32 protein-coding genes are annotated in these 42,190 nt (G+C 36.3%); 29 read left to right on the top strand and 3 right to left on the bottom strand.

What is annotated here, in order from left to right; translation table 11 throughout:
• Nucleotides 1-87 precede the first annotated feature (87 nt).
• The 28 genes from ACFWE9_RS11900 (at nt 88) to ACFWE9_RS11765 (ending at nt 37,251) form a co-directional block, all read left to right on the top strand.
• On the top strand, nt 88-807 hold the full coding sequence (locus ACFWE9_RS11900; protein ID WP_230162241.1) for a PH domain-containing protein: 720 nt from the start codon (nt 88-90) through the stop codon (nt 805-807).
• A 10-nt stretch (nt 808-817) separates the two neighbouring features.
• Entirely contained in the window at nt 818-1,540 is a 723-nt protein-coding gene (locus ACFWE9_RS11895; protein WP_377356894.1) for an excalibur calcium-binding domain-containing protein, read from the top strand.
• Between the two features lie 185 nt (nt 1,541-1,725).
• Nucleotides 1,726-2,475 carry a hypothetical protein gene (locus ACFWE9_RS11890; protein WP_230162237.1) on the top strand — a complete coding sequence of 250 codons (750 nt, stop codon included), beginning with the start codon at nt 1,726-1,728 and terminating at the stop codon, nt 2,473-2,475.
• Nucleotides 2,476-3,259: 784 nt separating this feature from the next.
• Complete coding sequence (locus ACFWE9_RS11885) at nt 3,260-3,547, top strand: hypothetical protein (protein WP_377356892.1); 288 nt, start codon at nt 3,260-3,262, stop codon at nt 3,545-3,547.
• Between the two features lie 234 nt (nt 3,548-3,781).
• Nucleotides 3,782-4,039 (top strand): hypothetical protein, encoded by a 258-nt coding sequence (locus ACFWE9_RS11880; protein ID WP_230162234.1) that lies wholly within the window; start codon nt 3,782-3,784, stop codon nt 4,037-4,039.
• Between the two features lie 146 nt (nt 4,040-4,185).
• Nucleotides 4,186-6,909: an alpha-mannosidase gene (locus ACFWE9_RS11875; protein WP_230162232.1), complete on the top strand. Its 2,724-nt coding sequence runs from the start codon at nt 4,186-4,188 to the stop codon at nt 6,907-6,909.
• 5 nt (nt 6,910-6,914) lie between these two features.
• On the top strand, nt 6,915-8,237 hold the full coding sequence (locus ACFWE9_RS11870; RefSeq protein WP_230162230.1) for a glycoside hydrolase family 125 protein: 1,323 nt from the start codon (nt 6,915-6,917) through the stop codon (nt 8,235-8,237).
• 82 nt (nt 8,238-8,319) lie between these two features.
• Nucleotides 8,320-10,977: an endo-beta-N-acetylglucosaminidase gene (locus ACFWE9_RS11865; RefSeq protein WP_230162228.1), complete on the top strand. Its 2,658-nt coding sequence runs from the start codon at nt 8,320-8,322 to the stop codon at nt 10,975-10,977.
• Between the two features lie 67 nt (nt 10,978-11,044).
• Nucleotides 11,045-11,689, top strand: a complete 645-nt coding sequence (locus ACFWE9_RS11860; protein WP_230162226.1) for a YesL family protein — start codon at nt 11,045-11,047, stop codon at nt 11,687-11,689.
• 20 nt (nt 11,690-11,709) lie between these two features.
• The gene (locus tag ACFWE9_RS11855; protein WP_230162224.1) at nt 11,710-14,844 is read left to right on the top strand and encodes an alpha-mannosidase; all 3,135 of its coding nucleotides are present in this window, start codon (nt 11,710-11,712) and stop codon (nt 14,842-14,844) included.
• A gap of 146 nt (nt 14,845-14,990) precedes the next feature.
• Nucleotides 14,991-16,808 (top strand): sensor histidine kinase, encoded by a 1,818-nt coding sequence (locus tag ACFWE9_RS11850; RefSeq protein WP_230162222.1) that lies wholly within the window; start codon nt 14,991-14,993, stop codon nt 16,806-16,808.
• A gap of 1 nt (nt 16,809) precedes the next feature.
• On the top strand, nt 16,810-18,315 hold the full coding sequence (locus ACFWE9_RS11845) for a response regulator transcription factor (RefSeq protein ID WP_230162220.1): 1,506 nt from the start codon (nt 16,810-16,812) through the stop codon (nt 18,313-18,315).
• Between the two features lie 255 nt (nt 18,316-18,570).
• Nucleotides 18,571-19,455 carry an ABC transporter permease gene (locus ACFWE9_RS11840; RefSeq protein ID WP_230162247.1) on the top strand — a complete coding sequence of 295 codons (885 nt, stop codon included), beginning with the start codon at nt 18,571-18,573 and terminating at the stop codon, nt 19,453-19,455.
• Nucleotides 19,456-19,650: 195 nt separating this feature from the next.
• Entirely contained in the window at nt 19,651-20,505 is an 855-nt protein-coding gene (locus ACFWE9_RS11835; protein WP_230162245.1) for a carbohydrate ABC transporter permease, read from the top strand.
• Nucleotides 20,506-20,544: 39 nt separating this feature from the next.
• Nucleotides 20,545-21,999, top strand: a complete 1,455-nt coding sequence (locus ACFWE9_RS11830; RefSeq protein WP_230162218.1) for an ABC transporter substrate-binding protein — start codon at nt 20,545-20,547, stop codon at nt 21,997-21,999.
• 75 nt (nt 22,000-22,074) lie between these two features.
• Nucleotides 22,075-23,481, top strand: a complete 1,407-nt coding sequence (locus ACFWE9_RS11825; RefSeq protein WP_230162216.1) for a glycoside hydrolase family 1 protein — start codon at nt 22,075-22,077, stop codon at nt 23,479-23,481.
• Between the two features lie 59 nt (nt 23,482-23,540).
• A complete protein-coding gene (locus ACFWE9_RS11820) occupies nt 23,541-24,440 on the top strand; it encodes an ROK family protein (protein ID WP_230162214.1) in 900 nt (299 codons plus the stop codon).
• Nucleotides 24,441-24,464: 24 nt separating this feature from the next.
• Nucleotides 24,465-25,358: an ROK family protein gene (locus ACFWE9_RS11815; protein ID WP_230162212.1), complete on the top strand. Its 894-nt coding sequence runs from the start codon at nt 24,465-24,467 to the stop codon at nt 25,356-25,358.
• Nucleotides 25,359-25,419: 61 nt separating this feature from the next.
• Complete coding sequence (manA, locus tag ACFWE9_RS11810) at nt 25,420-26,370, top strand: mannose-6-phosphate isomerase, class I (protein WP_230162210.1); 951 nt, start codon at nt 25,420-25,422, stop codon at nt 26,368-26,370.
• Nucleotides 26,371-27,066: 696 nt separating this feature from the next.
• Nucleotides 27,067-28,383 (top strand): PTS sugar transporter subunit IIC, encoded by a 1,317-nt coding sequence (locus ACFWE9_RS11805; protein ID WP_230162208.1) that lies wholly within the window; start codon nt 27,067-27,069, stop codon nt 28,381-28,383.
• 17 nt (nt 28,384-28,400) lie between these two features.
• Complete coding sequence (locus ACFWE9_RS11800) at nt 28,401-28,682, top strand: hypothetical protein (protein WP_230162206.1); 282 nt, start codon at nt 28,401-28,403, stop codon at nt 28,680-28,682.
• A gap of 330 nt (nt 28,683-29,012) precedes the next feature.
• Complete coding sequence (locus tag ACFWE9_RS11795) at nt 29,013-29,726, top strand: GntR family transcriptional regulator (protein ID WP_377356885.1); 714 nt, start codon at nt 29,013-29,015, stop codon at nt 29,724-29,726.
• A gap of 36 nt (nt 29,727-29,762) precedes the next feature.
• Nucleotides 29,763-30,071, top strand: coding sequence for a PTS sugar transporter subunit IIB (locus tag ACFWE9_RS11790; protein ID WP_230162202.1), 309 nt, complete (start codon nt 29,763-29,765; stop codon nt 30,069-30,071).
• Nucleotides 30,072-30,109: 38 nt separating this feature from the next.
• Entirely contained in the window at nt 30,110-30,433 is a 324-nt protein-coding gene (locus ACFWE9_RS11785; RefSeq protein ID WP_377356883.1) for a PTS lactose/cellobiose transporter subunit IIA, read from the top strand.
• 44 nt (nt 30,434-30,477) lie between these two features.
• Nucleotides 30,478-31,812, top strand: coding sequence for a 6-phospho-beta-glucosidase (locus ACFWE9_RS11780; protein WP_377356881.1), 1,335 nt, complete (start codon nt 30,478-30,480; stop codon nt 31,810-31,812).
• Nucleotides 31,813-32,801: 989 nt separating this feature from the next.
• Nucleotides 32,802-34,373 (top strand): APC family permease, encoded by a 1,572-nt coding sequence (locus ACFWE9_RS11775; protein WP_230162198.1) that lies wholly within the window; start codon nt 32,802-32,804, stop codon nt 34,371-34,373.
• A 33-nt stretch (nt 34,374-34,406) separates the two neighbouring features.
• A complete protein-coding gene (argH, locus tag ACFWE9_RS11770) occupies nt 34,407-35,726 on the top strand; it encodes an argininosuccinate lyase (protein ID WP_377356879.1) in 1,320 nt (439 codons plus the stop codon).
• A gap of 229 nt (nt 35,727-35,955) precedes the next feature.
• Nucleotides 35,956-37,251, top strand: coding sequence for a hypothetical protein (locus ACFWE9_RS11765; protein ID WP_377356877.1), 1,296 nt, complete (start codon nt 35,956-35,958; stop codon nt 37,249-37,251).
• Between the two features lie 428 nt (nt 37,252-37,679).
• On the opposite strand, the gene ACFWE9_RS11760 is transcribed toward ACFWE9_RS11765, so the two are convergent.
• The 3 genes from ACFWE9_RS11760 to ACFWE9_RS11750 form a co-directional block, all read right to left on the bottom strand.
• Complete coding sequence (locus ACFWE9_RS11760; RefSeq protein WP_377356875.1) at nt 37,680-38,057, bottom strand: hotdog domain-containing protein; 378 nt, start codon at nt 38,055-38,057, stop codon at nt 37,680-37,682.
• Nucleotides 38,058-38,451: 394 nt separating this feature from the next.
• Nucleotides 38,452-39,228 carry an AraC family transcriptional regulator gene (locus ACFWE9_RS11755; RefSeq protein ID WP_377356873.1) on the bottom strand — a complete coding sequence of 259 codons (777 nt, stop codon included), beginning with the start codon at nt 39,226-39,228 and terminating at the stop codon, nt 38,452-38,454.
• A 25-nt stretch (nt 39,229-39,253) separates the two neighbouring features.
• Nucleotides 39,254-39,829, bottom strand: coding sequence for a LysE family translocator (locus tag ACFWE9_RS11750; protein ID WP_230162188.1), 576 nt, complete (start codon nt 39,827-39,829; stop codon nt 39,254-39,256).
• A gap of 842 nt (nt 39,830-40,671) precedes the next feature.
• Between ACFWE9_RS11750 and ACFWE9_RS11745 the strand changes: the two genes are divergently transcribed.
• Nucleotides 40,672-42,168: a helix-turn-helix domain-containing protein gene (locus ACFWE9_RS11745; protein ID WP_230162186.1), complete on the top strand. Its 1,497-nt coding sequence runs from the start codon at nt 40,672-40,674 to the stop codon at nt 42,166-42,168.
• The last annotated feature ends 22 nt before the right edge of the window (nt 42,169-42,190 follow it).

Genomic DNA, 42,190 nt, shown 5'->3' with positions numbered 1-42,190 from the left:
TTGTATTATTATATATTTATTGCTATTAGATAGTAACGACTTCCGCTACATAAAAAATATCCTTTATTAAAAACGGAGGTGATTGTGTTGAGTTTTTTTAAAAAACTTTTAGGACAAGAGTATGTTTCACCAGAAGAAAAAGAAAAGGCACTTATAATCAAAGAGGAGAAACGTCAACAAAGAGAAGTGGAATATCAGATCGCCCAACAGCAAAAAAAGAAAAAGCAAGCTGCTGACATGCAATTAATTGAGAAATATTTCGGAAAGAGTGCTGTTTTTTTCAATAGGGTAGGTTTTTCTCTCTATAAAAGTACAATTATCCATTTTGAAAAATATATTAAATCCCCCGATGAGGAAGTTTTAATAGCTATACCTGCTGAGTATGATAAAACGAAAAAAAGAGAAATCAAGGGCATGCTTATTGCAACCAGCCACAGACTTATATTTGTTACTAATGGAATAGGTCACGGTGAGTTCACCGAAGCTTTCGATTATCGAAAAATGAATGGCATTTCATTAGCTCCGGATGGGTTTGCTCAAAAAGAGTTATTAATCGATTATGGACGAACCCGCAAAATCTTTGACGACATAGCAAACGACGATCAACTCAAACAGTTTCTCAAAGTTGTTAGAAGTAAAATGAACGAGTCAAAACGGGTTACTGGAATAAGCAAAGCTAAAAATAAAGCAGCCGCACATTCAGATGATAAGTATGAGAAGCTTGCTCAAATTGCTAAATTAAGTGATCAGGGCGTGCTAACTGAAGAAGAATTTGAAATAGAAAAACAAAAGATTTTAAACTCATGAGGTGAAAATTTTGAAGTTTATTAAATGGATTATGATTGTTATTGCTCTATTTATAATTTTATCTACTATTATCACTACCCCTTTTGCTTGGATAGGTCTAATAATTTTCTTGTTTGGTATTTACCAAATGATTCAACGTAGTAAAGGAAGAGTGACGTTTTCAAAACCTGGATGGATAGTTTTAGCAGGATTCTTACTTAGTTGCATACTATCTATGATTTTTGTAGAACCAGTAAAAGAAACCGTACCTAAAGAAAAGAAGGAAATTACTCTTAAACAAGAGCAAAAAGAAGCTGAACGTTTGGCGGAAGAACAAAAGAAGAAGGAAGAAGCTGCTCGATTAGCTGAGGAACAAAAGAAAAAGAAAGAAGCTGTTCGATTAGCTGAAGAACAAAAGGAAAAGGAGGAAGCTGCTCGATTAGCTGAGGAACAAAAGAAAAAGGAAGAAGCTGCTCGATTAGCTGAAGAGCAAAAGAAAAAGGAAGAAGCTGCTCGATTAGCTGAGGAACAAAAGAAAAAGGAAGAAGCTGCTCAATTAGCTGAGGAACAAAAGAAAAAGGAAGAAGCTGCTCGATTAGCTGAAGAAAAAAAGGAACAAGAGGCGGTCACCAGGGTTTATTATGAGAACTGTGATGCCGTACGATCCGCCGGTGCAGCGCCTGTATATGAAGGGAATCCTGGTTACGGCAAGCACCTAGACCGTGATGGTGATGGAATTGGTTGTGATAAGTAAAGTAAGCCTGAGAGGACTAGTAGATAGTCCTCTTTCTTTTATTAAAAGGCTCTGTTAAAGATTAGTGTTGATTTTCTTATTGGACCAAGTCGATTAAAATATTTGATAAACAATAAACATATTTTCGTCACATACTACAATACTGGACGATAACTTACTTTCGATTTTCACAAGGAGGAACAGAGATGGCAATGTATGTTTATAAGGATGACGGTCGAACAGAGAAATTATTAGCAAAAAACGCGCAGAGGCAGGACAAGGGAATTCGCTATTACTGTCCAAATCCCAAATGTAACGCCCATATGCATATATCGAATATTGATGGAGTATCCGCATCATATTTTCGTGCAAGTTCTTCTCATAGGCATATAGAAGGCTGTCCATATGGAACTTCAAATGGATTTAATCCAAATAATTATAATGAAGATAAATTCGAATTTGACAATGCATTACTAGCATTAATGATGCCAAGCAAGCCGCAGACTAAAAAAGAAACTCCTGGAGAACATGGAAATGGTACAACAACATCAAAGCCAATACGAACAATTCGTCAGATATATTCAATGTGTAAGAATTGTGACTATTCTGATACATATAACGGTTTATCAATTGGTAAAATGCTACTGGATAACAGAAGCATTCACATGTACCCTAAAGGTGTTTTCGGTTGGAGAATCATTGAAGCCAAATGTAAAAGGCCACATTTCTATAACTCTACTAAAATGGAAATTTCGCTGATTGCTTCTACTGATGGAGAGGAATACACTTTTATTTTAAATTTTGACGATGAAGTGTTGTTTAAGGAAATAAAGAACGATATTTTTCCAAACAAAGAGTACCTTATAGTTGTTGCAGGGCAATGGAGTTCTTCGGGAACTTTTAATGTATTTTATACTAAGTTTTCGAGTAAAAAACAGTTAGCGATTATAAAATAGATTAGTGAAATCCATATTTTTTATCATATATACATAAAAGTGTAGTATTTATTCCTTAGCAGAGAATGAGAAGTGGCAATATGGTTGAGCCAGTTAATCCACGGTTATGTAGGAAATCAAAAATCAACGGGACATCTACGAACAGAACGAAAAAAATTAAAGGATTTGTGCGCAAATAAATTGAATTTCACCCTGAATAGGATAGAGTCTTAGATTGCAGAAAAAGAAAGCATATTAGTAAAAGGTTTTAAAACAGATCGAAGCAGATACAATAATTTGTTTGAAAAGCAGATGAGCATTGCTATAGATAATTTCGAGTTTTTGTATTAAAAAGAAGTACTAAGAAAAAGGGGACAAAAGGAAGGTAATTTTGTCCTCCGTTTTGTCCTCTTCTTTTATTTGTCTCATGTAATATCATTTAGTCGAATCTTGGCAAAAGCCTCATATGAAGAACTTTTTTATAACCTATTTCTTTCTATTATATAAAAAAATGAATGGGTGGCATGATGTAATAGGGTTTTAAATCCCTTGATATAAAGGGGTTTAACGAGTTTTTAGAAATTAATGCTCACCTATTTGCTCACCTAACATGTGAATATTTTTAAAGATGAAGGTCTTTCATCAGTTTACTGAACTGATGGGAGGCCTTTTCTTCCATGCTGTCAGTCATATGAGCATAGATGTTCATAGTTGTGATGCTGCGAGAAGAATTTCTCTTCATTATTCTTTTATAGTGTTTACTGGAAAGGTGCTAAATGACCTTTTTAATCGTGAAGGATTAGATGTGGATCTAAACGCTCTGGAGGCACTTTTCTACAATATATCAAATGAGAACAAGGCAGTTGATAGACCTTTATTAGAGCTGGAACAGTTACTTGAAGTGAATGATTCAAATCGTAACAGATTATATGTAGAATATGAACCTACACAAACTATTAGTGCTCTATATCACAATGGGGAATTGTATTTAACCCCTGCTTACATTAACGAGAGTTTAGGGGTAAATGCAAAACAAATTCGATCTGCCTGGTTGAAAAGAAATGTCACAGTCACTTTCATAAAATATGGATAAATTTTAGATTATATGGAAAAAGCTTATCACTTTCTCTGTGTTGATTGACTATTGACTTGCTGAAACATATCGTTAATGTGAAGAAAAATAGAAGAAGGCGATTGTACATGAAAACTGCTATAGGCATGATATTAGAGGAACGAATATAGCGATTGAATTTGTACAAGAGGATGGTGACGTCCTAACAGCACATGAATTTCCGACCTAAGTAAAATACCAGGTTGTGCTAACAACTTGGGTGTATCGTGTGTAAAAGAAATCAATGCAACAGTTCCCAACCATTACAGGAATCGGCATAGGTACTCCGGCTCTGCCAGATTAGAAACAAGTGAAGGTACTAAATCCACACAATCTAAATCGTGGCGTGGTTATCCTATAGTACAAAATATTGATAGCGCTTTCCTAATGCCGATCCATGCAGTTCAAATATTAAATCCTAAGCTGTTCCTATTAGGCGGTGGTGCCATCATCGAACAGCCAGCATTTTATTAATGGCTAGTAGAAAATGACCAATTACCTTTTACACCAAGATGGCTAATTACTGAAGATAGAAAAAGCGTCATGGTACATTGACGGGAATAAAGAGTGCTGCGGCTACTATCCTGTCGAAGGATTGAGATATAGGAGGGAAAAACAAAATGGAATTTAAGACTACTGCGCATATTATTTCTCACTCCCACTGGGATCGGGAATGGTATATGCCTTTTGAAAAGCATCGTTACTACTTAGTGAAGTTGATGGATACACTTATCGATTTGTTTGAAAAGGGGGAAGATTTTCAGAGCTTTCACTTGGATGGACAAATGATTATTTTGGAAGATTATTTCCAAATTCGTCCAGATAAAAAAGAATTGATTAAGAAGCTAATACAAGAAAAAAAGCTTCATATTGGTCCGTGGTATGTGTTACAGGACGCATTTTTAACAAGCTCGGAAGCGAATGTCAGAAATATGTTGTATGGATTACAAGCTGCAAAGGAATACGGTGCTGTGTCAAAGGTAGGGTACTTCCCAGATACATTTGGCATTTACGGGCAAGCACCTCAATTGCTTCAGCAAGCTAATATTAAAACTGCTGCGTTTGGGAGAGGTGTAAAACCAACTGGATTTAATAATATGGTGAGCGATGCGAAAACATTTGAATCGCCATTTTCAGAACTTAAGTGGGAGTCGCCAGATGGCTCGGCAGTGCTTGGTGTGTTGTTTGCAAATTGGTATTCCAACGGCAATGAAGTACCAGTTGATAGAGAGAGTGCGAAAAAGTATTGGGAAACAAAACTAGCTGATGCTAAGAAATATTCTTCAACATCAAATCTTCTTTTCATGAATGGTTGTGATCATCAGCCAATTCAAGTGGATATAGGAGAAGCAATCAAGGTGGCTGAAGAACTTTTTCCGGATATCACGTTTGTACACTCTAATTTTGATGATTATATGGAAGTACTTCAGGAATCATTACCAGAACAACTTCAGACGATTACGGGTGAACTGCGGAATCAACGTACAGATGGGTGGTCAACTCTTGTAAATACAGCCTCTGCCCGTATCTATCTAAAGCAGATGAATCAAGAGTGTCAAACACTTTTAGAAAAGGTGGCTGAGCCACTTTCTGTGTTTTCATATTTTCTTGGTCATGAATATCCACGTGATTATTTACGATATGCTTGGAAAACTCTGATGGAAAACCATCCTCATGACAGTATTTGCGGTTGTAGTGTCGATGAAGTACATCGAGAAATGGTAACTCGTTTTGAGAAGGTTCAGCAGACGGCATCAACTATTATCGAGGAAAAGGCCAATGAAGTTGTATCTCATATTTCAACGAAACAAAGTGTTGTTGATGAGGATATGATTCCAGTTGTTGTTTTTAACACATCAGGAAATACGCGAGATGTGGTTATCGAAAAAGAAGTTGAACTAGAAAAAGTCTATTTTTCAGATATGCCTTTTTCAGAGATTCCAGATTTCCTTGGTTCGAAGGATTTACCTGATATTAATTTGGTTGATAAAAGTGGTACGGAACATGATTGTAAAACAAAGGACCTTGGTACCCGTTTTGGATATGAGTTACCAGGAGATGGTTTCCGACGTCCTTATTATGCAAGAATTATCAAATTAACATTCCTAGCTCAATCTCTTCCGGGCTATGGATATAAAACATTTTATATCAAACCGGCACCGGCCAAGGAAACGAAGTTGAATGAACAGCCATCGATTAATCAATGTGCTCGTGAATTGGAGAATGAATTTGTTCATTTGTTTGTTCATGAAAATGGTTCGTATACATTGACTGACAAACAGACTGGGAAAGTATTCGAAAATCTAGGAATCTATGAAAATAGCGGGGACATTGGTAACGAATATATGTTTAGGAAGCCAACTGGTGAAGTTCCACTTACTACGAAAGATTTGAAAGCGGAGATAAGAGTAGTTGAAGACCATTCATTACGTTCCGTTATGGAACTTGTTCATGAGTGGGAGATTCCAAAAGAGGCCGATGAAAAGTTTCAACGAGAAAAGGAACGATTAGTTTGGCATAAGGACCGGCTATCAGGTCGATCTTCTGAAAATGTAACAATTCGTTTAACTACACATATTCAGTTAGATCAAAAAGCGAAGGGGCCATCTGTTAAGGTTACAATTGAAAATCAAGCAAAGGATCATCGTCTACGCGTTCTTTTTCCAACTAATCTAAGTACGAATGAACACTATGCAGACAGTGTTTTTGAAGTGGCAAAACGTCCTAATATACCTGAAAGAGAGTGGGACAATCCTAGTTTCGATCATCACCAACAGGCTTTTGTAAGTGTAACAGATGGAAAGCATGGGATGACAATTGCGAATAAAGGATTACATGAGTATGAAATCCTTGAGGAACAACAAACAATAGCCGTTACGATTCTACGTTCAACTTCTGAGTTAGGGGATTGGGGTCTATTTCCGACACCAGACGCTCAATGTATTGGAACGTACCAAGCAGAATGGATGGTTATCCCTCACAAAGGTACAGTGGTTGAGTCAGAAGTATTCAAAGAGGCGTATGACTTCCAAGTGCCTGTGATTGCTGTACAAACAGATGTACATGAAGGGTTACTTCCAACCGAAAAGACATTTTTTACTTGGGAAGGTAAATCGTTAGCAATCTCTTCTATCAAGTTAGCGGAGGAAAGAGATGATGTAATTGCTCGATGGTTTAACACATCTGAAAAAGAAACAATGGTAATTGCTCAACCAATGCAAGGTACAAATAGCTATAAGAGTACTATCGTTGAGAATGTGAAAGAGCCGTTTGAAAATACGCAAATTCAAGAAAAAGTAAAACCGTTTGAAATTATTAGCCTTGGTTGGCAAGTGAAGGAGTGAAGGTAATGAACACTGAGAAAACAATCCCACAATCACTATCTTATTTAATCGAAAAGGTGAAGAAGAATTTTCCTGAAGATAAAAAGCTTCAGGAAATGTTTGAACAATGTTTTGTTAATACGTATGTAACAACACTAAAGCCACAAGAAGATGGATCAACATTTGTCATTACTGGTGATATTCCAGCTATGTGGTTAAGAGATTCAGCTGCCCAAGTACGTCCATATTTACTTGCTGCTGAAGAGGATGAAGAAATGGCGAAATTAATTGAAGGTGTTGTTCGTCGTCAAATGAACTATATCGTTCATGACCCATATGCAAATGCATTCAATGAAACCGCTAATGGAAAAGGCCATCAAGATGATAAAACTGATATGTCCCCAATGACATGGGAACGTAAATATGAAATTGACTCACTTTGCTATCCAATTCAGCTTTCTTATCTTTTGTGGAAATCAACTGGAAGAACGGCCTACTTTGATGACACATTTGTAAAAGCATTGAACAAGATTTTGCATGTCTGGAAAGTGGAACAAAATCATGAGGATGAATCATCATATAGCTTTGAAAGAATGGATGTAAGACAATCAGATACTCTGAACAGGGATGGGAAAGGATCTAAAACTGTGAGAACAGGAATGACTTGGAGTGGATTTAGACCAAGTGATGATGCTTGTTTATATGGTTATTTAGTACCTGCAAATATGTTTGCGGTAGTAGTACTAGGTTATGCATCAGAGATTTGTAGAGAAGTGTTAAAGGATGAAAGTCTTGCAAAGCAATGTGAGCAACTAGCTTCAGAGATAAAAGCAGGAATAGAAGAACATGCAGTGTTAGAACATCCGATTTATGGAGATTTATATGTCTATGAAACGGATGGAATGGGAAGATATCATCTTATGGATGATGCGAACATCCCTAGTTTACTAGCAGCTCCTTATCTGGGCTGGTGCCAATTTGATGATAAAACCTATCAGAATACTCGCCGCTTTTTATTAAGTAGAGATAATCCTTACTTTTATGAAGGAAAAGTGGCCAATGGAATTGGGAGTCCTCATACACCCGATCATTATATATGGCATATTGCATTAGCAATTGAGGGGATGACATCTACAGATGCTTCTGATAAAAAGAGAATTTTGGAAGAGATGAAGCAATCAGATGGAGGAACTGGATTTATGCATGAGGGCTTTAATGCAGACCAACCAGAAGAATTTACGAGAGAGTGGTTCTCTTGGGCGAATTCGATGTTTAGTGAATTTGTATTAAGTTTATGTGGTTTTGCAGTTAAAGGTAGTCCGCTTTATAAAAAGCTACAAGAAAAATAATATCTAAGTTAAGACACAGTACCGCATCTTGGTTGTTACAGAGGATAGATAAAATAACCTTACTAATAGGGGTGGGAATTTGTTGAAAATAAGATATGGTCTTGTCACTACGTTCTTAGGTTTGCTTTTAGTTTGTGTACTTCCGATTACGGGCTTTGCAAAACAGCCGGAATCATCTTATTGGTATCCTGATACATTATTAAAGTGGAGTCCAGAAAATGATTCTGATGCTGTATATAACAAAAGTACTGTTCCATTAGCTGATAGAGAAGTTGTTTTCAATGTGAATGAAACATCTCAGTCAGAAGCTAAATTGGTTGCCTTATCGGCATTAAATCCCAACACAAGCGGGGTTCCATCTCAAGGCGGAAATAAATTTTTTGCAAATACATTTAGCTACTGGCAGTATGTTGATTTAATGGTGTATTGGGCGGGTTCTGCTGGAGAAGGAATCATTACTCCTCCAAGTGCTGATGTGATTGATGCTTCTCATAAAAATGGCGTTCCAATCTTAGGTACTATTTTCTTTCCTCCAATAACGTACGGAGGACAAGAAAAATGGGTAGACCAAATGATTACACAGCGAGAGGATGGTTCATTTCCTGCTGCTGACAAACTTTTAGAGGTTGCTAAATATTACGGATTTGACGGCTGGTTTATCAACCAAGAAACAGCAGGTGGAAATAATGAAACTGCACAAAAAACGAAAAAGTTTTTAAAATATCTACAAGACAATAAGCAAGAAGACATGCACATTATGTGGTATGACTCAATGGTAGAAAACGGATCAATTAACTGGCAAAATCACTTAACAGATCGTAATAAAATGTTCTTACAAGATGATAATGACAGAATTTCCGACAGTATGTTTTTAAATTTCTGGTGGACGAATCAACAATCTTCTCATGATAAGGCATTGGAAATTGGTAGAAGTCCATATGACCTATATACGGGCATTGATGTAGAAGCAAATGGAACAAAGACAAACATTCCTTGGAATGGCATTTTCCCTGAAGGACAAAAACCTTTGACTTCCTTAGGGATTTACCGTCCAGACTGGGCTTTTAAAACAACTGAAACAATGGAAGCGTTCTATCAGAAAGAACAAGAATTCTGGACTGGAAAAGCTGGGGATCCCCGCAAGACTGGTGAAAATGGAAACTGGAAAGGGATGGCTCACTATTTTACTGCAAAAACGGTAATTCAAGAGCTTCCGTTTGTAACGCATTTTAATACAGGTAGTGGGAAATTCTTTGCAGTAGATGGTTCTACACAAAGTATAGAAGAATGGAATAACCGTAGTTTACAAGATATTTTACCAACATGGCGCTGGTTAAAGGATAGCAAAGGGGAGCCTCTAAATGTTGATTTCGATTGGGATACAGCATTTTACGGTGGTAGCTCTTTGAAGGTTTCTGGTAACCTAACGAAAAAAAATGCGACACATGTGAAGCTTTATAAAACGAATCTACCAGTTGAAAAGGATACTGAGATCTCTGTAACCTACAAAACAGATGTGAAAAAGCCTAACATGAAGCTTGGTGTAAGTTTTGTGGATCAACCTGATGATTTTGTGTTTTTTGATGTGAAGAAAAAGAGTCGAGATCAATGGATGGAAGAAACATTTAAATTAAACAAATATAAGGGAAAAGAAATTGCAACTATTTCTCTATTCTTCGAGAGTGATGAAGCAATAAAAGATTATCAAATCAACATCGGAGAAATTAAAGTTACAAATAAACATAACGATAAAGAGGTCCCAGCTATACCAACGAAAGCTAAGGTGAAAAATCCGACTTTCTCGAAGGGACTATATGCTGATTTAGATTTATCATGGGAGTCAGTGGAAGGTGATATTCAGCATTATGAAATTTATCGCGACCTTCCTAAAGGTAAAAAAGAATTTATCGGAGCAGTTCCAAACGCTGCATACTACATTTCGAATTTACGAAGAAGTGGTAAGGAAACAGCAACTACCCTAGAAATAGTAGCTGTAACTACTGATTTTGTTCGAGGTAAAGCTGCGAAGGTAACGTTTAAATGGCCTGCATACCCACAACCAAAGGCAGACTTTAGCGTAAGTCAAACAGTTGCAGCACCAGGTGAAGAAATCCAGTTTTTTAACAATTCATCTGAAGCGACAGAAGAAGTTGAATGGCAGATTGAAGGTGGTACACCTTTAGAAAGTAATGAGAATAATCCAGTTGTAAGGTATGAAGAAGAAGGAGTGTACTCAGTTACCCTAATCGCTAAAAATAGCGAAGGAGAGGATGTCCTTACAAAAGAAGGCTTTATTACAATTTCAAAGGATGCAAAAAACATTACTAACGTTGCACTGAACAAAACTGCAACTGCTAGTGGACAATGCGCCCCCTCTGAAGGACCAAAGTACGCGATTGATGGAATCGTGACGAATAATAGTAAATGGTGTGCAGTTGGTGCAAATCATTGGTTAGAAGTCGATTTCGGTGAGGCGTTTCATCTATCAAAGTTTGTTGTCAAACATGCTGAAGCGGGTGGAGAGCCAGCAGCCTTTAATACGAGGGCATTCACGATCGAGGTAAGTCTTGACGGTGAAAATTGGACGAACGCAGTAACTGTCACAAATAATACAGATGCTATCTCAGAACATGCCATTACAACGACAGAAGCTCGATATATTCGCTTTTCTGTCCAACAACCAACACAAGGTGGAGATCAAGCAATTAGAATATTTGAAGTCGAAGCATATGGATATTAAGTAATATGATAATCGGAAAGGGGGAAAAACCCCTTTCCGATTATCATATTGGTAGGGGATGAAAAACATGGGGAGAATGTTACAAGAAGTAAGTGAATGGATCGTTAGGTTAGTATGGACGAATATTCTTTGGTTTGTATTTATTGTGGCTGGATTAGGTGTTTTTGGGATTATGCCGGCGACTGTTGCTTTATTTGCTGTTACACGAAAGTGGAAGATGAAGGACCTAGATGTTTCCTTATTGAAAACATTTAAAGAAACCTTTAAAAAAGAGTTTGTCCGTTCAAATTGTATTGGGCTGATATATGCAGTAATTGGCTTTTTTTTATATGTCGATTTAAGAATTGCTGAAAGCATGGAAGGAACGTTTTCCGTTATTCTTTATGTCTTTATTAGCTTTATCATTCTTTTATATTTGAATGCTATTGTTCACTTTTTCCCTTTGTATGTACATTATCATTACTCACTAAAGGATTACATAAAACAATCATTTATTATTTCACTTATTAGTCCTTTTTCTACATCAATGATTTGTATTGGTTTGTTTTTTATTGGCTATTTAATCACGAATATGCCGGGACTTATACCATTTATTTCAGGTGTACTTCCTGCATATTGGATTATGAATGTCTGTATAAAAAGGTTTAAAACTCTAGAAGAACAGCAATCACAAGTAAATAAACATATGAAGATCGAGGAAAGTATAAATTAATATAAAAATGGGGGATTTATATGTTTTTAGTAGAAAGAAAGCTAGAAGCAAGAATACAAGAATTGGCGCAGTACCGCTATCGTGATGGAATTGAGATTGGTCAGTTTAGTACAATTGAGGATGAGGGTGTAGTAGGCACATATCCTCCTATAGAAAAGGGTGAATCGACTTTACAACTAAGAGACCAATGGAAGGGACGAGACCGGTATCTTTGGCTACATGCAGATGTTCAACTCCCGACGGAATGGGCTGATAGAAAAGTAGTTGGTTTATTTGATTTTGGACGTACAGGCGGAGGAAATAATTCTGGATTTGAATCATTATTATTCTTAAATGGAAATCCGTACCAAGGTGTTGATTCTAACCATCAGGAAGTATTTTTTCCACCAACCGAAATAGGAAACACTGTTCAATTAGATTTCAGACTTTGGTCTGGACTTGAAGGTGGTGGAGAGCCAAAGGAGCAAATTTATACACTTGAGATGGCCCAATTGGCTTGGTTAGACGAGGCTGTAGATGATTTATATTATACATCCCTAGCAGCGTGGCAAACAATTAAAGAACTTGGTGATGACCGACCAGAAAAACATGCAATTATAAAAGTGTTGAATCAAGCTTTTATGAAAATAAATTGGAGTAAACCAGGTAATGAAGCATTTTTTAGTAGTTGTGAAATTGCTAGTGTGGAATTAAATAAAAGTCTTAACGAAATCGAAAAACATCACCCTGTGACCATTCATTGTGTTGGTCATACACATATTGATGTTGCATGGCTATGGCGTTTAAAACATACACGTGAAAAGGCTGCTCGATCTTTTTCTACTGTTTTAAGATTAATGGAGCAATATCCGGAATATTATTTTCTCCAAACACAGCCACAGTTATATGAGTATATTAAAGAAGACTACCCAGAAATCTATGAAAATATTAAAAAGCGTGTAAAAGAAGGTCGTTGGGAAACTGAAGGTGCAATGTGGTTAGAAGCAGATTGTAATATTCCTAGCGGGGAATCACTAGTGAGACAAATTTTGTACGGGAAGGAATTCTTTAAAAGGGAATTTGAGGTAGATTGCAAGTATCTATGGCTGCCAGATGTATTTGGGTATTGCTGGGCACTTCCACAAATTTTGAAAAAGTCAGGAATCGATACATTTATGACCACTAAAATAAGTTGGAATCAGTATAATCGTATGCCAAATGATACTTTTAAATGGCGTGGAATTGATGGGACAGAAATCCTAACTCATTTTGTAACCACTCCTGAACCTTGGAATTCGGAAGATTCGTGGTTTTATACATATAATGGGCTGATTACCGCAAAGACTGTAAACGGTGCATGGAATTCATACCGGAATAAAGATGTTAACCAAGATTTACTTCTTTCCTATGGGTATGGTGATGGGGGTGGAGGAGTCAATCGAGAGATGATAGAGCTTCGTCGCAGATTTGAGAATATGCCAGGACTGCCAAAAGTAAAAACGGCAAAAGCTGGAGAGTACTTCCAAAAGTTACACGAAAATATTGAGAATTCAAATGAGTATGTCCACACTTGGGACGGTGAATTGTACCTTGAATACCACAGGGGGACCTATACAAGTCAAGCATATACAAAACGAATGAATCGTAAACTCGAGTTGAGTTATAGGGAGTCGGAATGGTTGTCTGTGTGGAACTCTCTAATGTCATCATGGGCGAAATATCCTAAGCAACAGCTTGATGAAGGTTGGAAGATTATTTTGCGAAATCAATTCCATGATATTATTCCTGGTTCATCCATTAAGGAAGTATATGAAGATGCAAAAGTGGAATATAAACAAGCAGAAGATATACAACTCGAAATTGATCAGAATAATTTCAATGAGTTTATTGAACCTAAACATGGAACGTATACAGTCTTCAATGCAACTAGTTGGCAAGATCAACAAAGTGCATTCATCCCATACGATCAAACGAATGATGTGGTTGGAGGATGGATATCAGGTTCAGGGGAAATTCTAAATAGCCAACGAACTGAAAATGGTTGGTTAGTTGAATTAGAGGAGACCAAACAATTTGGTGCAGTAGAAATTCAATTCAAACAAGATCCTATGGTAGAAAATAAAACACCATTTCTTATTAAGGGAATGTTGTTGGAAACACCTTTTTATCAAGTTGCATGGAATGACTCCCTTCAACTGACTCGAATATTTGATAAGGAAGCTAGGCGTGAAGTACTAGCACAACAGGAAAAAGGAAACATCATTCAAATTTTTGAAGATAAACCATTAGCACACGATGCGTGGGATATTGATTTGTATTACCAAGAAAAAATGGAGGAAATCCGTGAAGTAGTATCAAGTGAAGTTGTTGAAAATGGTCCGCTTCGTATTGTCATCCGGACGAAATGGAAGTATCAAAGTTCTTTGGTTGAACAAGATATGATTTTCTATGCTCAAAATAGACGTATTGATTTTAAAACAAAAGTGGATTGGCATGAGCAACGTAAGTTAATGAAGGTAGCATTCCCAGTTGATATTCGTTCTACCGAAGCAACTTATGATATTCAATTTGGTAATGTTAAGAGACCGACACATTGGAATACGAGCTGGGATATGGCACGATTTGAAACAGTTGGACATCAGTGGGCAGACCTTTCTGAAACAGGGTACGGAGTGAGTTTGTTAAATGATTGCAAATACGGGTATGACATTAAAGACCAAACGATTCGCTTATCCTTGCTAAAAGCAGCAATCCACCCTGATCCAACCGCAGATCAAGGAGAACACGAGTTTACGTATTCACTGCTACCTCATCAGGGAGATTGGAGAGTTGGGCAAACAGTAAAGCAAGCTTGGTTTATAAATAATCGATTGAAAGTAGTGAAAGGTGGATTTTCACCAGCGGAAAGCTCGTTTATGAATGTGAATAACGATCATGTTAAGATCGATGCGATAAAGAAAAAAGAGGGCGATGACGCAGTAATTATTCGCCTTCATGAGTATGAAGGGCGACGCGGAAATGTCTTGATTGAATTCCCAAGAAACGTTAAAAAATGGTATGAAACAAACTTGATGGAACAAGTTGATAGCAAGAAACAAACCGAACAAATCGACTTTGAAATAAAACCGTATGAAATTAAAACAATATTAGTCTATTTTCATGATGAAATAAGATAATACTATTCATCCCTCTGTCGGGCAGTGAATCAACTTCACTTTCCGACAGAAAATACAGTAAAATGGTAGTTGAGTACGTAAATCTGCATGGAAGGAGATAAGGGATGTTCTTTGAGTTAGTAAGTCATCATGGGAGGATATAAAGGATGTTCTTGAGTAATATAATAAGGCGGCTAACGAATAAGGTGTTTAGCAAAATTTTAATCACTTATTCCGTAACGATCCTTCTTACAATGTTTCTGTTACTGCTTGTATTATCACGCTATTATACAGAAGTTATTATCCAGAAAGAAATGGACGCAAGTACAGAAACACTAGAACGGGTTGAATCTTATCTCCAGCAAAAAGATGAGCATGTACAATATGTTATGCAAGAATTATATTTAAAAACAGATCTTATTTATAATGATATTGCATTTGCATTGCAGCATGATTATGATTCATATCTTGCGTATCGACTAGATAAGTACAGTGAAAGCTCTTCATTTATTCCGAACAACCTTAATACATTTTTCCAAGCGTATTTTAGTCAAGACCCTGATATCAATGCAGTGAGTTTAAAAAGTGTAAGCCCTGGTACAGAGTATGAATATATAAATAGCCACTATAGATGGAATAAATATATGGATAAGAGAGAGCAAAAGAAAGGGAATCAGGAAGGTATAACTGTTCATCCTCAAGACTTACAACTTCAGCAAGTTGAGTGGGAGCAAGAAAGGAGTATCTTCAACAATATTCAAATATCTCGTTCCATTAATGATCCTGCGACCCTTAAGAAATTAGGGGATCTGACGGTTTTTTATGATACAGCGGGAATACAAGATGTGATTCGTTTGAGGAAATCACAATTTAAAGGAACAGTCCATATTTTTCAACGTAATGGGGATTATCTTTACTCGTCAGACGATGGTACCATTCCAGTACCATTGAAAGATATACCATTTGAAACGAACTTCAAGAAAATAAAGTGGAAGGGAAAAAACTACTATATTAATACATTGGCTGATGACCACAGGGGCTACTTATATGTAGGTTTCATGCCTGAGGATGATATTAAGAAAATAACGATTGTTCATAGGTATATGTTATTATCTACAGTTTTACTTTCTTGTATAGCAATTGCTGTAACCTATTTTGCGATGAGATCTTATTCTAGAAGAATTAATAAAATAGAAACTGCCATTCACCAAGTTCGAGATGGAAACTTGCAAATTAGAATACCTGATAGTAGAGAAAAAGACGAGTTAACAGCCATATCAGAAAGTTTCAATGATATGTTAGATGATCTAAACATGTATATTAAAGATGTATATGTTTTAAATATCCGCCAAAGAGAGGCTGAAATGAAAGCGCTTCAGTCACAAATTCAGCCGCATTTTCTATATAATACATTGGAAGCTATTCGCATGAAAGCTATAGCTGACGGATCTAAGCCAACTAGTAATATGATTTATAGTTTAGGACAATTATTTCGTTATTCTTTAAGTAGTAAAGAAATCGTTCAAATTTCTGATGAAATCCAACATGTTAAGGAGTACATAGGTCTAAATCAGATTAGATATTCTAACCGCTTACACGTAACGTACGAGATTCCAGAAAATTGTTTAGACGAAAAAATTCTCAAATTTACCCTTCAACCCCTTATTGAAAATTATTTGATTCATGGCTTCCGAAAAGAAACAAATAATAATGAATTACTAATTAAAGTTCAAAGAATTCATCGGGAAATAGAAATAATAATAAAAGACAATGGGAGAGGTATTCCAATAGATAAACTATTGGCTATTCAAACTAAATTATTAGAAGGAACTACCACCTCTGAGGGCTCAATCGGGCTGAGTAATGTTCATCAAAGAATACAATTAAAATACGGACAAAATTATGGAATTCAGATTAGTAGTAATGAAGGAGAAGAAACTATTTTAGAAGTTAGAATTCCAGCAGCTAGGAGGGAACAGATATAACATGTATAACGTATTTTTAGTAGATGATGAACCATTTATTATTGAAGGCATGAGAGCGTTGGTACCTTGGGAAGATTATGGACTAAATGTTGTTGGTGAAGCTTCTAATGGTAGTGAGGCTATTAAAAAGTTAGAAACGTGTCATGTTGATATATTATTAACTGATATAATGATGCCCATAATGGATGGATTAGAGCTAATTAGTACGTTGAAAGAACGTCATCCTAATACAAAATATATCGTTTTATCTGGATACGAAGAATTTGAATATGTGAAAAAGGGTATGAAGCTAGGAATCGAAAATTATCTTTTAAAGCCTGTCAATGAGCAGGAACTCATTTCAACATTGGAAAATAGTATAGAGAAACTTGAGAAATCTACAAATAATGAGGAAGCCTATACTATTTTAAGAGATAATACGATTTGGCGATGTCTTAATCAAGACATCGATGCAAAAGAATGGCGTGAAAGAGTAGAGTTGTATAGTTTGGAGTTCGATGGTCAGAATCTAGCTGTTGTATTAATGCAAATATCAGATGGTGAACATGAAAACTCTTCCTTTTTCAGAAAAAGAGTAGAGGAGTTATTTCAGTCTGTCTGCATTATTAATCCAGATGGCGAACTTATCCTTTTAGTTTCATTTAATTGTGAAGATGGACTTAAGAAAAAACTAGATGAATTGAATATGCTATTTGCTGGATATGTTTCTGGAAAGTATCATATTAATGTTGGATCATTTGTTTGCTCCACAAGTGAATTGTATAAGAGCTATCAACGTGCAAAAGAGTTATCTGGCTATCGATTAGTACTCAAAGAAAGTGGACTCATAACAGATGAATTAACAAAGCAGTATACGCAAGCAAGCCTTTCTACTTCGAATGAATTGGGTGATCTAAAGAGATACATTGTTGGCTCAGAACAAGAAAAGGCTTTTTTGTGGATCAAAGATGCTTTCGATGAGATTAATAAATCTACTAAAAAGGTTGCTCCAACTATTATTAGAGGGTTCGCTATTGAAATAGTTACGTCTATCCAAAAAGATGTATCGTCACATGCAAATGATCAAACAGTAGGTATTGTAAAGCGAATTTTAGAGGCCTATTCAATTGGAATTTTAGTTGACATTCTTATTGATTTTATCGAAGGAATTTTTAGAACATTGGAACAAAAGTCGGAGCATCGAAGTCCTATTATTCAAAGCGTGGTGCAATATATTCAAGCACATTTTTATGAGGAACTTTCTTTGAAAACATTAAGCTATAAATTTCATATAAATTCGATTTACTTAGGACAACTTTTCCAGAAAGAAACTGGCTTAGTATTCTCTGAGTATATTAATCATTTAAGACTCGAAAAAGCAAAACAATTGTTGAGAGGGACACATTTAAAGGCTGGAATAATTGGAAAACAAGTTGGCTATTCGGATTCTGCTTATTTTTATAAACAGTTTAAGAAGGCGGTGGGGATTACACCATCAGCATGGAGAACAATGAATATCAAATCTTGATATCCCGTTATTCGGGATTTTTTTCGTTTTGAGGAGCGTCTCTGATCCTAAAAGAATCAAAAAATGATAAAAAATGCTGTATTAACTATCGAATGTTTAATAAGTACAGTAAATCTAAATATTGTTAACTTTATACATTTTTGACTTTTTCTTATTATATATATGTAAGGGTTTTCAATATAAGGGAGGAGGGGCTTTGTGAATCGTATCAAGAGTTTTTTCCAAGATGTTTATAAGAATCGAGTGTGGCTCCTCATGGTTTTACCAGGGACCATTTGGCTATTGTTATTTTCATATCTTCCGATGTTTGGAACTGTCATTGCCTTTAAAAATTTCCGATATGATCCGAATGGTTTTTTTGCAAGTATCCTAAATAGTGAGTGGGTTGGCTTTGAAAACTTCAAGTTTTTATTTAATACAAATGACGCCTGGATCATTACAAGAAATACGGTTCTATATAATTTAGTCTTTATCGTTGTAGGGCTTGTATTAGCAGTGTTTGTAGCGATTGTTCTAAATGAGCTCGCAAATAAGAGGTTATCTAAAATTTACCAAACAGGGATGCTGTTTCCACACTTCTTATCATGGGTTGTTGTTAGTTATTTCGTATTCACGTTTCTAAGCGTGGATAGAGGTCTACTTAATAATATACTTCTATGGTTTGGAGTAGAAGACCCTATATCGTGGTATAACGAAGCAAAATATTGGCCTTTTATTATCGTTCTAACAAGTATGTGGAAGGGCGTTGGTTATGGAAGTATTGTTTATTTAGCAGCTATAGTTGGGATTGATAAAAACTATTACGAAGCCGCTATGATAGATGGTGCGAATAAGTGGCAACAAATTCGTAATATTACGATTCCGATGATAACACCGCTCATTGTTATTTTAACCATTTTAAACGTTGGTAGAATTTTTAGTGCAGACTTTGGTCTGTTTTTTCAGGTTCCTCGTGATTCAGGTCCGTTATATTCAGTAACAAACGTTATAGATACTTATGTATACCGAGGGATAACGACAATGGGGGACATTAGTATGAGTACTGCCGCTGGTCTTTACCAATCAATTGTAGGCTTTGCATTAGTAATGCTGACAAATTATCTTGTTCAGAAAGTTGATAAAGAATATGCCCTATTTTAAAAAATCGAGAGAGAAAGGAGAGTGGCCGCAGTTTTGTGGCAAATTACAATGATAACAAATCAAAATAGCTCTCAACCTACTCCATTACCATTAAATAAAGGGAATGCTCAAAACCAAGTGAATCAACCAAACAAGAAAAGTAAGCGTAAGAAAAAGTACACACCACATGGTCTAAGTGGGTTTCCTAATCTTATAATGAATATTTTGTTTGGAACATTTTCTATAATGTGTATCTTTCCATTTCTATATGTAATCGTCATCTCTTTAACTGATGAGAAAACCTTAGCGCGAAATGGATATCAGCTGTTACCTGAAATATGGAGTTTTGAAGCATATCGATACTTGTGGCAAATGAAGGATCAATTACTACAATCTTATACTATAACGATAGTAGTAACGGTGCTTGGTACACTTGTCAGTGTAATAATGATTTCTTTATATGCCTATGCTATTTCTAGAAAGCAATTCAAATATCGCGGTTTCTTTACTTTTATTGCATTCTTCACAATGCTTTTTAGTGGAGGACTAGTTCCTTTCTATATAGTAGCAACACAGTTTTTACATCTACGTAACTCTATTTGGGCATTGATCTTACCACTTGCAATGAATGCATTCTACATTCTAATTATGAGAACCTTTTTCCAAAGGTCTGTACCAGAATCCATTTTGGAATCGGCTAGAATTGATGGAGCAAGTGAATTAAGAATATTCGTGAAAATTGTTGTTCCACTTTCATTACCAGGTCTTGCAACTATTGCCCTTTTTAGTACATTGGGTTACTGGAATGATTGGTTTAATGCACTGTTATTCATTGATGAATCGCACTTAGTGCCACTACAGTCAATGCTGATGAAGATTGAAAACAACATAGAATTTTTAAGGCAAAATTCGTTAGCTGGCGGTATACAAAATGATTTATTAAGTGCTGTACCTCAAGATGCTGCAAAAATGGCAATGGTTGTTATTTCAACCTTGCCGATAGCGATTGCCTATCCGTTTTTCCAAAAATACTTTGTTAATGGATTGACAATCGGTGGGGTTAAGGAATGATTGATTTTTGAGAAAAATAAGTATAAGGGGGGAGTTAAAATGAATAAGAAGTTAGCTATTATTCTAGTACTCTTATTAAGTTTATCTACGTTTTTAGCTGCATGTAGTGGAGGGAATTCAGATAAAACGAGCGGAAGTAAAGCTGGTGAAGAAAAACCTTATGAAATTATGTGGTACACGATTGGGACACCTCAAAAAGATGTCGATAAAGTTATGAAGGAAGTAAGTAAATACACGAAAAAGAAAATTAACGCCACCGTTAAAATGAGACAAATTGACTGGGGCGATTATGATCAAAAAATGCAAGTTATGATTGCTTCAGGTGAATCATTTGATATTGCCTATACTGCAAGTGGAAACTATGTATTAAATGCACAAAAAGGGGCATTTAAAGACCTAAATGAACTTCTTGACACACATGGAAAAGAATTAAAAGCAACAATTGATCCAGCGTACTTAGAAGGGGCTAAAATTGATGGAAAGCTTTACGGTATTCCTTCTAACAAAGAAGTAGGTCAGCAAAGTGTGTACGTATTTAATAAGAATCTAGTCGATAAATACAATATGGATATTTCAAGCATTCACTCTTTAAAAGACTTGGAACCTTTATTGAAAACAGTTAAAGAAAATGAGCCAGACTTTACACCAATTTCCACTTTCAAACCGTATTTACCATTTGATTATGTATTAGAAGATGAATTGCCGTTTGCGTTTCCTCTAGAAGGAGATAAAGGAAAGGTAGTTAATATCTTTGAATCAGATATTATGATGGAAACGTTAAAAACAATGCACGAATACTATAAAGCTGGTTATATAAAAGCGGATGCAGCAACAAGTACAGATCCATGGCCGCTAGAGGTACAAAACTGGTTCGTACGTAAAGAAATGTACCAGCCATATGCGGAATTAATATGGTCTCGTTCTGCAGGTTATAATGTAGCCGTACAACCAATGCATGATCCGATTACATTTAACAACTCTGTAACAGGGTCTATTCAAGCAATCTCTGCAACTTCCAAACATCCAGAGAAGGCTATGGATTTCTTAAATCTATTAAATACAGATCCATACCTTCGTAATTTAATTGATAGAGGTATTGAAGGTGTGCATTATGAAGAGGTCGATAACGGTAAAATTAAAGACCTTCCAGCTCGTGTAGAAAGCTACAACATGCCAAGTTACTCTTTAGGAAATCATTTCATTCTTAAGTTATATGAAAATGATCCCGAAGATAAATGGGATGCGTTCAAAGAATTCAATGATGCTTCTGTTCAAGCACCAACCCTAGGTTTCTATTTTGATACAAATCCTGTTCGTACAGAGATCGCAGCAATTGCAAACGTTGCGAATGAATATGCACCTCCGCTATTAACTGGCAGTGTTGACCCTGAGGAATATCTACCAAAGGCTAATAAGAAGTTTAAAGAAGCTGGATTAGATAAAGTGCTTGCAGAAATTCAAAAACAATATGATGAGTGGAAGAAAAATAACTAATAGATCTCATTCAGGAGGCAAAGTCGGAAACTTAATTTTCCGACTGCTTTCTTTTAAGGGAAGGCAGGATTGAAAATGAGTACAGAAGTAGAAAAGAATATTTACATGTTTCCGAAAGACTTTTGGTGGGGATCTGCATCATCCGCAACACAAATGGAAGGATTTTCAGGGGCAGATGGTAAAGGGAAGAATATTTGGGACTACTGGTATGAAACAGAACCGAATCGTTTTTACCAGGGTATTGGACCTGATAACACTTCACTGTTTTATACGAATTTTATTGACGATATTCAGCTCATGAAAGAAACGGGACATAACAGTTTTCGCTTTTCTATCTCGTGGTCCCGCATGTTTCCAAAGGGGCGTGGAGAAATAAATCCAAAGGCGATTGACTTTTATAATACCGTCATTAACACCTTACTAGAAAATGAGATTGAGCCTTTTGTGAATCTCTATCATTTTGACATGCCTATGGCTATGCAAGAAGAGGGTGGTTGGGAAAGCCGCTCTGTAGTTGATGCGTATGTGGAATATGCGTCTACTTGTTTTGAGAACTTTGGAGACCGTGTGATGAAATGGTTCACACATAATGAGCCAATCGTACCTGTTGAATGCGGTTATTTATATGGACATCATTATCCAGCATTTTGTGATTTTGGAAAGGCTGTTCAAGTTGGTTTCCATTCTGTATTAGCCTCCGCAAAAGCAATTAAGGCATACCATGATAAAGAGCTAGGAGGAAAAATTGGAATTATACTGAATGTTACTCCCTCGTATCCAAGGAGTAATCACCCTGCTGACTTAGATGCTGCTGAAAAAGCGGATTTACTATTTAACCGTTCCTTTCTAGATCCATCAGTGAAAGGCACTTTTCCTGAGGAGCTAATTGACATGTTGCGGGTAGAAAACTTTTTACCTAAGTATTTAACTGAAGATTTGGATATTATTCGTGAAAATACAGTTGACCTTTTAGGGATTAATTACTACCAACCACGAAGAGTTAAGGCGAAGGAAAACATCCCAAATCCAAAAGCTCCATTCATGCCAGAACGGTACTTTGATAATTATGACATGCCAGGGAAAAAGGTGAACCCATATAGAGGCTGGGAGATTTATGAAAAGGGTGTCTACGATATTTTAAAAAGCATCCAAGAAAACTATGGGAATATTGAATGTTTCATATCGGAAAGCGGCATGGGAGTTGAAGCAGAAGAACGCTTTAAGGATGAGAGTGGAATGATTCAGGATGATTATCGAATTACCTTTTACGAAGATCATTTAAAGTGGATACATAAAGCACTAAACGAAGGTGCCAATGTAAAAGGGTATCATGTATGGACATTTATGGATAACTGGTCATGGTTAAATTCATATAAGAACCGATACGGACTAGTAGAAGTAGATTTAAATAGAAACTTCAAGCGTACAATCAAGAAATCAGGTAAATGGTACAAAGAATTATCTGAAAACAACGGTTTTTGATTATTAGAAGAGTGCTACTAAGCATTTGTTCTATGAATATCACGAAGGAAGTGAAAGGAATGGACAAGTATCTTCTTGGCATTGATTTGGGTGGAACAAACTTGAGAATTGCCGTTGTAACATTGGAAGGCAAACTTTTAGAAGAGGTCAATGTAAAAACGGAAAGTGACAAAGGACCACATCATGTCATCGATAACATGATTAAAATATGCGAGGAGCTGTTACTGAAAAGAACTATTGAAGCAATAGGAATCGGAGTTCCGGGTCCTTTAGATTCAAAGCAAGGTATTATTTTAGGCCCTCCCAATTTACCTGGGTGGGATGAGGTTCCTTTAGCTCTAATGTTAGAAAAAGCTTTAGAGAAAAAAGTAGTGCTCGATAATGATGCCAACGCAGCTGCTTTAGCGGAAGCAACGATTGGGGCAGGCAAAGGAAAAGAATCTGTTTTTTATATGACGATCAGTACAGGAATCGGCGGAGGATATGTATATCGCAAACAGTTGATTCAAGGTGCTAATTTCTGTGCGGGTGAAGTTGGCAACATGATGGTTAATCGAGATGGTCCAACGCACCATATTCTGAATATTGGCTCTTTGGAATCTTTGGCAAGCGGTACAGCTGTGCATCGTCTCGGAAAAGAAAAGTTAGGTATAACAGGACATGCAGGAGAAGTGTTTACTATGGCAATGAACGGTCAGCAAGAAGCGGAAGCGATTGTTGATACCATGCTAACTTATTTGGCAAAAGGAATCTCTAATATTGTTCATACAATTGACCCGCACATGATTGTGTTAGGCGGGGGGGTCATGCAATCAAAAGAGTATATAATGCCGATTCTTCTTGAAAAAGTAAATGATTACTTATATCCACAGTTACGTAATAGGGTACAAATTGAATGTGCCTCGTTAGGAACAAAAGCTGGTGTTATCGGTGCGGCTCTGTTGACACAGCAAGCATAGTTCCAGTAAGTGAGGGGGATGACAATGAAAGCTTACATGGTGTTTGATTTTGGCGGAACTTATATAAAGTATGCGGTAATGGATGACAAATCAAAGAAACTGGAATGCGGGAAGATTCCAACTCCTAAAGAAGGACTAGATATGTTCTTAGATCACATTACCGAAATAGTTAAACATTATTCGGAGTCATTTGAAATTCAAGGTATCGCTTTAAGTTCGCCCGGTGCCGTAAACGTGGAAACAGGGTTTATTGGCGGGGCAAGTGCAATTCCCTTTATACATGGAGTAAACATGACAAGCTTACTAAAGGAACGGACAGGTCTGGTGGTGTCCGTTGAAAATGATGCAAACTGCGCGGCTTTGGCAGAAGGCTGGTTAGGTGCAGCGAAAGAAACTGATTTCTACATTTGTATTGTAATTGGTACAGGAATTGGCGGGGGAATTGTGATTAACCAATCAATTTTACGTGGAGCTACCCTTCACGGAGGTGAGTTTGGGTACATGATAATGGGAGAATCATGTAAGAGTCCTCTACAATCAACTTGGAGCAAAGTTGCATCGACAAATTCACTTGTAGGAGAAGTCGAAATGAGAAAATCTCTAGCAAGGGGAACGTTGGACGGAGAAGAAATATTTCGATTGGCGGAAGCAGGAGACTCCATTGCGAATGAATGCATTGCCAACCTATATAAGAAGCTGGCAATGGGAATCTATAATTTGAAGTATGTACTAGATCCTAACAAGATCCTAATAGGCGGGGGAATCAGCAAGCGCCCGGATGTAATTGAAGGCATAAATAATGAATTGGCACAATTGAAGGATGATACCTCTACATTGGATATTACGGTTGAACCTTGTAAATTTGATAACGATGCAAACTTAATTGGAGCCTTATTTCATTTCTTGAATCAAAAATAGGGAGTTTTTTATAAAAACGATATCCTCATTTACATATACTAATAAAGAAAGGAATAGAAAAATGAATGATACACCATTATTTTTAAAACCCGTTTTTCAAGAACGTATTTGGGGTGGAACAGCTCTTTGTGACCGTTTTGGCTATGAAATCCCATCAGCAATTACAGGAGAATGCTGGGCAATTTCCGCCCATCCAAATGGCCTGAGTCTTATTGAAAATGGTAAGTTTCAAGGTAAATCATTAAAAGAAGTATGGGAAAATCACCATGAGTTGTTTGGAAACTATAAGAGTGAGAAATTTCCGCTTCTTATAAAGATTTTGGATGCGAATGAAGAATTGTCTGTACAAGTACATCCCAATGATGATTATGCCAACGAGCATGAAAATGGCGAGTACGGTAAAACGGAATGTTGGTACATCATTGATTGTGATCAAGATGCTGAATTAGTGTTTGGACATCATGCTAAAACAAAAGAAGAAGTACGAGAAATGATTCAAAGTGGAAATTGGGAGAGGTTTTTACGTAAAGTTACTATTAGACCTGGTGATTTTTTCTACGTACCAAGTGGAACGGTTCATGCCTTATGTAATGGGACGTTGGTGTTAGAAACACAACAAAGCTCAGATACAACATACCGAGTTTATGATTATGACCGTGTAGATAATCAAGGGAGTAAACGTGAGCTGCATTTAGAAAAAGCAATGGGCGTCATTAATGCACCTCATATTGATACCAATATCGCTCCTAAAATAGAAAAGCGAGAAGGTGTAGAAGTTACAAAGTTTGTACAAAACCACTTTTTCTCTGTTAATAAATGGGATGTGAATGGAGAAGCGATATTTCAACAAAATCAAGCGTTTATGCTTGTAAGCATCATCGATGGGGAAGGAAGATTGTTGAAAGGCAGTGAAGGTTACACAATAAGAAAAGGAGCTCATTTTATTTTGCCGTATAAATATGGTGAATTTATCTTAAAGGGGAATATGAAGCTGATTGTATCACATCCTTAAACCTCATCCAGCTCTGTTGCGGAAAACGATTAATAGAAACATAGATTCGCTTTGCACCACGTTCCAGCTTTAAAAAGAGACGTATGTTTTACTATCTATCTTTTTATTGGTTTCTGTCATACACGGAAAAAAAGAATTGCAGAGAGCTGTAGGAGTATGAAAAATTCAAATTTCTTCTGCTATCTTGCTTGCATCTGTGTCCTTCTTTTAAGCGGCTGCTGGAATCAACATTATTTAAAAGATGCTGACGGAAAAATATTAAATTATAAACTTCTAACGGATGAAGTTAATGATGCATTGAAAGAAAACTGAAAATTCTGACATCATGTAAGTTGGGATACATATAATGGCTTTACATCATGATACTTGGGTAGAATACAAAATTCGGATTTTAAGGCTATTGAGTGAGAAAGAGCATAAGGAAAAACTGATATCACCAAGGGTGATATACTAGGCAAAACCTAACATGTGAATTTTTTAAAGGTGAAGGCCTCCCACAATTTACTGTGGGAGGGCTTTTTTATTTCTTTTATGATTATAGGGATTCCTAGAGGCTGAACGTTTTCCTTGAAAATATTCTCCATGCAAAAAAATAAATAATATAACATTATAACGTTATATTGACAACGCTTACATTTGTAGTTACAATTATTTTATGAAAATTCAAAATATATTTTTGGAAAAGGAAGTGTGTGAATGGATAAGGTTATGAGTTTTTTAGAAAGGTATTTTCTACCTTTTGCTAACAAATTGGGATCTCAGCGGCATTTGTTGGCAATTAGGAATGGTTTAATATCAACACTGCCATTAACGATTGTTGGATCGTTATTTGTTATTTTTTTGAATTTACCTTTCGAAGGATATGAAGATTTTATTGAGCCTTATAGGCAGACACTCGATATTCCTTTCCGTTATACAGTAGGTATCATGGCATTATATGCAGCTTTTTCAGTGGGAGCATATTTGGCGCAATCCTATAAGGTGGACCAATTAAGTGCAGGGATGTTATCTGTACTGGCATTTATGATTACTTCGGCTGTACCTGTGAAGATTGTTGATCCAGTAGAAGGAGTGATTGATGCAGGCCGCTGGATTTCAATTGGCAGCTTAAGCTCTACTGCACTCTTTGGGGCGATAGTCACTTCACTAATCTCTGTGGAAATATACCGCTATATGCTGCAGAAAAACCTTACAATCAAGCTTCCAAGCAGTGTTCCTCCTGCAGTTGCCAAGTCGTTTTCAGCATTGCTGCCGACTTTAGTCATCATGCTGCTTTGGTGGGGCATCCGTTATGGCTTGAACTTCGATGTAAACACAGTAATCACTCTTATCGTATCACCATTAAAATCTTTACTGGTTGGGAATAGTTTAATAGGAGGATTGCTAACTGTCTTTATCATTCAACTATTTTGGTCATTTGGAATCCATGGAGAGGCAATTCTTGGACCTATCATCCGTCCAATGTGGGATTCGGCTATTCTTGAGAATATGGAAGCGTTTACCCAGTCGGGTAATGCACAGCACCTTCCAAATTTATTTACCGAACAATTTCTTCAATGGTTTGTTCAGCTTGGTGGATCAGGTTCTACCTTGGCCCTTGCCGTTCTATTCTTAGTCTCAAGAGCGAAATTTTTAAAGGAGTTAGGTAAACTTACAATTGTTCCAAGCCTGTTCAATATCAATGAGCCCATTGTATTTGGAACACCGATCGTTATGAATCCGATTCTAATTATCCCATTTATTTTAACGCCAATGGTGCTTACCACAATCAGTTATTTTGCAACCATTTCTGGATTGGTGCCAATGATGATGGCCAAGCTTCCATTTACCATGTTTGCTCCAGTGGGGGCGGTTATGAGTTCGAATTGGAGTTTAACTGCCGGAGCTCTTATGATTTTTAACTTTATTGTTTCATTGATTATTTACTATCCTTTCTTTAAAATGTTCGAAAAACAACAGCTTCAAGCTGCAAGTGATAGTGAACAGCAAGTGGAAGAAAAAACTGCGATGTAAAAAGGAGTGAATTCTAAGTGGTTTCTTTAATTATTGCAGGTTTAACCTTTATAGTAGCTCAAATTGTGTGCAGCCGATTGAAAACATTTAGTAAAGGCTCCGTAGTGAAAGATGTTCTTCTGGCGGTTGGAGTGATTGGATTGTCAATGGTTTTTGTGATGCTGGCAGGCAAAATAATGACCCCGATTGTTATTATCGTTACAATCGCAAGTTCAACTTATATTTCAAATAAGCTTAGATTGGCTTTGTTTGCTTCACAGAATCAACGTCAGTCCCTGATAAAAGTAAATGGAAAGTAAATCTCTTTATCTTAAACTACTGAAAGTAAGAACAATATCAAATTCGAACTCCCTAAATAAGGTCTGCAGCATAAACTCTGTTGTGAAACATGAATAAACTGGATATATAATGTATTTAGGAAACACTACCTATTCAACAACAGATCGATTAGGTGGTGGGTATGCATTCGCCAGCAGGGATTCTCAAGGAATCTAACTTCGATGATAAGTCTTGATGCTGCAGCGGCAAGTAAGTTAAGGCATTCAACTACGTAGTTTCTCCTTCATTAGGTGGATGAACTGAGAGCGTGATGCAATCAAATGATATTGAACTAGAAAGGTAGATATATCTTGAATCTTTCAAGAAAAAAGGGTCCTATCTATTTACAAGTGAAAAATATAATTAAAGATCGGGTCTTAAGTGGTGAATACCAACTTGAGATGAATATTCCTACTCATGAGCAATTAGAAAAAGAATTTAGTGTAAGTAAGATAACAATCCGCAATGCAATTGAAGAGCTTGTAGGCGAAGGGTATCTTGAAAAACGAAGTGGAAAAGGGACAAAAGTAATTAATAACAAAATCATTTCTAAATTATCAAAGGGCAAGAACTTCTCGGAACTGTTGGTGGAGAAAGGATACAGGATAAAGAAAAAATATGCGAATATCAGTATTATTCATAATCAGCCTGATACTTTCCTTTATCAGCAATTTGGAGATACATGTTTCCATGTGTCACGGATTTATTTCCTAAATGACGAGCCCTATATCTATTTCTCGCATTACTTGCCTAGTTGGTTAAAGCTACCTTTAGAAAAGGATGCATATAAAGGATCGCTCTATCATTTATTAAATGAACAAAATATATCTTTTGCACGATTTACAGACGAGTTTGATATTGAATTACCAGATGAAATTATTTGTAAGTCCCTATCGATTAGTAATAATCAAAATTTATTAAAACGAATGCGATACGCTTATGATGAGGATGATCGCCTGGTAGAATATTCAGAAGCATTCTATCAAACCAAAGTGCATAAATATGTTGTGAAATTTGAAGTATAGTCTAAAACTTATGGATAAAAAATAGGGGGAATATAAATGAATATTTTATTAGTTTGTTCAGCAGGAATGTCTACTAGTCTTTTAGTTACTAAAATGGAGAAGGCAGCAGAGGCAAAAGGAATTGAAGCAAAAATCTGGGCTGTTTCAGCAGATCAAGCGGGGGAAAATATCGATAATGCTGATGTCCTGCTATTAGGGCCTCAAGTACGTTATTTGTTAAACGATGTGAAAAAGATGGCCGAATCTAAACCAGTTGTAGTTGATGTAATCAATCAGGTTCATTATGGATTAATGAATGGGGAAGCCGTTTTAGAAACAGCGCTTGGATTAGTGAACAATCAATAATTTGGCGCCTTGCGCTTTTCTTATAGGGGGAATAAATAGTGAGTCAGAAACTATCTACGGAAAAAGTGGCGTTTCAGCTTATTTTGCACAGCGGAAATGCAAGAAGTTTGCTTATGGAAGCCATGCGTTTTGCGCGGGATAACGAATTTGAACTGGCAGAGACTAAAGTTTCAGAAGCGAAATATGAATTGAATGAAGCTCATCGCTCTCAAACGTCTTTGATCCAAAATGAAGCACTTGGGACAAGTGTAGAGTTTTCAATCCTACTTGTTCATGCGCAGGACCATTTAATGACCACGATAACTGTGAAAGAATTAACTGAAGAAATAATCTATTTACATAAAAAAATAGAAAATAGCTAAATAACATCCAAGAGTCTTTATTTTTGCAGGTGGAGGTGCGGGCAATGAAAAACGGATTGAAAATTGTAACAATTGGTGGAGGATCAAGTTATACACCAGAATTAATTGAAGGATTTATTAAGAGATATGAAGAACTGCCGGTAAGTGAGATTTGGCTGGTAGATATTGAAGAAGGAAAAGAAAAACTGCAAATTGTGGGTGATTTAGCCAAACGGATGGTGGAAAAAGCGAACCTTCCAATCGATATCCACCTAACACTTGATCGTAGGAGTGCCTTAAAGGATGCGGATTTTGTTACAACTCAATTCCGTGTTGGATTGCTCGATGCACGTGCAATCGATGAAAGGATACCGTTAAAATATCATGTTATAGGACAAGAAACCAATGGGCCGGGGGGATTATTTAAAGCCCTTCGAACTGTTCCTGTCATCCTTAATGTGGTTAAGGACATTGAGGAGTTATGTCCAGATGCCTGGCTTGTTAATTTTACAAATCCAACCGGGATTCTTACGGAGGCCATTCTTCGACATACATCATTCAGGAAGGTTGTTGGACTTTGTAATGTTCCGATTCATATGCAAATGGATATTGCGCAGATGCTTAATGCGGATGTTTCTCGTGTTCATGTCGATTTTATGGGATTAAACCATATGGTTTATGGCTCGAAGGTATTGTTAGATGGTGAAGATGTGACAGAACATGTTATCGATTTAATTGCGACTTCATCTGAAAGTATGACAATGAACAATATTAAGTCAATCGAATGGAGTCCGGAATTTATTAAAGCGCTGCGTTTAATTCCTTGTCCATATCATCGCTATTACTATAAAACGCGTGAAATGCTAGAACAGGAACTAAAAGATGCAGAGGCAGAGTCAGAGGGTACGCGGGCAGAAGTCGTCAAGAAACTTGAATCTGATTTATTCGAATTATATAAAGACCCTAATTTGGATATTAAACCGCCACAATTGGAAAAACGAGGAGGAGCATATTATAGTGACGCTGCGTGCCGTCTGATTGCATCGTTGTATACTAATAAATGTGACATTCAGCCCGTTAATACAATTAATAATGGGGCAATCTCTTCTATCCCAAATGAATCAGCAGTAGAAGTAAGTGCAGTCATTACAAAGGACGGCCCAATGCCAATAGCAATGGGTGACCTGCCAGTAGCGGCTCAAGGACTTGTGCAGCAGATTAAATCTTTTGAAAGACTGGCTGCAGATGCTGGTGCAACAGGGGATTACCAAACGGCTTTACTTGCAATGACGATTAACCCTCTTGTACCGTCTGATATTGTAGCAAAACAAATCTTGGATGAAATGTTAGAAGCACATAAAGAACACCTGCCATTATTCACTAAAGAACCAATTGCATAACATTTATTATTTGACAGCTGGGTAACCCACAATGAATAGTGGGCAAACCCAGCTTTTTTTAATTTAATTCTTGAAAGAATTTGTCCAAGGCATACAGACTATAAATAATAAAACTAACCTAGATAGAGTGTCTATCCTGATTCGCAGCGATTTTGCCGAAGTGATTCAAGATTGTGGGAAGAAGATTAATGGGAGATTTACAACAAGCTTCGTGATGATATGTATGCTGCGATGGAATTTTTGGGAACTTAATGACTTAATGAACGGCTTTAGTGATGAAAACGGAAGAGGTGAATTCATAGACTTTCTTGAAGTGTTAGTAGAAAGAAAGTCTTGAACTCTTATTCTCAGATACAATGATTCAAAACTATGATGTATCAATTTGTGAATAGCATAGGAAGCTAAGGAAAAGTATCAGTAATAAAGGGTGAGGGCCAACCTACGATAGTACAAAAGGCAGCTAAACCACCGCGAGTAGCAACCTATGCTCGCTCAAACATCACAATAGACTACAAGAAAGCCAAGGAGAACAAGGCTAAGGGAGAAAACATAGAGAGGATCCAAGGGGCAACTATACATGTCTCGTGGTGAGGGGGAGGTCCAACAATGATAACGTTTTTTATAGGTGAAGGGGGCCATCTAAAGTAAATTAAGGAAGGCGCTAGATCCACGCGATTAGCAACCTATGTTAGCGACAAGTACTGTGCAATCTCTACTGAGCATGCCTTACTCAGTGAACGAACTCCTTTAGTATTTCGTGTTGTGAATTTTCAAAAAATTATATTGCAAAATGTAAACAATTCAAATAAAATCAATTTAAGGTAATTACGTTTTTTTGACCTTAAAATAAACCTGCAATTGAGCTAATCCTTGTTAGCTTCTCAAAGTATTAACTTAAAAATTTGAAAGGAGTTAATAATCTTAGGCACAGTACTAAGCTATCTATGTTTGCAAATAATAATATACCCCATTAAGAGAGAGGGAATCTCATGAATCAAGAACGATATTTGAAAAAGAAAATGGGCTTTTGGTCACTTACTGCACTATCTCTTGGAGGAATTATTGGATCAAGTTGGCTTTTTGGGCCATGGAATACGGCAAAAATGGCTGGACCAGCTGCTATTATGTCTTGGATTATTGCTGCATTCGTCATTACTCTAATAGCTCTTGTTTATGCTGAATTAGCAAGGGTAAGACCAGAAACTGGGGGGTTAGGTCGTTATCCCCTCTATTCCCATGGAAAGTTGCTTGCTACAGTGACTAGTTATTCGATTTGGCTTGGCTACTGTGCCACTGCACCCGTTGAATCATCGGGAGTTATTCAATACGCTAATGAGTTCTGGCCAGGCCTATATGATATATCTAAGGAGCAACTAACGACAACAGGGATTCTAGCATCGACTGTTTTAATGGTGTTTTTTGTTGTGGTGAACTATTTTGGAGTGAAATTATTTGCTGTCACGAATACCATTATTACCACGATTAAATTTATAGTACCTGTCCTAACCATCATTGCTTTTTTTATGACAGGTTTTCATGAAGAGAATTATACAAGTCATGGGTTTGCACCTAATGGATATGGCGCAGGATTAAGCGCAATCTTAACTAGTGGGATATTTTTTGCCTATACGGGATTCGGGAATGTGGTAATGATGAGTGGCGAGGTGGTAAACCCAAGACGGAATATTCCACTTGCTCTTATCACATCGCTGTCAGTCTCAACCATTTTATATGTTTTACTTCAAATCGTTTTTATAGGGGCCGTACCGCCCGAAATGCTAGCTCATGGTTGGAGTGGAATTAAATTTGACTCTCCATTTGCGAATTTAGCACTTATGGCGAATATGGTTTGGTTGTCTTGGACCATTACAGCGGACGCAATGATTTCCCCAACTGGATCAGCGCTTGCTTATACAGCTGGAACTTCAAGACATGTTTTTGGAATGGCGAAAAGTGGATTCCTCCCTTCTTATTTCGGAACTATTAATAAAAGATTTGGAGTTCCAACACGTGCACTTACTCTCAATTTCCTAATCGGATTGCTTTTCTTGTTCCCTTTAAAGAGTTGGACTGCGATTGTAGCAATTGTTGGATCAATTGGTATTTTCAAATACGCTTCAGCATGTGTCACAGTAATGGTGTTTCGTAAGGTTGGTTTGACAAAAGACAACGGTATCCCAGGCATGAATTTTATTGCTCCTTTAGCCTTTGTATTTGCCACGCTACTTATTTATTGGACAAATTGGAGTAGGATTCAACTTGCCATTTGGGGATTAGCAATTGGAATTGTTGGATATTTGATTACTCATTTTATCAATAAACATAAATCGATAGAAATCATAGGTGGGATCTATCTTGTTATTTATATTCTGATGCTCGTTGGGATAGCATCAATCGGAAATTTTGGTGGTAAGGGTATTATTCCAGAGCCATTTATGTCTTATATCGTGGCAATAATAGGATTCGTTTTTTACTATTTTGCTGTTTATAACGGTGTTTGGTATATGCGAAAAAAGGGGAACGTTCAAGAATTGCAAGATATGGATAATACAGATATTTAAAAACAATTTCATTTTACAAAAGGAGAAATGGTTATGAAACTATGGGGTGGACGTTTTAGAAAAGAAGAAAATAAATTAATGGAGGACTTTAATAGTTCTCTTCATGTTGATAAGAGACTTTATTCTGAAGATATTAAAGGGAGTATTGCACATGTAAATATGCTTGTGAAATGTAAATTGCTTACCAAGGAAGAAGGAGAAAGTATTATAACGTCTCTTCTTTCTATATTGGAAGATATCGAGAGCGGATCATTAGTGATCGAAGGCGATTTTGAAGATATTCATAGTTTTGTTGAAGCAAAATTAACGGAACGAATAGGTGAAACAGCAAAAAAACTCCATACAGCAAGAAGTCGAAATGATCAAGTTGCTTTAGATATCAGGCTTTACGCTAAAAATAAGGCGTTAGAAGTGATCGAGTATATTGAAGAGCTTCAAAATAACCTGGAAGAAAAGGCAAAAGCAAACAATGTGATTATGCCAGGATACACCCATCTACAGCGAGCTCAAGTAGTAACTCTTAAGCACCATTTAATGGCCTATTTTAATATGCTGGATAGGGACAGAAAAAGAGTTCTTAATGCAATTGAAATTATGAACGAAAGTCCACTGGGGTGTGGAGCATTGGCAGGGACGACTCATAATATAGACCGAGAAATGACAGCAGAGGAGTTAGGATTCTCAAAACCTGTAAACAATTTCCTTGATGGTGTTAGTGATAGAGATTACCTTTTAGAATTAATGTCTAGTTTTTCAATCATCATGATGCATTTAAGCAGATTAAGTGAAGAACTGATTTTATGGAGTAGTCAAGAGTTTAAATTTATTAGTATTGATGATGCATATTCTACAGGTAGTAGTATTATGCCCCAAAAGAAAAATCCTGATGCAGCAGAGCTTATAAGAGGAAAAACAGGACGAGTATATGGTTCTCTTACTTCGCTTTTAACGACGATGAAAGGGTTACCATTGGCTTATAATAAAGATATGCAGGAAGATAAAGAACCATTTTTTGATGCATTGGATACAGTTTTGTCTTGTTTAGAAATTATGTCTAATATGATTTCTACTATGAAGGTGAATACTGAAAATATGAAAAAAGCTGTAAAATATGGCTTTCTCAATGCAACAGAAGTAGCTGATTATTTAGTTAGCAAAGGGGTTGCGTTTAGAGATGCCCACAGTATTGTTGGTTCTATTGTCATTTATTGTGAAGATCATAATAAAGCAATAGAAGAGTTGACTCTAGACGAATTGAAGAGCTTAAATCCATTAATTGAAGGGGACTTATATGACTTTATTGATTATCAAAATATATTAAATAAAGGCATTAAGGTGAATTTATTAAAATAATCTAGTTTTTTTCAATTGAAGAGCTATAGCATAGAAGATAAGTACGTTCTATGCTAATAGCTCTTTTAAAATTCCCTTTTTAATCGGTCAATATTTTCTTTTAACGAATCAAGAGATACAATGACTTGTGATAAAATATTTTCCCAATAGAAGAAGGATTAAACTTTAATTTCCTCCATTTTAAAGATAAGATTAAAGAAATGAAGTTTTATGAACTAAGGAGAAAAACATGTATAAAATTGGGGTAATTGGTCCTGTTTCATCAGTTGAGCGAATTATTAATTTAGGTAAAGAATATGAGTCAATCATGGAATTTAAAGCCTACCCATATGAGGATTTCAGAGAAACTGAAAAAATCGTTTTGGAATTCAATAAAAACGTGGATGTCTGGTTTTTTTCAGGCCAAATTTCATATATGGTTGCAAAAAATACTGTAGGAATAGGGGAAAATCTATTATATATTGATCATACTGAATCAGGCATCTATAAAAGTCTTTTGCATATGGGGTATTTTCAAAAGGAATTTTTAAGTAAAGTAAGTATCGACGAAATAACTACAACCCATTTAGAGCAGGCGTTAAAACAAATTGATATTACTCCAAAAGAAATGTATATAAAAAACTTCAATATTGATTCAAATACGGAAGAATTAATCGCATTCCATCTTGATTTATGGAAAGCCGGAAAAACGGAAGGTGCACTAACTTGTTTCGAGGCTGTATATCTAAATTTAAAAGAAGCAGGTGTACCAACCTATCGAATATCTACAACTGATATGGAAATTCGCCAATCATTAAGAATACTTGCAGAAAAATCGAGAACTTTTTACTTTAGAGACACCCAGATTGGTGTTCAAATTATTGAAATTGAACATTTTGAGAAAATATTTGAGAAAGCTAAAAGCTCGTACCATCTGCAATTTTTAGAGATAAAATTAAAAGAAACTCTTCTTAAATTTTGCGAACAATTGGAGGGGTCATTAGTTGAGAAGGGAAACGGCCGTTACTTTATCTTTAGTACACGGGGTACAATTGAATCTAAAATAAAGGATTTAAAAGATACGGTCTTTATGTTGTCAAATGAATCCAATGCTACTGTAACCGTAGGAATCGGATATGGTCAAACACTTCACTCAGCAGAAATAAACGCTCAACGTGCCATCCAACTTTCAAAAGAAAAGTCAGAGAAGGGCATCGTCATTGTACAAGAGGACGGAACAATGATCGAGTCTGTGGGTGAAGAGGAAGAATTACGTTTTTCTTACCGGATAGATGACAAGGGTTTTATGGAAAAACTAAAAAAAGCCAAAATAAGTGTGAAAAATTATAATAAATTAAATGCTTTAGTTAACAGATTGAAATTAAAAGATTTTACAATAAAAGATTTAACAACGCATCTCTATTGGGATGAAAGTAATGCACGGCGTATTGTAGTAAGTTTATGTGAAGTTAATTTAGCAGAAATCATTGGTGAAGAATCTTATTCTTCTCGAGGAAGACCAAGTAAAATTTATCGTTTAAAATAAGCACCCATTTTTCAGGTGTTTTTAGACTTTTAGCTTTTATCCCTACTGGCAGTATGTAAGTGAACCTCGGTACTAATGTTCATCTTAATCACCTCTAACTCAATACTACAATTGCACAATTAAATGGATCTTCTTATTATAAAAACAAAAACTACTGTCATTTTTGGAGATATTTTGCGCTTATTTTAAGTGTTATGTTGCACATCAAACTTTAAAACCCAGCTACCTTCACATGAGAAGATTAGCTGGGTTTCTAAATTATTTACATCCAATCATTTATAGAACGTTATGATCTGTTTAGTAAAAAAAGTGACTGCTCAATGTTCGGCAATTGTGCACGATTGAGGAATATGGAAAATGTAAAAAAGGTAAAAAAAGGCACCTCAGCTATTTTACTAAAGCACCTAGTTAAAGAAAGTATAAAGAATTTAAAGGATTACACCTGAAAAATCCCCTTGTAATACTTCTTTTTCATTCTGATTTTTACATAAAAAGGATGCAATAATAGCAGTTCTATTATTTTCTTGCCTTTCGTATTTTTCAATTTTAACTTCACAAATGATTGTATCCCCGGTAAACACAGGTCTTAAAAACTCGAAATTCATAGTACGAGCCAGTACGTTATGATCTCCACCTACTTTTGTTGGTAGAGTTGCCGTTAATAACCCTTGAACTACAAGTTTTCCCTGTTCATCCGGGGTTATATGATGAATCCCTTCATCACCTGAAATCTCTGTAAATAACTCAACATCCCTTACTGTAAAAGTGCGTTCAAACGTAATGATTTCCCCTACCTTTAATGACATATAAATCTCCCCCTGAAGGTTATATCCTGTATGGTTAATACCCGGACAAAACGCGAATTTAATATCCTAATAACTAACAATGTCGTTGAAGTATTGTTTTGGTAATTATCCATCTGAGGTAAGGAAGATAAAAACGCTGTTTAGAATGACCAAAAACGTTCGTTTTAAGCTATGTGAGAAAATAATGAGGTTTCCAAACTTTCGGCTTTATGTTCTTATTCATCCATTTCTTTGTGGTGCTTGGTATGGGGTGACGGTGATCTACTCCCAGCTTCATCCAGAAAAATTTATTCAAATCCTGCTCGATGAAATGATTCGTTCCGGAGGAGCAAGCTGGCACAATAATCATTTCTTACATTCAATGACTGACCAATATGATCGAACAAACTCCTTCTCAATTTAATTGTGACATATATTCAAATGCAGTTGTTCCATATACGCTTTTAAAGTGTTTATTTAAATGGGATAAATCAACAAAACCACATTCCGCTACTACTGAATAAATATCTCCATCCTTTTCTATTAATTGCTTTGCACGTTCTATCTTGCAGTTAAGAAAGTATTGGTATGGTGGAATTCCAGTATGGGCTTTGAATAATCTGATAAACTGAAATTTCGATAAATCAAGCTCTTTACATATCTCGTCAAGTTTAAGTACATTTTCTAAGTTGGTATGAAGCATATCCTTTGCTTTTCTAATTAGAACGTTATCTTTCTTATAGTTTGGAGAAAGATTAGTTTGAATAAGGCTATCTGTGAGGGATAAGAGTAATTCGCTGCACAAAGCCTCATCTTTCTCGCTTAAAATTGCATTAGCAAGACTTAATATTCTTTGTTCAAGTCTATAGTCATACACAATAGGAGTTGAAAAACGTACTATATCCTTTTTCTCAGCAACCTCTAAAAGCAATTGTGGCTCAATATATAGCATCACATAATCAAGCCCTGCCTTATCATGTGCCATTCCGTCATGTGCTTGTTCTGGATTAAAAAGCATTACACCCTTTGGATATGATAATTGTAAACTGCCTTCCAAGTTATAATGTTGAATACCACGCAAAGTTACACCTATGGCATACTCCATGTGAGAGTGCTTTTTATATGTAAAATCAGTAATATTTGCTGACAATGCAGTAATACCTGCCGATTTTTTATAGATAAATTTGTCCATTACATTCACCTCATGATTAATTTACCTACATCCATATCATCACTGCAGAATAAGCTAAAAATAATGCCATTATTACATTAACAATCTTACTATGATTCTGTAAAAACTTTTTGAAAATTGTACCGAAAAGAACCCATGTAATAAATGCCAAAAGTCCAATAAGAGTTATAGCTAAAACACTTATAGTGACCGCAGACATTGCGGTATAGTGCGGCATAATAAAACTGGGAATTACAGTCATTGTAAATAATACCACCTTTGGATTTAAAAACTGCATAAGAAAGCCTGACCTAAAGGTAGCAGTTTTGTTTACATTGGGTTTTGATGTATCCATTTTGTAAATTTGATAAGCGAGATAGAACATATAAAGGCTTCCGACTATCTGCATTACAATTAAGATTTTTGGTATTATCGTTACAAGCAAAGTATTCAACATAGCGGAAATAACCAGTAATACACCAAAAGCAATCGTTGCTCCATACGTATATTCCAATGCCTTTTTTGGACCAAAACTATGCACTGTGGATAGTATGACGATATTAGTAGGTCCTGGTGTAAAAGTAACAATAAAACAGTATATTAAAAAAGATGTAATATTCATGAGGAAAACTCCTTTCAAGGTAATCTCATGGAATTATACATCTTAAAATTAAATGGCATATAGTATATTATTGCAGGATTATTCTATGCGGAGCATGAAATGGCCTATAGCCCATAGTTTTCAAGGGTGTCCTCGAATGCCTTTATATCGCACTTTTAAGGAGGGCATTAATACTTAAATGAACTGTAGTTTCCGATAGGTTTCGATAGTGTGTGACCAGAGTATGACCAATATTTTGATAGAAATTAATCGCTAGTTTAATGAAGATTTTGAGATGTGATAGTATGTCAAATAGTAATAAAAGTTATTGTTAATTGTATCCCTTTGGTTTATCAGCAAGAGAGCATTTTTCTGGAGGAGAGTAATAGTTGAACGGTCACTCTCTATTACCTCCGACAAACATTAAAATGCTGAAGGGACGGTATAAATGATGTGATCTATGACTTTTGTTCGGCTGGTGCAGGTATAATTAATCGATGAGACAGGATGGTGTTGGGCATATATTCAATGCTATTGAAATCATACGAAAGTCCGCAGGCCTCACCCACTTTGCATATTAGACTGAGGGAGTTCAAATAGGTGGGAATATTTTTATATATGAAATAGGTTTTTTTTCGTCTATGCTGAAAATAAAAAAGAGGGTAAAGGCGTATGAATATCACTGATTTACTTATTTTGTCTGTGGTTATAGGCTTAATTAATGGTTTTAAGGACAAGAATTTTAAAACGAAAAGTTTTTGCACCAGAACCCTTAATCTGATAGACACTGTAGTGATGTGATGAAAATAAGCTTGGTTTGGAGATAATTAATAAGAAAAAATCTATCATAAGGGAGTTCCTGTATGGTCAAATTGTTAATTGCTGATCGCGATCAAAATGAACGAACAGGGATTGGCTGGCTAGTTTCTTCGTTTGCGATTCCATTTGATCACATTCTGTTAGCAGGCTCAGTATCTGAGGTATTTCATCTAATAGAGTCAGAAGTACCAGATGTTGTTTGCATTGAACTCGATATGATTCCAAAGGATACGTGGGACAGCTTTAAGGAGCTGACAAAACGGTACATACAAAAAGTCATCGTCATGACGGCTGAAGCCACATTTGAACGTGCGCTTCAAGGCATCGACCTTCATGCCTATGATCTATGGGTAAAACCTCAGTCGCCTGACCATATTAAACGAGTATTAACCCAGTGCTGCAAGGCCGTTTCCCAAACTGGGGGGAAACAAGAGCCATCGGCTCAAATTGAGGTGCCTTCCGTATCTTACAGTTCTTTATTCGTGCATCAAGAAACGTTGGGCGCCAATTTCCGATTAATGCTGATGCAGTTGGAAAATTCGAAGAAACAACCTATACTGCTATCTTTTTTACAAGAATATCCCTTTAAGAACCGGCCGGTTGTATTGCCGCTAAGCGACATGATCGTTTCTGTTTTTTCATTCGATAACCAGCAGCCACAGCCACTCAAACAATTAAAGCACATAGGCAATCGGATTCTAACCGAATGGGAAGAGCAGTTTTCGGAGCCCATGTCACTAGTTTTATATGATACTAATGACCCGTTGCTTTCGTTAAATGAAAAATATCTTCATGCGAAGCAAGCGCTAGAAATTCGTTTTTTCAAAGGATATCGACAGCTTTCGGTCATTGAGGATAAGGTGAACTGGGTTATGATCGATCCGTTTTTAACCCCATCTGAACAGCGCGAATGGATTGACATGCTGAACGAAGGTGACAGGGACAAAATTAAGCAGTGGATGTATAAAGAATTTTTGAATAAGGAAGATCCCTATCCCGAGCCAGGTTTATTGCGAACCCGGTTAACAAGCTTATTAGCCCAAGTCCGCCGCTTCATGAAGTCATTTTACCTTGACGAAGGGATGCTTGAGAGACGTTATCATCAAGTATTTGAATCCATCCTATACAATCCGATTCTATATCGGATCGTCCAGGAGTTATTACTGTTCTTATATGAAGTTCTTGATCGGGCAAATAACAATCAAGAAAACGCTCGTATAAATGTGATTGAGCAGGCCATCCGGTACATTGAGGAGCATTTTACTAACCCTGAGCTAAGGCTTGAGGACGTTGCTACCCATGTAAACAGAAGCCCTGCATATTTTAGCTCGCTCTTAACAAAAAAACAAGGAAGCTCGTTCCGACAGCTATTAACAAAGATACGGATAAACGAAGCGCAGCGTCTATTGATAGATACAAAACTCTCGATTCAACATGTAGCAGATAAAACAGGATTTAAAAATGCAAATTACTTTAGCAAGATTTTTAAGGAAAAAAACGGTTCAACCCCTCGTTCATTTAGAAATCGTAAAAAAGTATAGAAATATAAAATAATTATAGTTA

Origin of the sequence: Peribacillus sp. NPDC060253 (assembly GCF_042727425.1) — a bacterium.
GTDB lineage: Bacteria > Bacillota > Bacilli > Bacillales > DSM-1321 > Peribacillus.
Note: the sequence above shows the minus strand (reverse complement) of the source record. Positions and strands in the feature narration are given on the sequence as shown.

Excerpts from the sequence above, each read along its gene's own strand:
- ACFWE9_RS11890 (WP_230162237.1), top strand. The coding sequence starts at position 1,726 with ATGGCAATGTATGTTTATAAGGATGACGGTCGAACAGAGAAATTATTA.
- ACFWE9_RS11875 (WP_230162232.1), top strand. The coding sequence starts at position 4,186 with ATGGAATTTAAGACTACTGCGCATATTATTTCTCACTCCCACTGGGAT.
- ACFWE9_RS11870 (WP_230162230.1), top strand. The coding sequence starts at position 6,915 with ATGAACACTGAGAAAACAATCCCACAATCACTATCTTATTTAATCGAA.
- ACFWE9_RS11860 (WP_230162226.1), top strand. The coding sequence starts at position 11,045 with ATGGGGAGAATGTTACAAGAAGTAAGTGAATGGATCGTTAGGTTAGTA.
- ACFWE9_RS11855 (WP_230162224.1), top strand. The coding sequence starts at position 11,710 with ATGTTTTTAGTAGAAAGAAAGCTAGAAGCAAGAATACAAGAATTGGCG.
- ACFWE9_RS11850 (WP_230162222.1), top strand. The coding sequence starts at position 14,991 with ATGTTCTTGAGTAATATAATAAGGCGGCTAACGAATAAGGTGTTTAGC.
- ACFWE9_RS11845 (WP_230162220.1), top strand. The coding sequence starts at position 16,810 with ATGTATAACGTATTTTTAGTAGATGATGAACCATTTATTATTGAAGGC.
- ACFWE9_RS11840 (WP_230162247.1), top strand. The coding sequence starts at position 18,571 with ATGGTTTTACCAGGGACCATTTGGCTATTGTTATTTTCATATCTTCCG.
- ACFWE9_RS11835 (WP_230162245.1), top strand. The coding sequence starts at position 19,651 with ATGAATATTTTGTTTGGAACATTTTCTATAATGTGTATCTTTCCATTT.
- ACFWE9_RS11830 (WP_230162218.1), top strand. The coding sequence starts at position 20,545 with ATGAATAAGAAGTTAGCTATTATTCTAGTACTCTTATTAAGTTTATCT.
- ACFWE9_RS11825 (WP_230162216.1), top strand. The coding sequence starts at position 22,075 with ATGAGTACAGAAGTAGAAAAGAATATTTACATGTTTCCGAAAGACTTT.
- ACFWE9_RS11820 (WP_230162214.1), top strand. The coding sequence starts at position 23,541 with ATGGACAAGTATCTTCTTGGCATTGATTTGGGTGGAACAAACTTGAGA.
- ACFWE9_RS11815 (WP_230162212.1), top strand. The coding sequence starts at position 24,465 with ATGAAAGCTTACATGGTGTTTGATTTTGGCGGAACTTATATAAAGTAT.
- manA (WP_230162210.1), top strand. The coding sequence starts at position 25,420 with ATGAATGATACACCATTATTTTTAAAACCCGTTTTTCAAGAACGTATT.
- ACFWE9_RS11805 (WP_230162208.1), top strand. The coding sequence starts at position 27,067 with ATGGATAAGGTTATGAGTTTTTTAGAAAGGTATTTTCTACCTTTTGCT.
- ACFWE9_RS11790 (WP_230162202.1), top strand. The coding sequence starts at position 29,763 with ATGAATATTTTATTAGTTTGTTCAGCAGGAATGTCTACTAGTCTTTTA.
- ACFWE9_RS11780 (WP_377356881.1), top strand. The coding sequence starts at position 30,478 with ATGAAAAACGGATTGAAAATTGTAACAATTGGTGGAGGATCAAGTTAT.
- ACFWE9_RS11775 (WP_230162198.1), top strand. The coding sequence starts at position 32,802 with ATGAATCAAGAACGATATTTGAAAAAGAAAATGGGCTTTTGGTCACTT.
- argH (WP_377356879.1), top strand. The coding sequence starts at position 34,407 with ATGAAACTATGGGGTGGACGTTTTAGAAAAGAAGAAAATAAATTAATG.
- ACFWE9_RS11765 (WP_377356877.1), top strand. The coding sequence starts at position 35,956 with ATGTATAAAATTGGGGTAATTGGTCCTGTTTCATCAGTTGAGCGAATT.
- ACFWE9_RS11760 (WP_377356875.1), bottom strand. The coding sequence starts at position 38,057 with ATGTCATTAAAGGTAGGGGAAATCATTACGTTTGAACGCACTTTTACA.
- ACFWE9_RS11755 (WP_377356873.1), bottom strand. The coding sequence starts at position 39,228 with ATGGACAAATTTATCTATAAAAAATCGGCAGGTATTACTGCATTGTCA.
- ACFWE9_RS11750 (WP_230162188.1), bottom strand. The coding sequence starts at position 39,829 with ATGAATATTACATCTTTTTTAATATACTGTTTTATTGTTACTTTTACA.
- ACFWE9_RS11745 (WP_230162186.1), top strand. The coding sequence starts at position 40,672 with ATGGTCAAATTGTTAATTGCTGATCGCGATCAAAATGAACGAACAGGG.